Source organism: Bacteroidia bacterium (assembly GCA_025056095.1).
GTDB lineage: Bacteria > Bacteroidota > Bacteroidia > JANWVE01 > JANWVE01 > JANWVE01.
Genome location: JANWVW010000001.1, coordinates 1 through 51,766, shown reverse-complemented (window position 1 = coordinate 51,766; position 51,766 = coordinate 1). Strand labels below are relative to the sequence as shown.

At 37.5% G+C, this 51,766-nt stretch carries 39 protein-coding genes, 1 tRNA gene and 1 pseudogene; 30 read left to right on the top strand and 11 right to left on the bottom strand.

What is annotated here, in order from left to right:
• The first annotated feature begins 25 nt into the window (after positions 1 to 25).
• The 9 genes from NZ519_00205 to NZ519_00165 all read left to right on the top strand — a co-directional run bounded on the left by NZ519_00205 (position 26) and on the right by NZ519_00165 (position 13,677).
• Positions 26 to 148 carry a hypothetical protein gene (locus NZ519_00205; protein ID MCS7027161.1) on the top strand — a complete coding sequence of 41 codons (123 nt, stop codon included), beginning with the start codon at positions 26 to 28 and terminating at the stop codon, positions 146 to 148.
• 142 nt (positions 149 to 290) lie between these two features.
• Complete coding sequence (locus NZ519_00200) at positions 291 to 6,371, top strand: MG2 domain-containing protein (GenBank protein MCS7027160.1); 6,081 nt, start codon at positions 291 to 293, stop codon at positions 6,369 to 6,371.
• A gap of 23 nt (positions 6,372 to 6,394) precedes the next feature.
• Positions 6,395 to 6,547: a hypothetical protein gene (locus NZ519_00195; GenBank protein MCS7027159.1), complete on the top strand. Its 153-nt coding sequence runs from the start codon at positions 6,395 to 6,397 to the stop codon at positions 6,545 to 6,547.
• A 314-nt stretch (positions 6,548 to 6,861) separates the two neighbouring features.
• Complete coding sequence (locus NZ519_00190) at positions 6,862 to 7,107, top strand: hypothetical protein (protein ID MCS7027158.1); 246 nt, start codon at positions 6,862 to 6,864, stop codon at positions 7,105 to 7,107.
• Positions 7,108 to 7,519: 412 nt separating this feature from the next.
• Entirely contained in the window at positions 7,520 to 9,298 is a 1,779-nt protein-coding gene (locus NZ519_00185; GenBank protein MCS7027157.1) for an ABC transporter substrate-binding protein, read from the top strand.
• Positions 9,299 to 9,309: 11 nt separating this feature from the next.
• On the top strand, positions 9,310 to 11,283 hold the full coding sequence (locus NZ519_00180; GenBank protein ID MCS7027156.1) for a TonB-dependent receptor plug domain-containing protein: 1,974 nt from the start codon (positions 9,310 to 9,312) through the stop codon (positions 11,281 to 11,283).
• A gap of 63 nt (positions 11,284 to 11,346) precedes the next feature.
• The gene (locus NZ519_00175; GenBank protein ID MCS7027155.1) at positions 11,347 to 13,059 is read left to right on the top strand and encodes a SpoIIE family protein phosphatase; all 1,713 of its coding nucleotides are present in this window, start codon (positions 11,347 to 11,349) and stop codon (positions 13,057 to 13,059) included.
• Positions 13,060 to 13,064: 5 nt separating this feature from the next.
• Entirely contained in the window at positions 13,065 to 13,526 is a 462-nt protein-coding gene (locus NZ519_00170) for a hypothetical protein (GenBank protein ID MCS7027154.1), read from the top strand.
• Positions 13,527 to 13,603: 77 nt separating this feature from the next.
• Positions 13,604 to 13,677: transfer RNA gene (locus NZ519_00165), tRNA-Pro, on the top strand.
• A gap of 170 nt (positions 13,678 to 13,847) precedes the next feature.
• Here the strand turns inward: NZ519_00165 and NZ519_00160 are convergent.
• Entirely contained in the window at positions 13,848 to 14,117 is a 270-nt protein-coding gene (locus NZ519_00160; protein MCS7027153.1) for a hypothetical protein, read from the bottom strand.
• Between the two features lie 215 nt (positions 14,118 to 14,332).
• Between NZ519_00160 and NZ519_00155 the strand changes: the two genes are divergently transcribed.
• The 4 genes from NZ519_00155 to NZ519_00140 are packed head-to-tail and all read left to right on the top strand — an operon-like array spanning position 14,333 to position 17,410.
• Positions 14,333 to 14,977, top strand: a complete 645-nt coding sequence (locus NZ519_00155; GenBank protein MCS7027152.1) for a LemA family protein — start codon at positions 14,333 to 14,335, stop codon at positions 14,975 to 14,977.
• Position 14,978: 1 nt separating this feature from the next.
• On the top strand, positions 14,979 to 15,470 hold the full coding sequence (locus NZ519_00150) for a hypothetical protein (GenBank protein ID MCS7027151.1): 492 nt from the start codon (positions 14,979 to 14,981) through the stop codon (positions 15,468 to 15,470).
• Between the two features lie 31 nt (positions 15,471 to 15,501).
• Positions 15,502 to 16,260 (top strand): OmpA family protein, encoded by a 759-nt coding sequence (locus NZ519_00145; GenBank protein MCS7027150.1) that lies wholly within the window; start codon positions 15,502 to 15,504, stop codon positions 16,258 to 16,260.
• Positions 16,202 to 17,410 (top strand): hypothetical protein, encoded by a 1,209-nt coding sequence (locus NZ519_00140; protein MCS7027149.1) that lies wholly within the window; start codon positions 16,202 to 16,204, stop codon positions 17,408 to 17,410. Before NZ519_00145 ends, NZ519_00140 begins: the two co-directional genes overlap by 59 nt.
• Before the next feature lie 47 nt (positions 17,411 to 17,457).
• Here the strand turns inward: NZ519_00140 and fbp are convergent, their stop codons facing one another.
• Positions 17,458 to 18,456, bottom strand: coding sequence for a class 1 fructose-bisphosphatase (gene fbp, locus NZ519_00135; protein ID MCS7027148.1), 999 nt, complete (start codon positions 18,454 to 18,456; stop codon positions 17,458 to 17,460).
• Positions 18,457 to 18,906: 450 nt separating this feature from the next.
• On the opposite strand from fbp, the gene NZ519_00130 reads away from it, so the two are divergent.
• The 8 genes and pseudogenes from NZ519_00130 (at position 18,907) to NZ519_00095 (ending at position 29,641) form a co-directional block, all read left to right on the top strand.
• On the top strand, positions 18,907 to 19,230 hold the full coding sequence (locus tag NZ519_00130) for a 4Fe-4S binding protein (protein MCS7027147.1): 324 nt from the start codon (positions 18,907 to 18,909) through the stop codon (positions 19,228 to 19,230).
• 19 nt (positions 19,231 to 19,249) lie between these two features.
• Positions 19,250 to 19,837 carry a ubiquinol-cytochrome c reductase iron-sulfur subunit gene (locus NZ519_00125; protein MCS7027146.1) on the top strand — a complete coding sequence of 196 codons (588 nt, stop codon included), beginning with the start codon at positions 19,250 to 19,252 and terminating at the stop codon, positions 19,835 to 19,837.
• A gap of 45 nt (positions 19,838 to 19,882) precedes the next feature.
• Positions 19,883 to 20,716 (top strand): annotated as a pseudogene (locus NZ519_00120) (cytochrome b N-terminal domain-containing protein).
• Between the two features lie 356 nt (positions 20,717 to 21,072).
• Positions 21,073 to 21,990 carry a cytochrome C gene (locus NZ519_00115; protein MCS7027145.1) on the top strand — a complete coding sequence of 306 codons (918 nt, stop codon included), beginning with the start codon at positions 21,073 to 21,075 and terminating at the stop codon, positions 21,988 to 21,990.
• A gap of 24 nt (positions 21,991 to 22,014) precedes the next feature.
• Positions 22,015 to 25,056, top strand: coding sequence for a c-type cytochrome (locus tag NZ519_00110; GenBank protein ID MCS7027144.1), 3,042 nt, complete (start codon positions 22,015 to 22,017; stop codon positions 25,054 to 25,056).
• A gap of 152 nt (positions 25,057 to 25,208) precedes the next feature.
• Positions 25,209 to 26,093, top strand: coding sequence for a carboxypeptidase regulatory-like domain-containing protein (locus NZ519_00105; GenBank protein ID MCS7027143.1), 885 nt, complete (start codon positions 25,209 to 25,211; stop codon positions 26,091 to 26,093).
• 15 nt (positions 26,094 to 26,108) lie between these two features.
• Positions 26,109 to 27,632 carry a cbb3-type cytochrome c oxidase subunit I gene (locus NZ519_00100; protein MCS7027142.1) on the top strand — a complete coding sequence of 508 codons (1,524 nt, stop codon included), beginning with the start codon at positions 26,109 to 26,111 and terminating at the stop codon, positions 27,630 to 27,632.
• Between the two features lie 17 nt (positions 27,633 to 27,649).
• On the top strand, positions 27,650 to 29,641 hold the full coding sequence (locus tag NZ519_00095) for a cbb3-type cytochrome c oxidase subunit II (protein ID MCS7027141.1): 1,992 nt from the start codon (positions 27,650 to 27,652) through the stop codon (positions 29,639 to 29,641).
• A 175-nt stretch (positions 29,642 to 29,816) separates the two neighbouring features.
• Here NZ519_00095 and NZ519_00090 read toward each other — a convergent pair whose 3' ends face one another.
• Positions 29,817 to 30,143, bottom strand: a complete 327-nt coding sequence (locus NZ519_00090; protein ID MCS7027140.1) for a hypothetical protein — start codon at positions 30,141 to 30,143, stop codon at positions 29,817 to 29,819.
• 53 nt (positions 30,144 to 30,196) lie between these two features.
• Here NZ519_00090 and NZ519_00085 point away from each other — a divergent pair, with 53 nt between their 5' ends.
• Complete coding sequence (locus tag NZ519_00085; GenBank protein MCS7027139.1) at positions 30,197 to 30,664, top strand: RNA methyltransferase; 468 nt, start codon at positions 30,197 to 30,199, stop codon at positions 30,662 to 30,664.
• On the top strand, positions 30,661 to 31,641 hold the full coding sequence (locus NZ519_00080) for a cation diffusion facilitator family transporter (protein MCS7027138.1): 981 nt from the start codon (positions 30,661 to 30,663) through the stop codon (positions 31,639 to 31,641). Before NZ519_00085 ends, NZ519_00080 begins: the two co-directional genes overlap by 4 nt.
• Positions 31,642 to 31,665: 24 nt before the next feature.
• Here NZ519_00080 and NZ519_00075 read toward each other — a convergent pair whose 3' ends face one another.
• From NZ519_00075 to NZ519_00060, 4 genes are all read right to left on the bottom strand, one after another.
• A complete protein-coding gene (locus NZ519_00075) occupies positions 31,666 to 31,797 on the bottom strand; it encodes a hypothetical protein (protein ID MCS7027137.1) in 132 nt (43 codons plus the stop codon).
• A gap of 38 nt (positions 31,798 to 31,835) precedes the next feature.
• Positions 31,836 to 33,047 carry an acyl-CoA dehydrogenase family protein gene (locus tag NZ519_00070; protein MCS7027136.1) on the bottom strand — a complete coding sequence of 404 codons (1,212 nt, stop codon included), beginning with the start codon at positions 33,045 to 33,047 and terminating at the stop codon, positions 31,836 to 31,838.
• Between the two features lie 63 nt (positions 33,048 to 33,110).
• A complete protein-coding gene (locus tag NZ519_00065; GenBank protein MCS7027135.1) occupies positions 33,111 to 34,835 on the bottom strand; it encodes an ABC transporter substrate-binding protein in 1,725 nt (574 codons plus the stop codon).
• Positions 34,836 to 34,946: 111 nt separating this feature from the next.
• Positions 34,947 to 39,203 (bottom strand): CHAT domain-containing protein, encoded by a 4,257-nt coding sequence (locus tag NZ519_00060; GenBank protein ID MCS7027134.1) that lies wholly within the window; start codon positions 39,201 to 39,203, stop codon positions 34,947 to 34,949.
• A 119-nt stretch (positions 39,204 to 39,322) separates the two neighbouring features.
• On the opposite strand from NZ519_00060, the gene NZ519_00055 reads away from it, so the two are divergent.
• Complete coding sequence (locus NZ519_00055; protein MCS7027133.1) at positions 39,323 to 39,487, top strand: hypothetical protein; 165 nt, start codon at positions 39,323 to 39,325, stop codon at positions 39,485 to 39,487.
• Positions 39,484 to 40,806, top strand: coding sequence for a tRNA (N(6)-L-threonylcarbamoyladenosine(37)-C(2))-methylthiotransferase MtaB (gene mtaB, locus NZ519_00050; GenBank protein ID MCS7027132.1), 1,323 nt, complete (start codon positions 39,484 to 39,486; stop codon positions 40,804 to 40,806). The genes NZ519_00055 and mtaB overlap by 4 nt, the downstream gene beginning before the upstream one ends.
• A gap of 68 nt (positions 40,807 to 40,874) precedes the next feature.
• Here mtaB and NZ519_00045 read toward each other — a convergent pair whose 3' ends face one another.
• On the bottom strand, positions 40,875 to 42,248 hold the full coding sequence (locus NZ519_00045; GenBank protein MCS7027131.1) for an OmpA family protein: 1,374 nt from the start codon (positions 42,246 to 42,248) through the stop codon (positions 40,875 to 40,877).
• 286 nt (positions 42,249 to 42,534) lie between these two features.
• Positions 42,535 to 44,562: an OmpA family protein gene (locus NZ519_00040; GenBank protein MCS7027130.1), complete on the bottom strand. Its 2,028-nt coding sequence runs from the start codon at positions 44,560 to 44,562 to the stop codon at positions 42,535 to 42,537.
• Between the two features lie 197 nt (positions 44,563 to 44,759).
• On the opposite strand from NZ519_00040, the gene NZ519_00035 reads away from it, so the two are divergent.
• From NZ519_00035 to NZ519_00015, 5 genes are read left to right on the top strand one after another with little or no spacing between them, the layout of a single operon-like run.
• Positions 44,760 to 46,541 carry a hypothetical protein gene (locus NZ519_00035; GenBank protein ID MCS7027129.1) on the top strand — a complete coding sequence of 594 codons (1,782 nt, stop codon included), beginning with the start codon at positions 44,760 to 44,762 and terminating at the stop codon, positions 46,539 to 46,541.
• Between the two features lie 32 nt (positions 46,542 to 46,573).
• Positions 46,574 to 47,488 (top strand): tRNA (adenosine(37)-N6)-dimethylallyltransferase MiaA, encoded by a 915-nt coding sequence (gene miaA, locus NZ519_00030; GenBank protein MCS7027128.1) that lies wholly within the window; start codon positions 46,574 to 46,576, stop codon positions 47,486 to 47,488.
• A 47-nt stretch (positions 47,489 to 47,535) separates the two neighbouring features.
• A complete protein-coding gene (locus NZ519_00025; GenBank protein MCS7027127.1) occupies positions 47,536 to 47,955 on the top strand; it encodes a YbjN domain-containing protein in 420 nt (139 codons plus the stop codon).
• A gap of 50 nt (positions 47,956 to 48,005) precedes the next feature.
• Complete coding sequence (locus tag NZ519_00020; protein MCS7027126.1) at positions 48,006 to 48,359, top strand: aspartate 1-decarboxylase; 354 nt, start codon at positions 48,006 to 48,008, stop codon at positions 48,357 to 48,359.
• Between the two features lie 3 nt (positions 48,360 to 48,362).
• Positions 48,363 to 49,355: a flippase-like domain-containing protein gene (locus NZ519_00015; protein MCS7027125.1), complete on the top strand. Its 993-nt coding sequence runs from the start codon at positions 48,363 to 48,365 to the stop codon at positions 49,353 to 49,355.
• A gap of 22 nt (positions 49,356 to 49,377) precedes the next feature.
• On the opposite strand, the gene NZ519_00010 is transcribed toward NZ519_00015, so the two are convergent.
• On the bottom strand, positions 49,378 to 50,607 hold the full coding sequence (locus tag NZ519_00010) for a hypothetical protein (GenBank protein MCS7027124.1): 1,230 nt from the start codon (positions 50,605 to 50,607) through the stop codon (positions 49,378 to 49,380).
• Positions 50,608 to 50,619: 12 nt separating this feature from the next.
• Positions 50,620 to 51,615 carry a PorV/PorQ family protein gene (locus NZ519_00005; protein MCS7027123.1) on the bottom strand — a complete coding sequence of 332 codons (996 nt, stop codon included), beginning with the start codon at positions 51,613 to 51,615 and terminating at the stop codon, positions 50,620 to 50,622.
• Positions 51,616 to 51,766 lie beyond the last annotated feature (151 nt).

The following is a 51,766-nucleotide window of genomic DNA, read 5'->3' as shown; positions in this document are numbered from 1 at the left end:
TTTGCAGGGGCTTTTTGCGTGAGGCATGCGGAGGGCGTGCGTTAGCACGGTGCGAAGCGCAGCGAAGCACCGAAGCGCTAGCGTAGCCCGTAGCACGCCGACCCGAGCGTTAGCGAGGGGCACGCCCAAAATGAGAATAAAAATTTAACTGTTAAATGCTTACTTAACCCCACTATCTTGAGTATGATTATTTTTAAGCAAAATCAAAAATTTTATTTACTTTTTCGTAAATTTGGATATTAAACCCTGTTATGAAATACCGCTGTCATTTCATCATCTTTATCTTAATTATGAAATTATTTCCTCTTTTCAGTCAAAATGACTATGAAAAACTATGGAACTCCGTAGAAAAGTTTGAAAGTAAAGGTCTGCCTAAATCTGCCTTAGATACCGTAAAAATTATTCTTGAAAAAGCTAAAAAAGAACAACATACAGGTCAGTACCTCAAAGCCTTGATACATGTAGTTAAGTTTAATGCACAAGTGGAAGAAGAAGGCTTAATCAACGGTATTACTTTGTTTGAAAAAGAAACAGAAAAAGCGGAATTTCCTGCTAAACCCATCCTACAGAGCATATTAGCTGATTTTTATTGGCAATACTACCAAAATAATCGGCATTTATTCTACAATCGTACGCCTGTTCAAGGTCAAAAAGATAACGACATTCGTACATGGGACTTACAAACGCTTCAAAATAAAATTACAGAACTATACCTTGCATCCCTACAAAACAAAGAAAAACTTAAAACTGTATTTGTCAAGGACTTCCCTGAAATTATCCACCATTACAAAGAAAATGATATCTACGCCCCTACCTTGTTTGATTTTTTAACCCAAAGAGCTTTATCCTATTTCACAAACGAAGAGCGTGCTATCACCGAACCCACTTACGCATTTGAAGTTACTGACCTTTCTGCACTATCTACTCCTAAAACTTTTATTCAAACTCAATTCAGCACTCCTGATAAAGAAAGCCTTAGATATCAATCATTGCTGCTATATCAAGAAATGATTGCTTTTCATATTCAAGACAAAGACCCTTCTGCTTTTATAGAGTGGAATTTACGCCGTTTATCGTATGCTTATCGCATCACATTTAACGAAAATAAAGATGAAACTTATTTACAAACTTTACAGCAGCTTAGCGAAGAGTTTGCCGCACATCCCGAAGCTGCACAAATTCAATATCAAATAGGAATGCACTTACAAACGCACGGTAAAACTAAAAATGGACTTAATCCCGAACAGCAAGCCGCAGCTATCTATGAAAAGGTCATACAAAAATATCCTTCTACTTGTAGAGGCGTAAAAAATTGTGCCGCTGCGCTGAACGCTTTACAACAACCTGAGATGATTATACAAGTAGAGCATCAAGTAGCTCCTAATAGCCCGTTCAAAATTTATCTTGCTGCTAAAAACCTTGCTCAAACCTATATTCGCATAGTTTCTTTATCTACTAATCCTTTCAGTGCAAAAAACCCTGATGAAGAAAATGTGTATGAAACCGAAAAAATAATTAAGTTTTTGCTCAAACAAACTCCTGTTCAGTCTTTTACCTTGAACATTCCTTTTGCAAACCAAAAAGATTACCAAATACATTCTACCGAAGTTAAAATTCCTGCTTTGCAGTTGGGGCGCTACGCAATCTTAGTTAGTGCAGAAAAAGATTTTTCTTTAAGTAAAAATTGTATTAAATATGCCATTTTTTGGGTAACTAACCTTTCTATCGTTACACAGAGCATATCAAAAGCTAGAAAAGCCGAGAATCTTATACGGGTATTACACGCACAAACAGGCAAACCTATTCCGCAAGCTACTGTACAAGTGTTTTACAAGGACTATAACTACCAAACTCGACGCTATGAATTTGTTAAGTATAAGACCTTGACTACTAATTCGGAAGGAATAGCTGCTATAGAAGGGATGGAAAACTTTTATCATGCTGTTTCACTATTTGTAACCTACCAAAATGATGCTTATTTTTCAGACAAAGCTTTGTATTTAGCCATTGGTAAAGGGGATAAATTAGCCCGTAACCAAACTTTTTTCTTTACAGACCGTGTCCTTTATCGCCCTGGGCAAACTATTTACTTTAAGGCACTGTGCTTACATCAACCTGCGAATAGTGAAATATATCAAATTCGGCAAAATGAATCTGTAACGGTATATTTTTATGATGTTAATCATCAATTGGTCAGCAAATTAGACCTTCGCACGAACGAATATGGTACAGTTCACGGTGCTTTTACTGCACCTATGGGCGTACTGAATGGAAACATGTACATTACAGATGGAAATGGAGAACGGTATTTTTCAGTAGAAGAATACAAACGACCTAAATTTGAGGTCTACACTTTACCTATTACAAGTAGCTACCGTTTAGGCGATAAAATTACTGTGGTTGCCGAAGCTAAATCGTATGCAGGAGCTGCCGTTACTAATGCCAAAGTACAGTATCGTGTAGTACGGCAAGCCCGTTATCCACGTTGGTGCTGGTGGTGGGGTGAATATCCAGACCTAACTAAAACCAAAAAAGAAATTGCACACGGAATTACTCAAACTAATGAAAAAGGTCAAGCAGAAATAACTTTTGAAGCTATTCCCGATAAATCCATAGATAAACAATTTAACCCCATTTTTACCTATACAGTTTACGTAGACGTTACAGACCTTAATGGTGAAACCCGCAGCACACAAGTCAATATCAAAGCAGGCTATACAGCCATTACTCTATCTACTGATATTCCCGACATTATAGACCGAGATAAACTTGAACCTATCCATATTTTTACTGAAAACCTTAACGGACAGCATCATAATACACTTATTAAATACGCTTTTGTACCTTTACCTAAAAAAGAAAAACTCTTTCGCAAACGGTTATGGCAAACTCCCACAGACTTTTTGCTTACTAAACAAGAATTTTACTCTACCTTTCCGTACGACCCCTATCAAAATGAACATCAATATCGTTTAGATGAAATTAAACTTCCCGAAAATGCCATTACTGTTGAAAATAAACTTAATCAAACCGTGTCCATACCTGCTCACTTGCCGAGTGGCAATTACGCGCTTATTGTAGAAGCCCAAGATAAATATGGCACAGCTATACGTTATGAAAAAGAATTTATCCTTTATAGCCCAAAAGAAACACAAGCCGTTCAGCAAGAAATATTTTACTGTATTCCTGTTTACACTCAAAAGGTGCAACCAAACGAAAAAGCTAAAATTCTAATAGGTTCTGCACTAACGGATGCCCTTGTCCAAGTTCAAGTAGAACACCGTGAGTCTATTGTATCACAGCAACTTATTACGCTTAATCAATCTCAACACTTACTTGAGATACCCATTACCGAAGAAATGCGCGGCGGGATAGTGGTACATGTTTCAATGATTCACCAATATCGTTTTTACTATCAAAAAATTCTTATTTCTGTACCTTGGGACAATAAAGAACTTACCCTCAAATGGAGCACTTTTCGCAACAAGCTACAACCTGGACAAAAAGAAGAGTGGAAACTAACCGTTTCAGGTAAAAACGCAGAAAAAGTAATGGCAGAATTACTTGCCAACCTTTACGATGCTTCTTTAGACCTATTCAAACCAAATGATTGGAACTTATCTTTATACCCAAATTATGATAGCCATTACGGGATTCATGAGTATGGTTTGGGACTATCTCACATAGGTACATTCCAAGAGCATTGGTACCAGTACGTATATGGCTATTCTCTCAGTGATGACCAAATTAACTACTATGGTTTATACTTTTACCAAACATATAGAGATCTATACCTCAAAAGAGGAAGTAAAAAAGGGAAAATGTCCGAACCTGCTTACTCTATAACTTTTAATTCACCTAAGCGCAACGGTGCTCCAAATGAAACAGATGTGGGCAGTAAGTTAGATGATAATGAAAAAATTCCTGTTAATGGTAATAATGAAGTTGAAAAAGCTCCCTCAAAAGACAAAGACCAAGATCTGGAAAATAAAAAACAGACAGAATTGAAAATACGCACTAATTTTAATGAAACAGCATTTTTTTATCCCCAAGTCCAAACGAACGAGAAAGGGGAGTTTGTGCTTAGCTTTACTATCCCCGAAGCATTGACTAAGTGGAAATTTATGGCACTAGCCCATACCCAAGACCTTAAAGTAGGCTTTTTGTACGATGAAGTCATTACACAGAAAGAACTGATGGTTCAACCTAACGCACCTCGCTTTTTCAGAGAAACAGATATAATAGAGTATCCCGTCAAAATTACAAACTTATCCACTAAAACACTCACAGGTAAGGTAAAAATTGCCCTTTTTGACGCCCTAACACTCAAACCTATTGAATCGCTCTGCCAAATTTCTAATGTAGAACAAGACTTTACCATAGCCCCAGGACAAAATAAAGGTATTTCTTGGCGAATGGTTATTCCTGTCGGTACATCTGCTATTACGCATCGAGTAGTAGCCCTTACTAATGAATTTTCTGATGGCGAGGAAGCTACTGCGCCTGTGGTTACAGATAGAATTTTAGTTACAGAAAGTCTACCTCTACCTATTCGGGGCAAAGAAAAAAAGAAATTCACTTTTGATAAGCTCATTACTCAAAATGCAGGTTCTACAACGATTAGAAATCATAAACTAACTCTGGAATTTACTTCTAATCCCGCGTGGTACGCTGTGCAGGCACTACCTTATTTGATGGAATTCCCACACGAATGCACTGAACAAATATTTAGCCGTTTTTATGCGAATAGCATTGCTGCGCATATTGCTAATTCACATCCTAAAATCAAAGCGGTATTTGACCGTTGGGCAAATGAACCTGATAGTAAAGCTTTACTGTCTAATTTAGAAAAAAATCAAGAACTTAAATATGCACTTTTAGAGGAAACCCCTTGGGTTTTAGAGGGAAAGGACGAAACAGAACGCAAAAAACGAATTGCGCTTCTTTTTGACCTCAATCGCATGAACTATGAGCTTAGCAAAGCACTCAAAACCCTAGCAGAACGGCAAACGCCAAACGGAGGTTTTGCATGGTTTCCAGGTATGCCTGACAATCCTTGGATAACGCAGCACATTCTTGCAGGAATCGGACATTTGAACGTATTGGGCATAAACGTAGAAAAATACGGACAACTACAAACTATTATTCAAAAAGCCGTTCCTTACATGGATGCCCGCATGCATGAACATTATCAAAATATTAAAAAATATGCTACGAACCTCAATGATAACCACCTAAGCTACTATGCTATACACTACTTATACACAAGGAGTTATTTCACCGAATATAAGTTGGACAACCATTATGAAGAAGCTTTCAAGTATTTTGTTAAGCAAGTAGAAAAGTATTGGACAAGTTGCAACATCATGCTCAAAGGTATGATAGCTTTAGGTATGCACCGTTTTGCTCATAACAACACAAAAGCATATTTACCGCAAACTAATCCCAAATTCGCTTTGGATATTATGAAGTCCATTAAAGAACATGCTATTTATCACGAAGAGATGGGAATGTATTTCAAAGAGAACACGGGAGGTTACTATTGGTATCAAGCGCCTATTGAAACGCAAGCCCTTATGATTGAGTGTTTTGATGAAATTACGAATGACCAAAAATCAGTAGAAGAGCTTAAAGTATGGTTATTGAAACACAAACAGACTAATGATTGGAAAACAACCAAAGCTACTGTGGAAGCATGTTATGCTTTGCTGCGCAGGGGCGTTAATCAGCTTTTGAGTGATGAGCTTGTAGAAATTACTTTGGGTAGTCTTACCATAGTACCTGAAAAAGCAGAAGCAGGTACAGGTTATTTCAAGACTGTGTGGCAGGCAAGTGATATTAAATCAGACATGGGCAACATCACAGTGCATAAAAAAGATGAGGGAGTAGCTTGGGGCGCGGTATATTGGCAATATTTTGAGCAAATGGATAAGGTTACACCGCATGAAACTCCTCTTAAACTTAAAAAGCAGATATTCATTGAACGGAATACGGACAGAGGTAAAGTATTGGAACCCATTACCGAAAATACACCTATTCAAGTAGGGGATATAGTCAAAGTAAGGATAGAGTTAAGGGTAGACAGGGACATGGAGTACATACATCTCAAAGATATGCGTGCCGCAGGATTTGAACCGATGAATGTACTTTCGCAGTACAAGTATCAAGGGGGTTTGGGCTACTATGAAAGTACCCGGGACATAGCCACACACTTTTTTATGGATTATTTACGTAAAGGTACGTACGTGTTTGAATATCCTTTGCGAGCTGCACATAGGGGCGTATTTCAGAATGGAATAGCTACCATACAATGCATGTATGCCCCTGAATTTAACAGTCATTCTGAAGGTATAAAAGTAGAGATTAAGTAAGTTAATTTTTTGGGCGTGTCCTTGTGGGCGTTTCGCTGTGCTCATGCCCACAAGGTCGGCGTGCTGCGGGCTACGTGCGGAATGCCCTGACCCTTGCGTCAGCAAGGGGCACGCCCAAAAAAATAGCCTACAAAAAACACTTTGGTTGTGGTTTAGAATGTATGATAGTGTTTTAAGGAGTTAATGAATGAATTTTTAGTTTTGTAGTATAAGTGAAAGTAACTTGTCCTCATTGCTTAGTAAAAAACGGTTACAAAAAATGAAGCACAAAATTTTTTGTGTAAAAACTGTGGCAAACAATTTTCAGAATGATTACAAGTATAAGGATGCTAATACCATAGCTAAAAAGTAGATAATCAAGATACTTTGGGGTAAGAGATACAGAGTAGGTCAGTCATGGTACAGTGTTGTGTACGCTTATTGAGCAGTCAAAAAAGGTCTTGATTAGACCAAAATTATGGTCTTACGTAGGCAAGAAACGCTGTAAGCGATGGATATTGTATGCGTATATGAGGTACTAGCTTACGTGATAGAAAAGAGAAATGAGGATACGGTTATAGGGTGTGAGCAACTGAAAGATATGCAGATAGATGAGTTTTGCATGGATAATTTGAAAGCGTTTGTAAAGGTATTTAGCGAGGAAAGAAAGGAGAATCATCGGGTTGGCAAACATTACGCTAAAAAAATTGAGGGCGTAAATACTTGCTTACAGGTTAGAAACAAGCGTTTAGCTTGAAGGATTACTTGTTTTTCTAAAAAAGGCAGGTATCATGAGGACCTCTATCCAAAATTATGTTGTTCCACTAAACACGGCCTTTTTACTCTGATTATTTTGCATATTTGCACTTTGTAAAGTGTGAGTAGCGTTATATGCATCTAGATCTTTACAAAAATCGTCGGCTTCCATAAACAGCCCAATGATAACAATTTCGTTTATTATCATAAGAGTAGTTTTATTGCTCTTTTTTATTTATCCAAATCTTATCTGATTTTATTGCTATTTATACCCCAAAAACTTTTTTTACAATCCAGAACTCACGTTAAAAAAGAGAAAACAAAATGTAATATTTTGTTGTGCGTTTTTCCAACTTTAAAAATTATTCTTAAATTTGACCCGCAACTACAGATTACAGATAATTCATAATTATATGAAGCCTGCTCTATTTGAACTTATTAGTTATCAGCTACTTTGTGCTTGTGTCGTTATTATTTTATCTTGTGATAAAGGTAATTTTTTATTAGCACAGGAAAGTTTCACACAGCCTAGAGATTGGGTGATTATACGTCACTCTACGGATATAGAATGTCTCAATCCTATCATAAACATAAGCCCCAAGAATCAGCACATCAACCAATTCGTATTCCAAAGCTTGAATGGGGTTAATCCGAAAACATTAGAGGTTATTCCCTTTTTAGCTTCCTTACCTATTCGTAGTGAAGATGGTAAAAGCCAGATCTTTGAAATTAGGAATGATGCAGTATGGGGCGATGGTACACCTATTACTGCGGAGGATGTTGAATTTACTATAAAAGTAATTAAAAATCCTAAGGTTAAGTCATCAAGATTGCGATATTTTTATCGTGGTGTTTTGGATATCAAAGCGGATAAGAATAATAACAAGAAATTTGAGGTGAAATACGATCAACCTAATCAAAGTATTGCAATGCTCAAGATACTACCAAAGCATCTTTTTGATCCAGAAGGTTTAATGGATAAATTTTCTATATCTGAACTAAATAGAGATACTGTAGAGTTAGCGGAAAATCCTAAAATTAATAAGTTTGCAGAACAATTTAATAGTGAGGAGTTTAGTAAAAAAGTTTTGTTTAATAAAGCTTGCTCATCAGGGGCTTATTACTTTGCTTCTTGTAATCCATCAGAGGAATTAGTACTACAGCGTAAGGAAGTGTGGTGGGGAGATAATTATTATAGCGAACCTGGCGAACTATTTGTGGCTAATCAGAAAAGGATTGTATATAAGGTAGTAAAAGACTTAAAACTAACCATAAACATGCTTACACTTGAATACCTCGATGTCGTATATGACTTACCTGCCAAAGAATTTGCAGAAATGGCAAAGTCAAATAGTTCGTATTTCAATTACAAGCTCTGTACTTCTAACACTTTGGAATATCTATTTATTGGGATTAACACTAAAAGAAACAACTTGCTTTCTAACAGCGAATTCAGAAAAGCACTGTGTTTAGCTGTAGATGTAGATTATTTTCTGAGTAAAGTTGCTCGCGAGTATGGTAGAAGATTGACTTGTCCAGGAATACCTGAAAAGAAAATTGGCTACAATGATAAAATACCTCTCATAGAACCTAACCCTGAGCAAGCTATATCTATTGTATCAAAATTAGGATATAATCAACAAGATGAGGATGGATTTAGGTATAAGATAGAAGGCAGCCAAAAAAGATACATTGAGTTAGAGTTAAGTATTGTAGAAGGTAATCACGATTATCGTAAAATTGCCCACTATCTGTCTGAGGCTTTTAAGCAAATAGGTGTTAAGCTGAATGTTGCGGAACGCAGTATTCCTGAACAAACAGAAAAATTGAACAAAAGAGACTTTGACTTATATTTAGGTAAGGTAACCGAAGGTATAGGTATAACTAACCCTTATACTTCTTGGCATACAAAAAGTCCTGCAAACTATACAGGTTTTGGCAATGCCACTTCAGATGATTTAATAGAAAACATATTAAAAGAAAAGGATGCTGCTCGTAAAAAAAATTTATATGACCAGCTACAAGAAATGATTATGGCAGAAAGTCCTTTAATTCTGCTTTGGTCGCCCCAATCTAAAATTGCAATTAACAATCGCTTTCAAAATGTAAATACTTATCCTGTATCAGCCTATTTTGCAGGATTTAATCCTGCGGCTTTCTACACACCTACGGAATTGGTTAGATATAAATGAAGTATTGGCTTATGAAAAGATTTGTACTAAAATATTTGTTATTATTAGGTCTAACTGCATGTGCCCAATCTGACGAGCAGTTTTTCGATATGAGTATAGAAGAGCTGCTCAACACAACTATAGAAGTAACTAACAAACAAAAAACTAAGATTTTAGAAGCACCTGCTATTGTGTCTTTTATTACTCAAGAAGAAATAAAATACTCAGGCGCAAGAGACTTATTGGATGTTCTCCACATGATTCCAGGTATACAGTTTGGGCATGATGTAGAAAATGTTGTAGGAATAAGCATGAGAGGCTTTTGGGGACATGAAGGCAAAGTACTTATTTTATGGGATGGCATTGAACTAAATGAGAATTTGTTCGCTACTACTCAATTTGGTAACCACTACGATATACAAGCCATTAAACGTATAGAAATTATAAGAGGACCAGGTTCAGCTTTATATGGTGGATATGCAGGATTATGTGTGATTAACATCATTACAAAAGATGGAAATGATGGTAACTTAGTTACCGTTTCTAATACAACAGGTACCTTTTACGATCGACTTAGTCGTATAAATGGTAACCTGAACATTACAAAAAAATGGGAAAATGGATTAAATATAGGTCTACATGGTTTGTATGGGAGAAGTGTTCGGAGCAATGAGAACTTTACCGACTTTTATGGCAAAACTTTTGATATGGGCGAAGGTAATAACAGTACGATTGTACCCACAATGCTTTCGGCTAAATTGGAATACAAAAACTTTCTACTCTCTTCACAATTTGATAACTACATTATATATGACCGAGTGATATTTGGAAGTAATTCTGATGAACCACAAACTGTAAGATTTCATAGCTTTAATGCTAGAGCTTCTTACAAGCTTAAACTCAATGATAAACTAGAATGCTTGCCCTCATTAACCATAAAAAGAAATATTCCATGGCAAAAACCTAAACTTCCTGCAGTTATTCCGTTTCACTACGATAAAACTGCATACAGAACCAACCCAAATATACTGTTTAACTACAACGTAACTGAGAAAATAAACCTCCAGTGGGGATTTGACAGTTATCAAGATTATTGTCTAGTAAATAAACATTCTACTCCAGACGAACTATTTAAAGATAGTACGTACAGTGCTTTTTATTACAATCTTGCAGGTTTCGCACAAGCAACAGTACATACTAAATGGGCTAACTTTACTGTGGGACTTCGTTACGACAAGCACAATGCCTTTGCAGGGGCTATAAGTCCAAGATTAGTTGTCACTCGAACCTTCTTTGATAAACTTACTCTTAAAATGATGGCAAGTGGTGCATTTCGCTCACCCGTTATTGAAAATATTCGCCTAGCTGAAATGAATAAAAATACTATTAAACCTGAAAGAATTTATACTTTTGAAGCAGGTACTACCTACAAATTTGATAAAAATTTTTATGTAAGTTTGAATGTTTTTAATGTAAGACTATTGGACCCTATTGTCTATACATCAGATACTGTTGCAGAATACTACTATAACTTTGATGAAGCAGACAATATAGGTGCAGAGTTAGAAACCATATTTAAACGGCAATGGGGTAGTGTTACTTTCAGTTATTCCTACTATCGCAATGTACAAAATAAAGTGCCTTTGTTTGAAGTACCGCAACGTAAAGGCTATTTACTAGGAAATGCTCAACACAAAATATGTACAGAACTTAATCTTCATCCTACTAAGTCATTTAACGTCAATATCAATCAGGTATTTCTTAGTCAAAGGTATGGATATGTCGGGATAGATAGTGTAGGGGAATACAAACCTGTATTCTTAACTAATTTGTATGTCAGTTACCAAAATCCTGTTCAAATACAAGGTTTAGAAGTAGGTATAGGTATATACAATATATTCAATGAAAACTTTCGCTTAATTCAACCCTATAACGGCGGAGTAAATGCACTGCCTGCTTTGAATAGAGAATTTTTAATCCGAATTATCTATAAGTTCAAGATTTAAAACAAATCTTGTTTTATAGCAAAATCAAGTCAAGGTTTAATTTTTATTGTATTTTTGCCCTGTATGTCCAAGCCTGTTATTATTTGCGTAGATGACGAGAAAGTTGTACTAGATAGCTTATCCAAAGAACTAGAGTTTGCAATGGGAGATGAATTCGTTATTGAACCCGCTGAAAGTGGAGAAGAAGCACTCGAACTAGTTCAAGATCTACTTTCGCAGAATAGAGATATTCCTGCATTTATATCCGACCAGCTTATGCCAGGCATGAAAGGTGATGAGTTATTGAAAGAAGTACATCGGATTATACCTAATACCCGCAAAATTCTACTTACAGGTCAAGCTACTATGAATTCTGTAGTTAATGCCATTAACCAGGCTAACTTATACCGATATATTGCTAAACCTTGGGATACCACAGACCTTAAATTGACTGTACAAGAAGCTGTTAAAAGCTACTTTTTAGACTCAAAATTAAGCAAACATGTTGCGATTTTAGAACGTATCAACAAAACCACTACGCAGTTAGCTCAAGAAGTTAGAGTTTCAAGGTTAGTTCAAGCACTAATCAATGAAATTATTACCTACTTAGACTTAGATAAAGTAAGTATTGTATTTCCTGCTCACCAAAGTCATCTGAATAAACACATTTCTATACAAAATGGGCAGCATCTTTACTTGGAAGATACTCAATTACCTTATGAGATTATCACACAATCCTACAAAGAAAAAAAAGTTATTGTAGAAAATAACGCAGTTTATAAACCAGACTACAAAAATCAAAGTTACATACAGAGTAACAGAGTGGCTTCTTTGGTTATTCATCCCATGGTATATAAAAACGAAACTATTGCTACCATATATGCAGAAAAAACCAAAAAATCTGATTATTTTACAAATGAACACCTTACTTATCTCAAGCTACTTTTAGACCAAGCTGCTACAATGTTAGATAATGCTTTTTTGTACGAAGGCTTAGAGCAAGTTATCGCAGAGCGTACCCAAGTAATAGAACAGCAAAACAAAGATATTCAAGACAGTATTCGATATGCAAGGCGAATACAGTTTGCTGTGATGCCTAGCGTTGTAGATATTCAAAAGTTTATCCCTAATTCTTTTATATTTTTCTCTCCCAAAGACATTGTAAGTGGGGACTTTTATTGGGCTTTGCCAGCTGAAGAGTACTTTTTTATTGCTGCGGGAGATTGTACAGGGCATGGAGTTCCAGGTGCCTTCATGTCTTTAATTGGAAGCATGTTATTGCATAATATTGTCAGTGAGTACAGAATTTACGACACAGGTAAAATTCTTACCGAACTTCACAACGCTATCCGAAAAACTTTGCAAAGTAATCCCACAGATGAATATGGACTTATTCAAGATGGAATGGATATATCTCTATGCAGGATAAACCTTAAAACTAAGCATATACAATTTTCAGGGGCTAACCATATTCTATATATCTTTCAAAATGGACAGATGTATGAGCATAAAACGGATAAAATGCCGATTGGCGGACAACACGAATATACCTTTACTACTTATGAAATCCAATTTAATTCTAACGATATTCTATACATGTTCACGGATGGAATTACCGATCAATTTGGAGGTGAAGAAGGTAAAAAATTCTCTCGTAAGCAATTAGCAAGCTTATTAGAGAGTATTCATACTTTACCTGCACAACAGCAATTAGAACGTATTCAGAAACATATTTTAGAATGGCGAAAAGATATTCCACAAACTGACGATATGTTAGTTATAGGTATTTCATTGTAGTAGCTATGTTGTCCTTATTTGAATATGATACCTTAATTTTGTTGCCTGACAAAAGACCTGTAACATGCCAATTATCTTCTTTTAAGTATCCTTTGTACAATCCTAAGGCAAGTTTAGTATTCTTGTTGTCTTATAAGAACGTGATTCCTGATTGGCTTCCTGCGGCACACAAAGAGCTTTTTGAGGTCATAATTCAGAATGGATTTAAGTACTCTCTTGACCAGGTAGCAGTGTTCAACGCGCAAGAAATTATTCAGAATCCAGAAATTACCTTTTTTCATCCTCCTACTTTTGTTTTTTATGCCGATAATCAAATTCCAGATACTATACAAACATGGCTAAAAAAACAAGGGATATCTGCTGAAAAAGTAAGATGCATACCTTCTTTGGCACAAATGATAGACAATGTAGCCTTCAAAAGGCAAGCTTGGAAAACAATACAAGAATATCTTAAACAAACAAGCTGATTTTTGTCAATCAAGTATGGGTAAAAGATATATTTTGATATTTTGATTCTTTGTTTTATTTTTGCGGGGCAAAGGTTCGGGATGTGGCGCAGCCCGGTAGCGCACTTGCTTGGGGTGCAAGAGGTCGCGGGTTCAAATCCCGCCATCCCGACGAAACCTAATAGTCTTAATGGGCGGCTAAGCCTACCTAACAAAAACCTGCTTTTATGCTGCTATTGTACCAGGTTTGAAAGAAGTTTTTTTTATTTTTTATTTTGGGCGTGCCCCTTGCTGACGCAAGGGTCGGGGCATTCCGCACTACGCTAACGCTTCGGTACTTCGCTACGCTTCGTACTGCCTATCGGCATGCTCCATGCCCCTCACGCAGATGACCTGTGCAATCACATCTTTACCTTGTTTAAGCTTGAAGTACAAGTACTTACAAACTAAAACCTTGCATAACGCACAGAGAAATGATGGTTTCAGAGATTCCCTGCGTGAGGCATGCGAAGGGCGTGCGTCAGCACGGTGCGCAGCGAAGCGCAGCACCGAAGCGTTAGCGAAGCCCGAAGCACGCCGACCTTGTGGGCATGAGCGCAGCGAAACGCCCACAAGGGCACGCCCAAAAAATTAAAATTCAACTTCTGCCTAAATAACTTTGGGTAAAACATGGTTTTACTCTCAAAGGACTACAATTCTACTACATCACAGTATTAACAAACTTTTATGTATAGATAAAGTAAGATAGTTGTAGTTGGTACGTTGTAAGGTTTTTAAAAGTTGTATAACTTTGCATGCAAAATTTCGTATAATTGCTTTTGTTAAATATGAAAAACAGTGTAAAACTCATCATACTGGGTATTGTCAGCTTATTGGTAGTAGGTTTTCTTTTCAACGGTTGCAGCAAGTATAATGCGTTGGTAGAGCAAGATGAAAAAATGAATACAGAAAAAGCTAATGTAAAAACTGCATGGTCAAAAGTAGAAAACCAGTATCAGCGAAGAGCAGACTTGATTCCGAATTTAGTAGAAACAGTAAAGGGTTATACCAAATATGAAAAAGAAATTATCACTAACATTGAAGCCGCTCGAAGCGGTATTTTGAGCATTAAAAAAGCCGATCCTGAAGATCCAAACTCGGTTAGAGAATATGTAGAAAAGCAAAACCGTTACAATATAGGCACTTGGTTAATGCCCATAGTAGCCCAATATCCTGAACTTAAAGCTAACCAGCAGTTTATGAATCTACAAACTCAATTAGAAGGTACAGAAAACCGAATTACAGTAGCCCGAAATGACTATATTAACCAAGTAAATAGATACAATGAAGCAGTACAAAAGTACAACACTTATATTCGTAAGTTTCCTAATAACATTTACGCAGCTATTTTTGGTTTTCATCGTAAAGAGGTAATGGAAAATCCCTTTAAGGCAAAAGAAGGTTCAGATGTAGCACCTACGATTAAGTTTTAGTATGTATTCAGTCAAACTTGTGCTTATAGGTAGTTTGTGGGGGTTGGTTGTGCTTTGCTCTTGTGCATCCAAAGTAGAGTACTCGGATACATTCAAGAAAATTATAACTTCAGAGCACGGCATTTTTAGAGGAATTGATTTTGACACTCCCATTGGCAACGTAAAAAAGATAGAATCTATTAAGCCCGAAATAGACGACGTGCTGGGGCTAAGGTATCAAATTCAGTTAAATGAAAATGAAACGCTTTTCATAGAGTATGATAAACAAGAGGAAAAAGTAAAAAATATCCGAGCTAAAATAGTACTGCGGAATTATACAAATACAGAAAATTTGTATAATGAACTTGTTGGATACTATACACACAAATATGGCAATCCTAAGGGTAAAGATAAAGAAAGGTATTGGGAGGTAGAGAGCGCTAGAGGTAAGTATTATATAGACTTAACTTGGGCTGAAAGAGAAAATACTTTATATTTAGATATTCGTAAATAAAAAATTCACGGAACAAAATTTGCTTATAAGTATGAAAAATGATTATATGAGATTATTGATATTTGGGTTAATTTGGTTGGTAGGCTTTTATAATCTGCAAGCCCAAACTACGGCTCAAAAATCACCTGTATTATATGATAAAGGAGAGGGTTCACTACGAAATGAGTACTTCATGCCTACGTCAGGTACTATCATGTTCTATGATGTAATAACCAAAGCTCTAGTAGCCACAGCAGAAGCTAAACAAGATGGAACATTTACTGTAAAATTACCAAGAAATAGACGCCTATATTTTGAAATAAAGTCAGGTGGTAGAGTATACAAGTTTGATGGTGAAGACTATGAATTATATACCTCTTCTGACAGTGATCCCTTACAGTTGCTACGTTTAGACTTTGTACTTAACCCAAGATACTTGAAAGAAAGCAGTTCTGAAAATAATAATTCAAAAGACCATATCGTATTAAAAAGAGTACATTTTGATCCTGGGTCTGCCAATTTACGCCCCGAGTCTTACGACGACCTAGACGCTGTGGTAGAACTTTTGAGAAAAAATCCTGATTTACGAATTGAAATTCAAGGACATACAGATAATCAAGGAAGTAGCCAAAAAAATATGCAGCTCTCTCAAGAAAGAGCAATCGCTGTTAAAAACTATCTTGTTAAAAAAGGTATACATCCCAGCCGAATTGAAGCTGTGGGGTACGGGGATACACAACCTATTGCCCCTAATGACACTGAAGAAAATAGACAGAAAAATAGAAGAATTGAATACAGAATTCTTAATTAAGACTGACGCTGCTGTGCACAAAATTATATTTTGCTGTCATATAATAATTTTTCTTTGTACAAGCTCACTTTTTGCACAACCTGATATAATCTTCAAAGATACGCTCATTATACATCCTTTTAAGGTAGGGCTTTCTGCTTCGGGATTCACTTACCATGGGGATTTAAACAAAACTTGGGAAAAATTCAACTTGGGTTTTGGTTTCAACCTACAATTTGAAAAGAGAAAAAAAATAATGCCTCAAATTAACCTTAACTCAGGCACAATCACAGGGCAAAACATGCATTTTAATCCTCTTAAAGATAAATACAACCGTTTTGTTAAGACCTCTTTTACAAGTGTAGATATTCGGTTTTTATATCGTTTTACGCCTCGTAAAAAAGGAACAGCGTATTTTGGTATAGGTTCAGGTATCCTGTTTTTCAACCCTAAGGATATGAATGGAAATTCTCTTTCAGAAGACAGAACCTCTCGTGCTGAAAATGAAACATATTCAAACGTAACATTTGTACTTCCTACTCTCATAGGCTATCGCTACTACCTTAATCCTTACACTAGCTTGAATGTTGAAGCAATCAGCTTCAATCCGCAAACGCGGTACTTGGATAACATCTATCAGTTAGGTTCGCATAAAAAAAATGACCGGTTATTTGGATTAAGCTTAGGAATACAACTATCCCCCTCACAGTGGGTACAAAAATCTTACAAAAAGCCCACTTTCTCCCCTTCTGACGAACTTCGCAAGGGTATGATAGCTACACAATTACCCAAAAGTGAGTTTTCTGATCCAGAAAATTCCTACACTTCTGTTCCAATTAAGATTGTAGGTTTATCGGGCATAAAAGGAAACACGGTAGAGCTGCGGTATAGTGAAAAATTAAGTTTAAGCCAAGAAAATCATCAAAAATTAGAGAAAGTGGGCGATAAGCTCAAAGAACTACCTAGCAAAAATGCTTATTTCACTATTGCTGTATCGGGCAACCAAGATAAAGAGCTACTCAAAGCCCAAGCAGAAGCCACTTACTTTTATCTAAAAGGCATTATCTTAGAGCGAGGTGTGTCTCCACAGCGACTTTATGTTTTATACCAAGTTCAAAACGCCAAAAGCTATTCCTTTAGAATAGATAAAATTACGATTGAAGTACGTTAGGATTGATAGACTTGTAAAAAACTCACAACAAAATGTAATACTAATTTTCAAAAGCCATGCCCATATTCTTGCATAAATTTTTCTGCCATTATTACGTCTTCTTCACTTCCCATAAATAAAGGTACTCTCTGATGCAATTCTTTTGGCTGTATTTGTAGGATAGGTTCAAAGCCGTTGCTTGCTCTACCTCCTGCTTGTTCAAGGATAAAAGCCATTGGATTAGCTTCGTAAAGTAGTCTTAATTTACCATTTGGGGACTTTTTGCTTGCAGGATAGATAAAAATCCCGCCTTGAAGCAAGTTTCTATGAAAATCTGCTACCATAGAACCTATATATCGCGCAGAATAAGGGCGAGAGGTAGCTTTGTCTGTATCATGTAGATAGTCAATATATTTCTGAACTCCGATGCTGTACTCTTTGATATTGCCCTCATTGATAGAATAAATTTTGCCGCGCTTGGGAATTTTAAGGTTAGGATGAGATAAACAAAACTCACCAATAGAAGGATCTAAGGTAAATCCATTTACGCCGTTGCCTGTGGTATAGACCAGCATTGTGCTTGAACCATATATCACATAGCCTGCAGCAACTTGTTTTGAACCTACTTGTAAGCAGTCCTCTTCTGTACCAGGTCCCATTTCTGAAACACGCCTGTAAATGGAAAATATTGTTCCTATGGACACATTCACGTCAATATTAGATGAGCCATCCAAAGGGTCAAGTGTGATAGCGTATTTAGCATTTGGTCCATCTATGGAAATAATTTCTTCCTGCTCTTCGGATGCAATTGCACATACTGCACCTCCTTTTTTAAGAGCTTTAATAAACGTATTGTTCGCATATACATCTAACTTTTTTACTTCTTCCCCTTGTACGTTAGTTGTACCTGTAATTCCTAAAATATCTACTAATCCTGCTTTGTTGACTTCTCTGCTCACAATTTTGGCAGCTAGACCAATGTCTCTTAAAATTTGAGAGAACACACCTGTACTGTCGGGAATTTCTTTTTGGCGCTCAATAATAAACTGTTCCAACGTGATGACCATGGGTGCAAAAATAAAAAATAGAAAAACATACATGAAAAATGTATATTTCTTGTGCATGAATTTTTATTTTTTGGGCGTGCCCCTTGCTGACGCAAGGGTCGGGGCATTCCGCACGTAGCCCGTAGCACGCCGCCCTTGCCCACACAAGCGCAAGCGAAGTGTGGGCAAGGGCACGCCCCAAAAAATTAAAAATTTGTCTTCATGTTGTCCAAAGCCAAACTTAATGTAAAAAAGTTAAATTATTATTTGACACATTTGATTTTTTTTGTATTTTCGCACCTGTATCAATTTTCAATTTTTATTGAAAATTGGAAACTCACGATGAGTAAAAGTGTTATAAGGATTGTAAAAAGTTTTGATATATGGGAAAGGATGTAGTAATTTGCAGGACAAGAGGAAAAGTAGAAAAAAAGAACTATTACGTATGTTTAAACTTAAAAGTATTGACTTATGAGCAAAGTAGAAAGATTATCTAAAAGAGTAGCAGTTATAGATGCTACGGGATGCACAGGCTGTATGGTCTGTATGGAATTCTGTGAATTTGATGCTATCATCAAGGTACCGAATCCTTATGCGGATGATCCGACGGTATCATCTATTTGCCAAGTAGATTTGCTGCAATGTACAGGTTGCGCATGGTGTGCTAAGCCTTGTCCATGGGATGTAATTCAAATGTTTAACAGAGAGTTAATTCCCGAAGAAGCGATATTAGAAGATGACGAAATTGCAGCAAGGGGGGTTTTACTAACAGCAGGTAATTTAAGTGGAGAATAAATTAAAAGGAAATACAAACATGGCAGAAAATACAAAAGAAGTAACAAAAGCAGAAAATACTGCTGTAACAAAAGCAGTAGAAGAAGACAGACATCTATACTTTGGTAACCGAAGGAGCTTTTTGAGCAAAATTGCATGGGGCTCTTTCTTTGCTTACTTTGGTTTATTTGTTTTTGGTTCTGTAAGGGGTTTATTCAACCGCGTAATTTATGAGCCATCTAAGTCTTTCAAAGCAGGCTTTCCAAATGAATACACACCAGGCACAGTAGACGAGAGATTCAAGCCCACTCAAAAAGTATGGATTATTCGCACAAAAGAGGGATTTATTGCACAAAGTACTGTGTGTACCCATTTAGGGTGCACGCCCAGATGGCTACCTGCGGAGAACAAGTTCAAGTGCCCATGCCACGGTAGCGGTTTCTATGGAATTATGGCTGATCCGAAAGAAATTGCGGTAAATTTTGAAGGTCCCGCACCACGCCCATTAGAGCGCTATAAAATTACACTTGATACTGATGGACAAATCCTTATTAACAAAGCAGTAGTCTTTTTAGGTGAGAAAGGGCAGTGGGATCAGCCTGGAGCATTTCTACCATACAAAGGATAAATTTTCAAACATGTATTGTAGGTAACCTTAAAACATAATATAACTATGTCAGATATCATAAAAGTACCGAATAAAAGACCAGTAGTAAAAGCGGATAGCGGAGGTAAAAAAGACCTGCTGCAGCAGTTCTATGAAAGCCAAGTTTATACCTCTATATTCCGCCATGACTATAAAGATAACAAGCGCAACCGCGCTTTGCAGATCGTCAATAATGTGTTTTTGCATCTACATCCCACCCGTGTTAGTAGGCATGCTGTAGATATTGGCTATACATGGGGTATGGGTGGAATTACATTGCTATTGTTTATTGTTACTGCGGTAACTGGTATATTACTCATGTTCTACTATCGCCCAACATCTGAGTATGCATATAATGATATGAAGCAGCTCATGCACGATGTTCCTTTCGGTGCTTTCATACGGAATATGCATCGCTGGGCTGCACACTCTATGGTAATATGCGTAATGTTACACATGTACAGAGTATTTTTGACAGGTTCGTATAAACCTCCCCGTGAGTTTAACTGGGTAATAGGTGTGAACTTATTAGTGCTAACTCTTGCCCTTTCTTTCACAGGCTACCTTTTACCTTGGGACCAATTAGCAATATGGGCGATTACCGTAGGTTCTAACATGGCTCGCGCAGTACCTTTTTTAGGACATGCAGGACCTTTTGCCCCTGAATTTCATCAGCTGGTAGGCTTTGGTGGAGCGCCTGACGCAGATGTTCGTTTCATTCTTTTAGGTGGCACAGAAGTAGGCTCTCCCACTTTACTACGCTTCTACGTATTGCATACAGTATTTCTACCTGTGGTAACAGGTGTGCTATTAGCAGTACACTTCTGGCGCATTCGTAAAGACGGTGGTATTTCTGGTCCTCCTATGATTGAATTTAATAAGGCTGTTACAGATGCTAGCAAACTCAAAGTCTCTGTAGTAGAGCACCTACCTAAGTACGAGTATGTACAAGGCTTCAAGCAAATAGAGGGCGAACAAAGCTTCAAAGAAGTCATTAAAAAAGATTTAGAAACGCTTAAACAAAAAACATCTAACAAACTTGTAAATTTAGTTAATGTTATAGATCAAGCCGCAGAGCAAAATATCAAAGGCGGTGAGGACAAATCTTCCTCTGACAAGCACCACACAAATGATACGCATACATCCAATGACAATTCTACCAATCATCATTAAAAAGTAATTATATCATCCATTAAAATCATAAAACTAATTAGCCTATGCAAGAAGGATTAAAAAATTTTTGGCATTTAGTTTCATTACCTGACAACGTACCAATCATTGGTATGTTAGCTTTGGTGATTTTCTACACATGGCAGTCAATGCGCAAAGCGCTTCGAAACGATCGCTTAGGTACCCCTGTGGAAGCTAGCATGACTGACCGTGTGCAAGTGTGGCCTTACTTAGTAAGAATTGAGTTTCTCACTTCTATTGTGGTTATTCTCATACTTACTATATGGAGCGTAGGTATTGATGCACCTTTGGAAGAACCTGCAAACCCTGGCAGAACCCCTAACCCATCAAAAGCACCTTGGTATTTCTTGGGATTACAAGAAATGTTAGTATACTTTGATCCTTGGCTAGCAGGAATTGTATTCCCGTTCTTAATCCAAGCAGGGTTAATGGCTATACCGTATGTAGATATCAATCCCAAAGGAAATGGCTACTATACATGGAAAGAGCGACGTTTTGCAATAGGTTTCTTTATGTTTGGTTTTCTTATCCTTTGGGTATTTTTGATTATACTAGGAACACTACTTAGAGGTCCAGGATGGAACTTTTTCTTTCCTTGGGAAGAATGGGATGCACACAAGGTAGTAGCTGCCAATAGTAGAGATTGGCCAGAACTATTCGGAAAATTCCCTGCCAAAAATGTAGACGGTTCTATCAACACAGGACATATAATTATCGGTTCGCTTTCTATCATAGGCTACTATTTCTTTGGAAATTTACTACTGAAGAAAGTTATTCTACCTCGTGCAACAAAAGATAAAGACATAGTTAAAAAGCTTGGACCTCTACGTTACGCAACGGTTTCTTTCTTTGTGCTTACCTGTATGACAATGCCTATAAAAATTATTTTGCGATTGACCTTGAATGTGAAGTATGTGCTTGCAACCCCATGGATTAATTTCTAAAAGAAAGGAGAGAAAAGAAAACTGATGAGAAGTTTTTTCAAAAATTTAGGAAATAGCATAAGAGAAAGTCTTACTCAACTTAGTGTTGATGTAAAGACTGCTGCGAGAGAGCTAAGCTGGCGAAATATTCGCGGGCTTGCTAAAGATCCTGTTGAAACACGGAATTATGCTACCGTGTACATGATTTTTTCAGGATTGTTGTTTTTGTCTACGGTTTATGCAGCTTTTAATGAGTTTTCGGGTAGAGAACGCCGCCCATGGAAAAGATGGATAAACGAATACAAAACAGCAGGATTAAAAATTGTAGATTCTCTTCAAAGCGCAATAGAAACTAAAAACGGTGAACAATTTCGCAAACGCCTGGCTGAATTAGAAGCTGCCAAAGCACGTGCGAAAGACTCTTTGCGAAAATACCCTGCTTATGTTAAGTTATCGGAAGAATATTACAAGTTGGCTACTCAACTTCGTGAATTCAATAGAGAATTAGCAGATATCAAAGCATACGACTCACAAGACTATTACGCATATACAGAAGCACTTAAAAAGAACGATTATAGCACTGCAAACAAACTCAAAGCAAAGCTGGACAACTACAAAGTACAAATTGAAGGCAAAATTAAACAAGTAGAAGAAACTCGCCGAAAACGTGATGAGAAAAAAGTAGAATTAGATAAATATGAAAAAATTATCAACGATCTAGAAGCCAAAATTGAAGCACTTAAAGGAAAGCTAGTTGCATTAGAAGCAGCGAAAAAAGCTTACAATGAAAAAAGAATTAAAGTTCAGCAAGTAATAATGAGAAACTACGGCACTAACAATTTTGGGGAGTATAACATGGAAGTTGACAGATGCCAAAGCTGTCATGCTGCATGGAATGACTCATTATTTAGTGAAAAGTACTACAAGGGTCAATTCAAAGAAGTATCTTACGAAGAGTTTGCAGAAATGCACTGGAAATTCCATGCCCCTGTTAGTGCAGATGAATATGAAGCCAAAAAACCCGAAGAGCAAAAGAAAATTCTTGAAGAGGTAGCGAAACACTATAAAGGTAAAGTAAAAGTATCAGGAAATAGGCTGGCCATTCGCAAGGATCCGTTACAATACCACAGTCCTGAAATCATGAGAGTTCACAATATTGAAAAAATGGGCTGTATTAGCTGCCATGCAGGACAAGGGAGAGCCCTCAAAGCCTCACATGCCCATTCAAGACACGGTGAACCTGACTACGACCACTATTGGGAAAGACCCCTTCTACAAGGTAAGTTTGTAGAAGCCAGCTGCCAAAGCTGCCATAGTACAGCCATCAATCTGCCAATGGCTGAAACAGTTTCGTTAGGTAAAAAGTTAGTGTTCGATCTCGGATGTAATGGATGCCATGCAGTCCCTAATCAAGAAAAATATCCTGTCCGCAAGGTAGGACCCAACTTAGCTTACGTGATGAAAAAAGATAACCCCGAGTTTGTATATAATTGGCTACTCAACCCCAAAGACTTCTATCCTCATACCAGAATGCCTAACTTCTACCTTGAAGAAATTGATGCTCGTAATATAACTGCATTTCTCAATAGCCTAACAGAAAAAGATACTACATACAAACCTCTAAAATATCCAGGTAACGGTGATCCTGTAAATGGAAAAACACTAACTCTACAAATTGGCTGTACAGGGTGCCATAGTGTAGACAAAATAGATTGGGCGTCTATCTCTAAAACTCCTGCTTTACGAGAAGGTCCAGGGTTCGGTCCTAATCTAAACAAAGTAGGTTCAAAAGTAAATCCTGATTGGCTATTTGATTGGCTAATCAATCCTAAGCACTACTATTCTGAAACCAAAATGCCTAGCATGAGGCTTACAGAGCAAGAAGCAGCTGATATTACCGCATACCTAATGACTCTCAAAAAATCCGAAAAACATAAATTCAAACCCATAGATATGGCTTCACTCAAAGACGCTAACAACATTGCGAATGGAGAAAAAATGGTCAAAATGCTCGGATGCTACGGATGCCACAATATCCGCGAAGACATTAACAAACTAAGCAACGTTAGCGTGTCTTTAACCGAAGAAGCAGACAAGACCACACATGAATTTGACTTCGGTAACACAATACGCGGAGATAAATACAACATTGGACACACTTGGGAAGGTTGGATTAAAGGAAAGATACGCGATCCACGCCAATACTCTACTAATCGTATTCCTCTCATGATGCCCAACTTTGGATTAAATGAAACCGAAGTAGAAGCAATTGCCGTAGCTATTAAAGGTTGGACAAATCGTAAGATCAGCACACAGTATCAACCTCAATACACAGAAATCAATGCAAACTATGATGCAGGACAATACTTTGTTAGGGACAACAACTGTATTGGCTGCCACCAAATCGAGGATTACAAGGGTGCGTACATTCATCAACAAATTCCTGAACCTACCAACCGACCACCTTTACTAACTCATCAAGGTATCAAAACACAAGAAGACTGGCTGCTTAAATTCTTTAATAATCCAAAGCTTGACGGCTACGGAATTAGGCCATGGTTAAAAGTACGCATGCCCTCTTTCCAACATTCAGATGAGGAATGGGGCTACGCCATACGCTATTTCTTGGCTATTAAGAAAAAACACGTAAATATTGAAAACTACAAAAATATTCCGACTACTCCTGAAAAAATAGCAATGGGCAAGGCACTATTTGAAAAATTCCAATGTGTGAGTTGTCATTATATCAGCGGCCCTTCAATGGAGGAACAAACTAAAGCAGGAAAACTCGCACCTAACTTAGGTATGGTCTATGAACGCTTAAAACCACAGTATGTATACGAATGGATTGGTTGGCCTGCCAGCCTAATGCCAGGCGTTAATATGCCCAACTACTTCGGAGAAGGCTACACTATGACAGCAGTACCTGATAGCAACTTGGCAAAACTAGGTATGGACGCCAAAGCTATGGCAAGGTACCAAGGCGAAGCTATCAGAGACTATCTGTTCTACATGAACTCTAACCTGGCGCAACAAGAAGATAAGAAAAAAACACAACCTAAAAAAACTCAAAATAAACATAAGTAACCACATTCTAAACTGATAGTAGAAAGCACTGGGTAGGGTACTGCTTCTACCTACCCAGTGAAACAAAAATATGAAGCAAAAAAAATATTTTTACCTATTATTAATACAGTATCATGAAAAGAATCATTCATTTCGCAATTGCAGTTAGTTTGGTGGGCTTAGTGGCTTGCAAGAGCAAGGCAGTACGCGAGCCACTAGTTACAGGTAATGCAGACTCATTGAGAACTGCATTAGAGAGTAGTGGTGAGAAAAAGGGTGGAGCAGAAAATGCAGCTAGTGCTTCAAGTAGCTCCACTGAAATTGTATCAGGCGAATATACCGTAGAAGAAGTTAAGAACGGAGGAACTTTAGCAGGCAAAGTTACCTTCAAAGGTAATCCAACCGTAGAAGACTTCGTAGTAGTTAAAGATGCAGATAAATGTGGCGTAAAAGGTGGAAGACTAAAGTCTGATCGCATTATTGTAGGTCCAGGAGGGGGACTAGCTAATACGTGGATCTCTATCGTCAACATTACCAAAGGTAAAGCTTTGGAGAAAAAAGACGTACTACTAGATCAAAAAGGATGCTTCTATACACCACATATTCAGCTAGTTGCAGTAGGAGCAAAAGCTAAGCTCAGAAACAGTGACCCTATTCTGCACAATGTACACGCCTACACTGATGAAGGTAAATCCAATAATCTATTCAATGAAGCTATGCCTCTTAAAGATCAAGAAATTGTCAAAGAAATTACTCAGGCAGGTGTCTTCCCTATGGTCTGTGATGCAGGTCATACTTGGATGAACGCGTATTTTATTGCTGTAAATCATCCTTATAATGCTTTGACCGACAACAATGGTAATTTTGAAATTAAAGATATTCCCCCTGGAAAGTACAAAGTTCGCGCTTGGCATGAAGGATATAAAATAGCAAACAAGGAGAAAAAAGATAACGGAGATTATTCCTATACATTTGAGCCCCCTTATGTGGTAGAGAAAGAGGTAGAAATTAAACCTGGTGCAAAAACAGAACTAAATTTTGAAATTATAGGTAGGTAACAATTCTTTTTGACTATGAGTACAATAAAAGCTTTCATAAAAGCAGATACAAAAGAACAAAAAGCTTCCACAGGTTCACTATCCGCTCTATTTGCGGATATGCCCAAAGTGAAGCTAATTGATACACCTGTTGTAATTGCATTCATTATAACCGCTGCAGTTTGGCTAGGCTTTGTACAGGCCGCAGGCTGGTTCCTGGCTATGAAGTTTCATGCGCCCTGGTTTGGACATTCTATGTGGACACACTTCGGCAGATTCCGTGCTGTTCATACCTCAGGTATGGCACTAGCTGGGTTTGGCACTTTCCTAATGGGACTTTCATACTATATGATTCCCAAGCTCACAGGCAGGCGCATGGCGTTCGGACCTAAAATGGGATGGGCGATTTTTACACTATGGAATTTGTCTTTGATAGTGGGATTTATTTCGGTAATGATAGGAGATAACCCAGGAATTGAAGTAGCAGATTTAGGACCCTATGCATCTATACCCTTGTTTATAGCTTTTGCAATGTTCGCAGCTACCGTTTTGACTACTATTCTTACTCGTAAAGAAGAAAAAATGTATGTATCCTTGTGGTATCTTACTGTGTGTGTAATATGGGCAAGCATGAACCTCATTCTTGGATACGTCATCATACCAAACTTCACTTGGGGTGTAGACAATATGAATTTACACGGCGCATATTTGCACTACACAGTAGGGCTACTCATAACCCCTGGCGGATTAGCTATCATTTATTACTTTTTACCATTAGCAGCACAAAGACCCCTATACAGCCATAAACTCTCCTTAATAGGTTTTTGGACAATTGCGCTAGTCTATCCTTTTGTAGGTGCCCATCATTATTTATACTCGCCACTACCTAAGTGGGTCCAAGATATCGCTATTGCCACTTCATGGCTATTGATGGTACCTGTACTTACTGTAACTCAAAACTTCTACGGTACTATGACAGGCAATTGGAAACGCTTTAATCAAAATCACGGCGTACGCTTTTTGCTATTGGGAGCATTTTGGTATTTCTTAGGCTCTCTACAAGGCTCATTAGAATCATTCCGCGCAGTACAAGACCTTACACACTTTACAGACTTTGTAGTAGGACATGCACACATGGCTACTTACGGAGCATTTATTCTCTTTATTTCAGCAGGAGGGTACTATGTCATTCCCCGAGTTACGGGTAGGCGATTATACAGTAAAGCACTTGCGGATTGGCACTGGTGGCTAACCGTTATCGGACTAACAGGAATGTTAGCTGTACTTACTTTCCAAGGTCCTCTACAAGGTCAAATGTGGGCATCAGGAATAGACTTTGTAGACTCAATGGCTGCCATGATACCTTATTGGGAAATGAGAACCTTCTTTGGCTGGTTATCTGATGTTAGCCAAATTCTATACGCTATTAACATTATACTTACTGTAGTAAAAGGTCAGAAAGTACCTAATGCTACTGACGATTTCATTGAACCTAAACAACGTACAAAAGAAATAGAGGAATTACTAGCATTGAAAGAAACTATAACTGTCCAAAAGTAAGGTAGGAATAGGCAAGTATGTTACTGGAAAGATTCAAGACCATTGCATTAGTAGCAGGCATAGGTTTTTTCTTCCTTGCTGTAGCCATTCAGCTTGTGTTACCAATGTTACTCAAAGGTACGCAAACAGATGAACTCATCAACTACAAAGGAGAAAAAGTCTATGCTCACCCCTATACTGAATTAGAAGCAAGGGGGCGCAAAGTATACTTACGTGAAGGATGCTGGTATTGCCATTCGCAATTCGTTAGACCTACTATCAATGAAAATGCATACTACGGTCCTGTATCCCAAGAAGGTGAATACGCATTTGACAGACCTCATACCTTTGGAACACGCCGCATAGGTCCAGATTTAAGCCGTGAAGGAGGTAAAAGAACAGATGATTGGCACATTGCTCATTTTTATAACCCTCGCTATACCGTACCTCAAAGCTTGATGCCTTCTTTCACTTGGTTATTTGAAGGTACAGAACTCAATGCAGATGGAGAACGCGTACCTAAAATGAACGCAGATGGCGCAGCTCTCTTGGCTTACATGCAAAGACTCGGTAAAGATATCGGTGAGTGGAGAAATTACAATGTTCCAACAGGTACTGAAATTCCTACTCCCACTGCAATCACATCAGAACCCATGAGTGTCAGAATTGCGAAAGGCAAAGAGATATATGAAAAGAAATGCTCAGGATGCCATGGTAGAATGGTTATTGCGGACAAAGTGGCTGATGTAGAACCTGACCCTCAAAACAAAAATCGCAAGCTTGACGCACTTTATTACCTACGCGATTTAGACATGTACGTCAGCGAAACCAAGTTAAAACAATTAGAGGTCAATATTCAAAAGTTCGACTTCTCTTGGCTCAAACAAGTCCTACTAGTTCCTAATGTAGAGAACATTTACTTTAAGTATCGTGGAATGCTACCTCGCCCAAAAGAATGGTGGGATACAATTCAAATGAAGAAAAACAAAAGCAAAGGAGAGTACATGATCTATTTCAATGGACCCGCAGACCCATTCTTAAAACCCAAACCCCGCTACTTTGAGCAAGGTATTTACAAGTTCCGTTCTACCGATGCTTCTTCTCTACCTCTGGACTGGGACATCTATCGTACTTTGGTCAAAGGCTTAGCAGGTTCCTCTATGCCCTCTTGGCATGACCACACTGTGGGCTACAAAATGAGCGATGTAGACAAATGGTACGTAATTGATTACATTAAAACTTTCTCACCTCGCTATGCCAAAGAAAAACCTGGTAAAAAAGTAAGTATCCCTGATAACGAACCTCCTCGCACACGCGAAACAGAAAAAATGGGAAGAGCAGTGTATATTATTCAGCAATGCTGGCAATGTCATGGCGGTGATGGACACGCAGATGGCCCCGCTGCTGACCAATATAACTTCCACGCCAGCTTAGATGCTTGGGGAGGTAAACTCAAAATTGCCAACTATAACAACGGTATATTCAAAGGTGGAGGAGACTCATGGTCATTATACAGACACTTGACCGCAGGTATTGCAGGAGGTCCCATGCCTGTTTATGCCGATGCTAACTTCATGGTAATTACAAAAAGCATCCTATCCGATGAATTCCTCAACTCTATCGCATCGGCAGTAAATAATCAAGGTAAAGCAATGTTTACCAAAGAGGATGTAGAGCTGGTCAAAGGATTCTTAGAAAAACTCCCTACTAAAAAACAATTTGACTCTTTACCTGAATATGAGAGACTTACTCGCGCACAGCAATACAAATGGTATTTAATACACTACATTCAATCCCTTGCTGAAAAGAACTCTGCGCATACCTTGCACTATAATTATGATGGCATGTTAGGAATTAACCCTGATTACACTAACTTTAATGAAAGAGAGCGCCTATATAAACTCTATGTAAGAGATAGAGAAATGGAAAAGAAACGCAGAGAAGAGTTCTTAAAAAGCAAAGGTAAAAAGGATGCTGTGAAGCCCAAAGAACCAGAACCTCCAAAGGATGAGCAAAATAAAAAGCAGTAATCTGCCTGCTTCAACTAAACTTCAGACAGGCTAGCCTTCTACTTACAACGGGCTAGCCTGTTTTTTTGACGTGTAGGGTTTTGTCAAATGTAAAAAATGATTTTATTTTTTGGGCGTGCCCCTTGCTAACGCAAGGGTCGGGGCATTCCGCACTGCGCTTCGCTTCGGTACTTCGCTAACGCTTCGTACTGCCCTTGCGGGCATGCTCCATGCCCCTCACGCAGATAACCTGTGCAATTATGTCTTTACCTTGTTTAAGCTTGAAGTACAAGTACTTACAAGCTAAAACTTTGCATAAGAAACAGAAAAACGGTTGTTTCAGAGATTCCTTGCGTGAGGCATGCGGAGGGTGGGCGTTAGCCCAGTGCGGAGCGAAGCGTAGCACCGAAGCGTCAGCGTAGCCCGTAGCACGCCGACCTTGCCTACACAAGCGCAGCGAAGTGGGGGCAAGGGCACGCCCAAAAAAACTAAAATTCAATCTTCTGAAAATTATCTCTTGCACAGCGCCAAAACGAACTCAACCATGATTCACGCTAAAATGTTATTTTTGTGTGAATGAAGTCCTTCGGGAAGCAAGAAGTTACAGGTATCGGAATATTGTATCCTGAACATAAAGAAAACGTAGGAACACTATGGCGGTCAGCTATGATATTCGGAGTAGATTTTATCTTTACCATCGGGCGAAAGTATTTCAAGCAAACTTCTGACGTATTTGAAAGCTACAAGTCTGTACCTTGTTTTTTCTATACTGATTTTGAGGATTTTTACGCACATTTACCGTATAGTTGCCGTTTAGTAGGTGTAGAAATGCACGAAAAAGCCCAGCCTATTGAAGAATTTGACCATTTTGCTCAAAGTGTATATCTGTTAGGTTCTGAACATTCAGGCATCTCTCCCAAGATATTAGAACGCTGCCATGCCATTATACAGCTACCCAAAGGAAATTACAACGTAGCTATGGCAGGAACAATTGTTCTGTATGACCGTTATCTCAAAAATCAATGGAAAAGAACGAAAGTATGAAAATTAAACTACTTTGGCTTTCTTTTGGATTAGCCGTTGCGCTGTTTGTGCTCAAAATAAGCACATATTTTTATACACATTCTCAAATGATTCTCACAGATGCATTAGAAAGTATCATTAACATTGTAGCAAGCGGATTTGCTTTATTTAGCGTACAATGGGCATCTCGCCCCAAAGACACTAATCACCCTTATGGACATGGTAAAATAGAATTTTTTGCCGCAGGACTAGAAGGCGCATTGATTATTATAGCAGGAATAGGCATAATCATCAGCAGCGGATACAAGCTCTACACAGGTCAATCAGAAGTGCAAAGACTAGAAATAGGCATAGGACTTATGCTACTCTCCACCATAGTAAATGCTTTTACAGGTTTTCTCTTGCTCAAACAAGGTAAAAAGCAGCGAAGTTTAGTTTTAATAGCCGAAGCCAAGCATATTCTCTCCGATACTTACTCTTCTGCCGCAGTAATTTTGGGATTATTTACCATTCAAGTTACAAACTGGAATATTTTGGATAGTATTTTATCCATTGGATTAGCTTTTTACATTCTTTGGTCAGGATACAAAGTAGTCAAGCAAGCCATTTTACCCCTATTAGATACCGCAGATAAAGCTATAATTGAAGACATCGTAAATACGCTCAAAAAAAACAGAGAACCATATTGGATAGACATTCATAACTTACGCGTTATTCAGTACGGCGCACACATTCATATAGACTGCCATGTAACTTTTCCACGTTATTGGACGGTTGAGCAAAGTGAAGCTAAACAAACTTACATAGAAAAACTTTTAGACAAACACTCGCCATTTTCTACGGATGTTTTTATTCATGTTGACCCTTGTGTAAATGCTCATTGTCGTTTTTGTAGTGTTTCTAACTGTCCCATACGTAGTGAGAGTATGGTTGCTTTACCTGAATGGGATATACATACGCTAACCAAAGAAGAAAATCATGTCAATATCATTTCGTAGCGAACAATTATTGAAGTACAGTTTTTAACAAATTTGATGATTTAGGTTTTCTTTTTGGGTATGCCCCTTGCTGCGCAAGGGTCGGGGCATTCCGTACGTAGCTCGAAGCACGCCGTCCTGCCCATACTTCGGTTGCGCTTGTGTGGGCAAGGACACGCCAAAAAAGAAAAATATATCTACAAAATAAACATTACTTATTTTTTGCCATCAATTCTGAAAGCAGGAATACCTGTTATGTCCATTCCTGTAATAAGCAAATGAATATCGTGAGTACCTTCGTAAGTAATCACAGATTCAAGGTTCATCAGATGCCGCATGACAGGATATTCGCCCATAATTCCATTTCCACCATGAATTTGACGCGCTTCTCGCGCAACTTCTAATGCCATGTATACATTGTTTCGCTTTGCCATAGAAATTTGTGCGGAAGTGGCTTTACCTTCATTTTTGAGTACGCCTAACCGCCATGCTAAAAGTTGAGCTTTGGTAATCTCTGTGAGCATCTCTGCTAATTTTTTCTGCGTAAGCTGATAGGCTGCAATAGGTCTATCAAACTGAATACGAGATTTTGCATATTGCAACGCCGAGTCGTAACAAGCCATAGCTGCACCGATAGCACCCCAAGCAATACCATATCTTGCATTATCTAAGCAGGATAAAGGTCCTCTCAATCCTGATACTCCAGGTAGTAAGTTAGACTTAGGTACTTTGACATCCTGAAAAATGAGCTCACCTGTGGCAGAAGCACGCAAAGACCATTTATTTTTCATTTCGGGGGTAGAAAAGCCCTCCATGCCACGCTCTACAATTAAGCCGTGAATTCTACCTTCTTCATTCTTTGCCCATACCACAGCAATATCTGCAAAGGGTGCATTAGAAATCCACATCTTAGTGCCATTGAGTAAGTAATAATCCCCCATATCTTTGAAATTAGTGAGCATACCCCCTGGATTTGAACCAAAGTCAGGTTCTGTTAAACCAAAACAACCTATGTATTCTCCTTTCGCTAACTTGGGTAAATACTTTCTTTTTTGCTCTTCTGAACCATAAGCATAAATTGGAAACATGACCAAAGAGCTTTGAACTGATGCTATTGAGCGAATCCCTGAATCTCCCCTTTCAATCTCCTGCATTATTAAGCCGTAAGAAATGTAGTCTAATCCCCCACCTCCGTACTCTTGTGGTATGGTAGGACCAAACATTCCCATTTGTGCCATTAAAGGTATTAAATGCTTGGGAGTTTCTGCTCTTTGGCAATATTCATCAATGATTGGGATAATATGCTCATTTACCCACTGGCGGACAGAATCCCTTATCAATTTATGCTCTTCTGTCAATAATTCATCTACTAAATAATAATCAGGCGCTGTAAAAGGCGGCGCCGCTATTTTTTCAGATGCTGACATACCACTACTTTAACTTTACAAATCTATAAAAAATTCTTTAAACTTTTTGAAAACTCAATCTAGCTACCGCTGCACCTCTGCTGGCATAAAAAAACTGCTAGGATTAAAGCCAACATAATTATCAAAAGCCATTGAAAAATTGTAGCTTTTGTATTTATCGCTAACTGCAATTAACATTTCTTTTTGCCATAATAGGATAGCGGGCTGTTCCTTTGCCCAAATTGTATTAAACTCTAAAAATAATTTTTCTTTTTCTGTAATATCTTTTGACTTTTCAATTTTTTCTATGACAGCATCAACTTGTGTATTAGAAAAACCTGTAATGTTATACGCCCCTTGTGAATGCCATGAATGTCTCGGGTGCGCGGGTCCTGGTTTATCATGATAGGATACAATCGCCAAGTCATAATCTCCTTCTTGAACTCTTAATAACTCTGTTTCACTATCTACTTCTTCTGATTCTATTTCTACCCCTGCGCTTTGTAAATCCTTGATAATAAAGTGTGCTATTTTTCTATCATAAGCATCTTCCTTATTAACTAGTAGAGTAACTTTGAGATTGACTCTTTCACCATTAGAGTATTGGTCCAAAATTCCATCATTATTCGTATCTAACCAACCTGCTAATGCAAAATATTTTTTGGCTTCTTGTGGGCTATATTCCACGCATGAAATTTCTTTTGAATAGCTTGATTTTTTTTGTGGTACAAAAGGACAGCAGATTCGGTATCCATACCCCTTGAGGACTTGTTTTTGCATGCTTTCAATGTTAATAGCATGCGCAAATGCCTTTCTCACATTAGGATCTGAAAGAAATTTTTTACTCTGGTCTTTTGGTCTGTTGTTAATGGCAACGTATTCATACGATAAGGTAGGCACTTTCCTCAAAGCAAAATGGTAATAGTTACTGTCTAATTTTTGAAGATCATTGAATTCCTTTGCGGGAATATCGTACCAAATATCCAACTGCTGCAACTTAAATGCAACTGTAGTCATTACTAAGTCAGACACTATCTCATAATGAAGTTCACGAGCATTGATGTTGAACCATTCTTTGCTACTGTCTAATCCATTACCCCACCAATTAGGTATTCGCTCTAAAACTAAAATATTATTATCTATCCATTGTTTCACTTTGTATGGTCCTGCACCGACGGCTACTCTTTTCATTTCAGAAGATACAAATTGTTGTTCAAATTTAGCAATTTCCATAGGAACAGTTTTAGATTTCATTTTAGCTATTTCGCTTAAAGAATAGCCTTTAAGCCAGGCATTCTTATCATAAATATGCTCGGGATAGATTGGCAACCCTGTTAGTGTAAAGTTAGAGCTGCTTACAGTAATTTTGAATATTTTAGAATTGTTAATATCTATTTCAAAGTTTTCTATCATTTTGACATTATCTTTCCATCTATATGTACTTAAATTTGGGCATAAAACAGCTTTTAAGGTAAAAAGAACATCATAAGCAGTTATTGGCTTTCCATCTGACCAAGCAGCATTTTCCCTAATTTCATATATTTTTGCTCGCCCGCCTTCTACTACCGCAGGTAAAGCTTTGAGTACAATTGGCGTATAAAGATGCGTTTTAGGCTCAATATCTAATAAGGGATAAAAAATGTGCTTAGCAATACTATTGTCCACCAGGCTATGTTTTATTAAAGGATGCAATGCCTCTATGTTTTTAGAAACTCTGATATGGACGGATTGTTCTTGACCATGTAAATCTAGAGCAATACTTATGCTTACTACAAAAGAGGCTATGACCATTCTGAATAATGGTTCCATGCTTTCAAAGTTACAAAGGTAATGTTAAGTGAATGCTATCTTACAATTTAATAACATAAAATTCTCAAAGTTTTTAATGAAGCTAAAAAGTATAGGTTTGATTATTAAGCATCACATTCCAACCATTACAAAAGCACCCCAATACTTAGGATGAGGATACTTATTTTTGAGCTCCAATTGTGCTTTGCGAAAAGCAACGTGCTTAGGTAAATCCTCATGTAGCCAGTATTTATAGAACAATATCATCAATTCTTTCGTAGCAGCGTCACTAACTTTCCATAAGCTCATTAAGGTAGCTTTTGCCCCCGCAGCCATGAAAGAACGCTGTAAACCAAATACTCCCTCACCATTACGTACTTCGCCCAAGCCTGTTTCGCAAGCGCTCATTACAACCAACTCTGTATTATTCAAGTCTAAATTCATGGCTTCGTAAGCTGTAAGAATACCGTTGTTGCTTTCCTGATCTAATTCGTTGTTGATAGCTAAGTTCGCACCTGCTAACATAAGCCCTGAACGTAAAAGTGGATGCTTAGCCGCAGCTTCTGTATTGATACCTAATTCACGACCGCGGTTAGTCTGCGCTAAAAAGAAACCGTGTGTAGCAATGTGTAAAATAGCAGGATTTTTAGCCGCTTTTTTAATCATTTCTTCAGAAGCTTCTGTACCGAGATACATTTTAGGGTTAATGTTTTTTTCTGCACATAGCTTGGAAATATCGCTTATTTCTTCTTTAGTACCAGGTAATTCAGCTAATTTATATTCTTTAAGCTCATCAGATTTTATTTCATTTTTAGGAATGATAATTTTTGCGTTGTAGTCAGGGTAGCCAAAAAAAGTTGCACTATTTGAAGTCCGAGATTTCTCCAATTTTTTGTATTCAACAAGGTCTTTTGTGTTACTTACTAAACGAATATTATGGTTTTCAATTACATACTTACCATCAGGTTGTAGCAGAGTATTTAAGTTAAGTTGATGATACACTCCATCAGAAGACACGTACAAATTCATCTTATTGCCCACTTTTTTATCTATTTTCTCCCAAAACACTCCATAAGAATATGGATCATCAATAGCATTCTTGACCGACCTACGATACGCAAGAATGTGCATTTTTTCCATAGCTCTGCCATCGGTTTCTAATACATAGCTAGGTGCTTTTTTAGTTTTTTTATCTACAATCAAATACGCGTAGCAAATAGAGTCTTTGTACTTACCATGCGTACATTTGAAGCGAATAATCTCTACGGCAGCATCATTTTTACCTAATTGCTTTTGTACATCTTTCCAAGTATAGTTTTTACGTTCGTAGTTTCGGGCAAACTCTTCAGAAAGTAAAGACAGTTCTTTTTCTAAATCATCTAGCTCATTTTCCAGCTGAGCTTGGTTAATTCCTTCCGCTTGAATTTTCTCTTTACTCATATTGAGTACGCGGGCAAGTTCTTCTCTTTTTTCTAACCATAGTTGATACTTCATTATCAACGTACTATCTCCGCTGTTCATGATTCTACGGCGGATTTTGGTAGAAGTATTAAAAATAAGGGCTTTAGTTTGTAGTTGATGATTGTACACAAAACCAAGTAAGTTAGGATTTCGGTCAATTTGGTCAAAAGCAAAAGAAATAAATTCATCAAATTGGAATTTAAGTTTTGTAATGTATTTAACACGCTCAATTTCAGTTAGTGCAGGAAAATATGTTTTGATTTGTTTTTGATACTGTGTAATGGCATTAGTGAAAGATTTTTCTGCATTTTTGAGATCATTAGTACGCCAAGCATAACCTGCATAGCCCATAAGTGCATCGGTATAATCAGGGTGTCCTTCAGGCAAATTTTCTTCACGAATCTCTAGTACCTTCTCATACAACTCACCTGATTCTGTGTATTTACCTCTGGAAGTATAAAACTGTGCAAGATTGAACAAAGCAGTGGCATATCTTGGATTTTTATCACCTACTTGGCTTTTTTCTATTTCAATCGCTTTCTTATATGTTTCTTCTGCTTCTTTATCTCTTTGAGTAACTGCATACAAATTCGCTAAGTCTGTAAGGGCTAAGCTATATTCTAACTTATTCTCTTTTAGCACATTTTGCATGATATTTATGCCATCGGTATAATACTTCTCTGAAACTTGAAATAATCTTTGTGCTTCGGCTTTGCTGTTTTTAGCTTCTGATGCTAGTACATTTACACCCTGTAAGTATGCAATTTTACCTAATCTAATCAAAGTTTTGGCGTATTCTAATGTGTTTTTACCTCCTAATTGCTCATTAAGATAGAGCATTGTTTTAGCTTGTTGTTCAGATTTTTCGTAATCTCCAATAGCAACATAAATATCTGTTTCTATACCTAAAGATTCAACGTATACCTTTTGTTTTTCGCCCACTTTTTCTTTAATGATTTTTGTGGCTTCTGTGCTAATAGGTGCTGCTTCTGTGTATCTACCCATGTAGTACAAAAGCTTAGCTTTTGTATTGAGAACGTTTGCGTACTCTAAACTATTCTTTCCATTTCTTTGGGCTACTAATTCAATAGCCTTGTCGCAAAGAGGTTCGGCATCATCATATTTGCCTAAGGACACATATAAATCGGCTAAGGCGACCACAGAATTAGCTGCTTGAACTTGCGCATCGGCTTTTTTTGAAGTTCTGAAAGATTTCATTAAAATATCTTCTGCTTCTTTGTATTTACCTGTTTTACGGTACATGTCTGCAATGTTTTCAAGGAACTTGTTATATGCCACTAAGTTATTACCTGCTTTGTACTCTTCGGGGTCGCCCAATTGGGTAATCAGTTTATTAGCTTCATCGTATTTGCCCATGTCTGCTTTTATCACAGCTAAATCCGATACAGCTAAGGCATACAAAATATTTTTTCGCCGACCTATATTCTGCTCTCTTAAATTTTTGACCTCTTCAAACACAGGTACAGCTTCAGAATACTGACCTATATTCTGTAATAACCTTGCTAATGCAGTAGCAGTGCTGATATAACTTTCAGAGTTATGCTTAATTTCTGTATTTTTGTATTGATAAGCGTCTTTAAGCAAGGGGAGTGCTTCTTTGTATTGTGCTAATTTTTCCATGTAAAGCTTACCCAACTCATCTTCATACAAAGCATAAGCTAAATAATTCTTACCCATATACTCCTCAATGTTTTGCATAATTTGGTTTAGAGTTTGCTCTGCGCTGCCGTAGTCTTTGATAGTCAGGTAGTATTGATATACTTGGTTAAGAATTTGTGTGTATTCCCATGAAGTTGTAGGGTATTTTTGTTTTGCATATTTTAAGGCTCTTTGAAAGTGTGTATTAGCAGACTTAGGGCGTTTTGTTTGATACTCTGCCATAGCTATCCATAACATAGCTTGCGACCATTGTAAGGGATCTTGCTTTTTGCGAGGTTTGTATTTAGAGAATTTCCTGAAATCTTTGAGAATAGCATTATATCGCTTTCGAGTGTAATTCACTTTTGCAATTTGAATTTGAGTAGCTATCCTTTGGGTACTCTTTTTACCAAACTTATGTGTGGCAATATTTAGTGCTTCTTTAGCACGGTTGTAGGCTTTAGAATAATCTCCTTTGGCAAGATAGCTATCAGAGTGGTAAAGCAGATGAGTATAGTAAGCCTCTGATTTTTTAGATAAAGCGCGGTTAATTTGTTTACTAGCAAGGTAAAACACACTATCTGCTGCGTTAAAGTCCTGTTTCAAATGTAGAGCTCGGGCGTATAAACTTAATCCTACACCGTAACGTGCTTGGGGAATAGACTTAGTTCGCTCTAACTTACGTTGTTTTGTAAATTTTTCGTTTATAGTGCAAAGCTTTTGGGCTGTTTGGATAGCCTTTTGTAGTTCTTGTCTTTCTATCTGCAAACGAAGTAAAGTTTCTAAGGTAAAAGCGTATGTACGATAAACTTCGGCGTTTCTTATATCTATTTCAGGTTGGTTTTGTAGGTTGTTTTCTATTATAGATAAACCTTTCTCCAAATAACTATCCGTTTTTTTGTACTGATGCTTAGCTAATTCAATAGCGCCCAACAGGGTATTGACATAAGCATACATGTAATGCCGTGTTAAACTTCTATTTTGGTAAAATCCTTCTGCTTCTAAGGCGTATTGATGTGCTTTGTCATATTTTTTGGCTAAAAGGGCGTAGTATCCTGTTTTAGCTGCTAGGTATCCTACTAAGGTGTCATTGGGATTTTTTCTGATGTACTGTTGATGTTTTTTAGCCGCATAGTCAAATGCTTTTTTAAAGTGCTGTTTATGCACAAGCAAGTCGGCTTTAGATAAATTGACCTTTTTAGATTGAGCGGTAGCATTGATACATGTAAGCAAGAGCAGGCTAAGCAGGCAAATGCGGCATACTTTCATAAGAATATAACCACAATTTTACTTTTGACTGCAAAAATAGTGCAAGAACCAAATTGCAAAGAGTAGCACTTATTATTCATTTTATTTTTTATTTTTTGTTAAAGTCTGTTTTTTCTTTTTTGGGCGTGCCCTTGCCCACACTTCGCTTGCGCTGGTGTGGGCAAGGTCGGCGTGCTACAGGCTACGTGCGGAATGCCCCGACCCTTGCGTCAGCAAGGGGCACGCCCAAAATAAAAATTCTACATACATCAATTTTACGTATCTTTGCAAATAATTTAGGATGAATAAAACAGTTAGCTACTATACTTTGGGATGCAAATTAAACTATTCAGAGACTTCTACCATAAGCCGAATGTTTGCCCAAGCAGGTTTTCAAAAGGTAGATTTTGAAAGCGGCGCAGATGTGTATATAATCAACACTTGCTCTGTAACCGAACACGCAGATAAAAAATGCCGTAAAGTCGTCCAACAAGCTTTAAAGTTTTCCCCAAATGCGTTCATCGTCGTCATAGGATGCTACGCGCAGCTCAAACCTGAAGAGATTGTTCAAATCCCTGGGGTAGATGTAGTTTTGGGCGCAGCAGAAAAATTCCAACTTTTAGACATTATCCAAAACTTCGAAAAACGGTCTAAACCCGAAATTCACGTATCTGAAATTAAGCAAGTAAAGCACTTTACAGATGCGTACTCTATTGGCGATAGAACTCGTTCTTTTCTCAAAATACAAGATGGATGTGATTATCATTGCAGCTTTTGTACTATCCCTTTGGCGAGGGGTGCAAGCCGCAGCGATACATTAGAAAATGTACTTCAAAATGCTAAGCATATCCTTGCACAAGGCGTAAAAGAAATTGTACTTACAGGAGTAAATATCGGAGATTATGGTAAAAACTTACCTTACTCTTTTTTGGACCTTATCCAAAAAATAGATGAGTTAGAGGGGGATTTTAGAGTACGTATCTCTTCAATTGAACCTAACCTATTGAGCAATAAGATTATTGACTTTGTAGCCCAAAGTCGGCACTTCATGCCGCATTTTCATATTCCTTTGCAAAGTGGTAATAATGAAATTTTAGCTCGCATGCAACGCAGATACAAAAGAGAACTTTACAAGGATCGTGTAGATTACATTAAGTCTATTATGCCCCATGCTTGCATAGGCGTTGATGTGATTGTGGGCTTTCCTAGTGAAACTGAAGCCCATTTCTTGGATACTTATCAATTTATCAATGAGTTAGATGTGAGCTATTTACATGTTTTTACTTACTCCGAACGAGATAATACAAAAGCCCTTTCTATTAAACCCGTAGTCCCTTTTGCAGAACGTAAAAAACGTAATCGTATGCTCACCATCTTATCTGAAAAAAAACGGCGATATTTTTACGAACAAAACTTAAAAAAAACTTATCGTGTCCTTTTTGAGCAAGAATTAGAAGGTAACCACATGGTAGGCTTTACTGAAAATTACATTAAAGTGCAAATGCCCTATGACCCTTTAATGGTCAATGAATTAGTAACTGTAACCTTACAGAGCATCAGCCCCGAAGGAAATGTAATAGGTGAAGTAAAAGACAACGTACACGTAACCCATTCTGTAACATAGAGCTTAAACTTGTTTTTAACACACCTGCCGTATTTTAATATCCACTTCAAAATATAGTTGCTTGATGGCTAAAAATCTACAATTTCAAACTCTACTCTACGGTTTTTAGCCTGGTTTTCAGGAGTGTTATTATCTACAATAGGTCTGCTTGAACCATAACCTTTATATGAAATTCGGTGAGAGGATATGCCTCTTGAAATAAGAAAGTGCATTACTGATTTAGCCCTACCTTCGGACAGATGCAAAAGTTGCTCTTCTCGTGTACCTGGGATTCCACTATCTGTATGCCCATTGATGCATATTTTTAAGGTAGGGTTCATTTTCATCAGCTGTACTAATTTTTCTAATTCAGGATAAGCTTCTTTTTTCAAACGTGCTGAATTTGGGTCAAAGTATGCGTCTTTAATAATAATTTTAGTGCCAATGGTCATATTCTGTATTTCAGGAAAGACTGTGTTTATCAAAGTTTTGCATGAGAGTTCAAAATTGATTTGTTTTGGCGAGGGCGTAATATCTACGGTAAAAATTTCTGTACCATAGTTTTGAGCAGACACTGTAATAGTATTTATTCCTATCGGCAGACCTGATAAGGTATATTTTCCTTGCGGAGTAGTTTCTGTTTGTATGTTATTTTGATTTTTAAGAATGGCTTTGTGAATAGGTCGTCCCGTTTTTTTTTCGGTAACATAGCCTGAAATTTGTCCCAAAACTTGGATACGAGGATTGATTAAAATTTTTACGAAGTCAATAGCAAAACCATCGCCTGCACCTGTGGTAACATCATCAATGATAAGTTCTAAAGTGTCTTTTTTGAACAGATCGAAATAAGTTTGAGGGACATCAAAAGTTAGTAGTTTGCCTTGTTGCTGTAAGTTCAACTGTTTTAGATGCTCGGCTATGAAGTCGGCGGGTTTGCCGTTTAGCCAAACATCAAACTTACTGCAAGATACTTTACTTTGAATGTCATCTATAAAAATCATGAGCTTAATGCTTTGTATAGGCATAGTGGAGGGTAAATTGAGCGGTATTTTAATAGGAAAGTTGACTTTTTTGTAGTTGTTTTTGAGAAAGCCAAAGTAGCTGCTGTATATATCGTAAGTGCAGGGCTGATTAAATTTGCGGAAGCTGGTAGGTAACATAATCATATCTAGACCTTGCGGTTCATTAGGCGTAAAGACAGATAGAGGGGGATGAAAAGCGGTAGTATCGCCTGAAAAGGGATTGAAACCTTTACTAAATCCAAAACCGAAGTTATCAATATCCCCTAAACGAATCATCCACTCTGCTTCTGAGGTGTGAGATTTTCGGACATACTTTTCTTGCCAATAGCCGTCTTCCTCTGAATAAGGACCATTCATTGCATCTTGTGCCACACTTGTACTTGTGTTAGCGTGGAAAAGCCATAAGAGTATCCCAAAAACTAAAAGTGAGTTTTTTGCCATACAAAAGGGCTATAATGCAAATATACACATAAAAAATTTTTTGTCAATATGATTTTCGTATTTTTTTTAGTTAATATATTCGCAGTTCTAAAAAGTGTGTTTTTTCATACTAACCTAAAAAGAATTTTGCGATTAAGTTTTTTGGGCGTGTCCCTCGCTACGCTCGGGTCGGGGCATTCCGCACGTAGCCCGTAGCACGCCGACCTTGTGGGCTTTTGCCCACAAGGGCACGCCCAAAAGGTGAAATTATTTTTAGAGCTAATATATTTTGTAATTTTAGGCTCTTTTATTTAGTGGAAAATACACAGTCTTCAGTACCTCCTATTATTTCTAGTTCAGTACGGCGATTATTTTGTTTTCCTTCATCCGTTTCGTTTGTATCTACAGGCTGGGACTCTCCAAAACCTTTGGCAGATAGTCGTTTAGGATCAATACCTTTTACTTTGACCAAGTAATCTACTACAGATTGGGCGCGTCTTTGGGACAAATCTAAATTATACTCTTCAGTTCCATCAGAATCAGTATGCGCATTGATTTGGACTCTCATTTTTGGACACTCGTTTAGCATTGCTGCTACACGGTCAAGTTCTGCTTTGGACTGTGGGCGAAGGGTTGCTTTGTTATAGTCATAAAATATGTTTCGCATGATTATCCTAGTTCCCTCCGAGAAGCCTTTTATCTTGGCATTTTTCTCATAGTCCCGAGATTCTGTTCCCATTGGAAGGTCAAAATTTTCAGAATAGAAAGTATAGCCAGGCTTTTCTACTCTAAAGCCATAATTTTTACCTGAAGGCAAGGTTACTACGTAATATCCAGTAGCAGAATTTGTTTTACTTTTAAATACTATGTTTCCTGTTTCGTTATCAACGATAGTTACATCTGCTTCTAATGGCTGACCTGTGCGTTCATCAGTTACAGTACCATAGACACGTGTAACTGTAATTATAGGTTCAGGTTTTTTTTCAGGCTGCTTCTCTTCAGGTTTATTTTCTACGGTAACTAAGTCTTTGGGTTCAGGCATAATAATCATGTAAATGTCTTTATCGCCATAACTATCATCACCTCTAGCAGAAGAGTAGTATGCTCTTTTTCTATCAAAGTTTATTACAAAGTAAACATCATCAGAAGCGGTATTGATAGGGTAACCTATGTTCACAGGTTTGTTCCAAGAACCATCAGGGTTGCGAGTGGCGTAGAATATATCGTATCCACCCATGCTGTTATGTCCCCTTGAACTAAAATATAGGGTTACACCATCGTAGTGGATGAAGGGGGCCTCTTCATCGAATTCTGTATTGATATTAGGTCCTAAGTTCTGAATTTGTCCCCACTTGCCGTCAGGTTGTTTTTTAGCTACGTATATATCCAATCCCCCATATCCACCAGGTCTATCAGAAGTGAAAAATAGCTCTGTACCATCTGCTGAAATTGCACAATGGGTTTCCCAATGTTTAGTGTTAATTTCTTTCAAAGGTTCGGGTTTAGACCACTCATTGCCTTTCAAAGTGCAGTAATATAAGTCTCTTTCATCATAAATGTAAAGTGTACTACCATCTAGAGAAACACTTACTGCGGATTCATTTTTGTGCCCAGCATTGATTGTTTTTCCTATATTTTTAGCGGGTTTCCATTCCCCTGTTTTAGGATCTTTGTCTGCATAGAAAATTTCTTCATAGTAATGCCCTGTGTAAGGGTCCTTTTCACCCTCTCGGCGAGTGGTAAAGAATATTCGTCGTTCGTCAGCCGTTAAAGCAGGAACATAATCAGGAAATTTTCCATTGATGTTTGGTCCAAGATTCTTTATTTCTACATCTAAAGGATTCAAAACCAATTTCTTTCCGTTTTCACATTGCTTGATAAGTAATTGAATTCGCTCAGGACCTATATACCGTTCTTTATCTTTTATGCGGGCATTGTAGGCGTTATGAACTTTTTTATTATTCAAAGCTTGTTTGTAGTATTTAATTGCTTCATCAAAGCGGTTATTGAGATGCATGCCCCTACCTAAAAGGTATATCAGTTCATCTTCACCTTCAGGTTTAAGTTTGTAGGCTTGTTCAAAGTATTTTAAGCATTCTTGAGGTCTTACTCCCCGCTCATGGCTAAGTCCTGCCATAAAATTAGCTTCAAAAGAGTTTGGATTTATAGCCGCAGCTAATTCAAAGTAGTGTGCTGCTTCATCAAATAAGTCATTGTAATAAGCTAGCTCACCTTGTTTCATGTATTTATGAAAGTCTTTTTTAGCTTCTGCACTTTGACCTAAACCGCTACAAATCGGTACAAACAGTACCAAAAACAATACAAAAAGTTTCATAAGTTTTTCCTGCAAAAATAGATACTTTTCTCATATTAAAAAATACTTCTTTATCAATCTTTTTTCAATAAACTGCATTTTGAGTTAAGTTGGATTTTTTAACTTCATCAATTTTTTGAAAACATTAAGCAAAAAATCAAGGTATATTTGCAGTCTAGTTTATGAATTATCTGCGATCTTGTATTGTTTTTTGTACTTTGTGTGTTTTCTTGGACCTATACAGCCAAGAAAAATACCAATGCACCATAGATCTGAACGTTGTTCAAGATAAAAAAATTACTGTAACTATCATTCCCCCTAAAATACCAAAAAGTAAGTATATTTTTCAGTTTCCAAAAACTGTACCTGGAACGTATGCTAATCTAAATTACGGTAGGTTTATTAGCAACTTTGAGGCATACGACCTAGCTAACAAAAAATTAAGTGTCAGTAAAAAAGAACCTAACACTTTTATTATCAATGGTAAAAATTTAGCTAAAATAGTCTATCAAGTTAGTCCTTCTTGGGATACACCTGTGGATAAAGACCCTATTTTTGAACCCGCAGGAACTCATTTTGAGAAAGATAATTGCTTTGTACTCAACCAAGGTGGGATTTTTGGATACTTAGAAGGTGCAATGATGTTGCCTTATGAAATAACTATTACTCACCCTGAAAAGCTTTTTGGTGCTTCTGCAATGGAAAAGAAAAAAGTAGACGCTACCACAGATGTGTGGCTAGCTCCTAACTATGTCCAATTAGTAGATAGCCCTATCTTGTATGCTCCCTTAGATACTGCCATGATTAAAATTGGCAAAACAGAAATTTTAATCGCTTGCTATTCCAAAGACAAAAACATAAACGCCAAAGCTCTTGTACCTTCGGTAGAACCCACCGTTAAAGCTCTACAACAGTTTTTGAAAGTTTTACCCGTGAATAAATATGCTTTTTTATTTTATTTTACTTCGTTGTTTGGTAGTAACACTCGTACAGGTGCTTTTGGGGCTTTGGAGCATTCTTACAGTTCCTTTTACTACTTGCCTGTTATGCCTCTATCGGCAGTGATTAAACAAGTAAATGATGTCGCTTCGCATGAGTTTTTACATATTATCACTCCTCTCAATCTGCATAGCCGAGAAATTCACGAATTTAACTTTGCTCAACCTAAAATGTCGCAACATTTATGGCTATATGAAGGTAGCACGGAATACTATTCACACCTTATCCAACTCAAAGCTAATATGATTACCTTAGATGAATTTTTCAGGGAGGTACGTGCTAAGATTGAAGCAGCCGACCTAATGCCCAAAGAGTTAAGTATTACTAAAATGAGTGCAAACGTATTAGATGAAAAATATCATAAAGCCTATAGACACGTTTATGACAAAGGTGCTTTACTTTGCATGGGATTAGATTTAGAAATTATGCGGCTAACGCAAGGTAAAATGACTCTTCGCACAGTAATAGAACAACTATCCAACAAATACGGACCTGAAAAACCTTTTGAGGATAATAACTTATTTAAAGAAATTGTAGCAATTACTCATCCGCAAGTCCAAAAATTTATAGATAAGCACATAACAGGCACAGAACCTTTGGACTATGCTACTTTATTCAAAACTGTAGGAATTCGTTACGAAAGGTTAGGCAAAATAAAAGTCGCTTCATTAGAAGCAAGTGGTATAGAATTAGGAATGCTTTCAAGCTCTAAAACACAAATTACTAAGGATTGCCCTGAATATGGCTTGAAATTTGGTGATTATGTAAAATCAATTAACGGAGTGGAAATTTCTATTTTTACCGCAATGTCTATTGGGGAAGACATAAAATCTAGTGTAGGAAAACCCGTTAAAATTGTGGTAGAAAGAGAAGGTAAAACGATTGAAATAGAAAAACCTCTCAAAGTAGTTGAGGAAGAAGCCTCGCATGTATTTACTTTGGAAGAGACTCAGGACCCTATCATTTTAAAATGCCGTAAAGCCTGGATGACAAATGACTAAATGCAGGTTTATTTTAGCACTACTTAGTGTTTATGGCTAAGTATCTCATTTGTATAGTAGGTCCCACAGCGGTAGGTAAAACAGCGCTATCTATTGAGTTAGCACAATACTATAAAACTGAAATTCTTTCTTTTGACTCTCGCCAAATTTACAAAGAACTCAACATAGGTACAGCCAAGCCAACTGTACAAGAGCGCAAAGGAATCCCACATCATTTTATAGATGAACTTTCTATTACACAAAAATTTTCTGCGGGGGAATTTCAACAACAATCTACCGCACGATTAGAAAGTCTTTTTCAAAAATACAATGTTGTAATTGCAGTAGGAGGTACAGGCTTGTACCTTAAAGCGTTGTTAGAAGGTCTAGATATTTTTCCACAGATTGATCTGCAAGTGCGGCAAACTTTGCAGGATCGCTATCAAAAAGAAGGATTGAAAAATTTAGTTGCTGAATTAGCCTGTCTTGACCCCATCACCTACCAAAATATAGATAAGCACAATCCCCGGCGCGTGCTGCGTGCTTTAGAGGTATGTCTACAAACAGGTAAGCCCTACTCCTCATTTTTAGCAAAGAAAAACATTAAACACAATTTTAAGATTATCAAAATTGGTCTGAATCTCCCACGTCAGGAACTATATACACGTATCAACGCGCGTGTACTTAGAATGATAGAAAAAGGACTAATTAGCGAAGTACAAAACTTAATTGACCAAAATGTAGATTTTTCTCTCAATTCACTCAATACAGTGGGCTACAAAGAAATTTATGCTTACCTACATCAACAATATGATTTAGATACCGCTATTGACCTCATTCAGCAGAATACCCGCAGATATGCCAAAAGACAACTAACCTGGTTTAGAGCAGATACGCAAGTACAATGGTTTGAACCTGACCAATATCAAGAAATACTTGCTTTTTTGAACACGTATTTACAAATATAACGACAATTTTTTTGGTTTTATTATTCAAAAAAATGTACTTTTGTAATATGAGCAACTTAGAGTCATACATTCCCATAATAGAGCAGGCTATCGCATCTTTTGGGATAGATGTATCCGCTTGTCGTACCGAAACTCCCACAGTTTGGCAGTTAAAAAGAGGTTCGGCAGAAATAACTTTACTACTCAATACCAATCAAGAAAATCGAATCATTTTTGCCGTAGTTTCCACTATCATGAAGCTTCCAGAACAAAATAGAGAGCAGCTACTCTTGGAACTATTGTCCATCAATCATAGCTTAGTTGGAACATATTTTACTGTGTATAATAATTCAGTGATTTGCTTAGCCAGCACCCGTTATGCAGAAGGACTAAACCCTCAAGAAGTAGCTCAAATGATAGAAGCACAAAGCCGTACTGCTGACATTGTAGATGACATGCTGATTACTAAATATGGTAGCAAACCATAATAAAAGCCTTTTTTGATGAATTTGAGAAAAATTGCGAAATTTGCAGAGTCATGGTCATTGAGGTCTTGAAGTCTAAGATACACAGAGTAAGAGTTACACAAGCTGAACTCAACTATGTGGGAAGTATCACCATAGATAAAGACTTGCTAGACGCTGCCAACATGATAGAATACGAAAAAGTTACTGTATTAAACGTAAACAATGGCGAACGATTTGAAACCTATGTTATTGAAGGGGAAAGAGGTTCAGGAATAATATGCCTCAATGGACCTGCTGCAAGAAAGGTACAGGTAGGGGACATTGTTATTGTAGTCTCATACTGTCAAATGGAGTTTGAAAAAGCAAAAACCTTCAAACCTTGGATAATATTCCCCGATGAAAATAATAGGCTACCTAAAAAGTAATATATGTCCCTTTCCGTCAAAAAAGTAGTTCAGTACGCCACAGGTTTGAGTATAGCTGTAGTAATGCTACTTTTAGCTTTTAAGGATATAGAATGGAAAGAAATAAAGAACGGATTTGCATCTGCAAATTATTTTTGGATAGGGATAAGCATGTTAGTAGGTATAGCAGAGAAATTTATTAGGGCATCTCGGTGGAGTATGTTATTACATGCATCGGGGTATTCTGCTAAGCTCATAAGTACATTTTGTGGAGTAGCTATAGGTTATTTAGCAAATATGGTTTTACCGCGCATGGGAGAGATAACTCGCTGTGCAGTAGTACATAAAGCTGATAATATACCGATAGCCCAAATACTTGGAACAGTGGTATTGGAAAGAATCGTGGATGTAATTACTTTGCTGCTGGTAATTGCATTAGCATTAGGATTAGAATACGATGTTTTTTATCAATGGTTAGTGCAGACCTTTGGATTTTCTACTGAACAATTTTCCAAACTTGTACTTTTTTTGAGTTTAATAGGCATTTTAAGTTTGATTTTGTTTGTACTTGCACTTAAAAATTGGCAAAAGCTTGACCCTAAGTACAAATGGATGATTAAAATAAAGGGATTTATTCAGGGCTTAGTAGAAGGGCTAATCAGTATTCGCAAAGTAAAAAACATTCCATTGTTTTTAATTTATACTGTAAGTATTTGGATGTGTTACACTTTAACTACGTATTGCATCTTTTTAGCTTTGAAAAGCACAGCGCACTTAGGAATCGTACCTGCTTTAGTGGTTACTCTAGTAGGTGCGGTAGGTATGGCAGCACCTGTGCAAGGTGGAATAGGCATATATCATTACATAGTTAGCCAATCTATGCTGGCTTACCATATAAGTGCTGAACAGAGCTTAATTTCAGCTACTCTCAATCACACGGCACAAGCTATATTAGTAATTGTAGCAGGATTCATTTGTACGATTATTGCCGTTAAAATACTGTATGACAACAAGTAAAAAACTCAAATGTTTGGCTTACTCATTGTAAATCTGTAGATAGCTTAAACCGACAAATACGGTTATTATCTTTATCAGCTACATAGACCATTTTTCTAAAATAAGCCACTCCCACAGGATTATTAAACTGTTTAGGTCCGTTTCCTACTCCGCCAAAAGATGCTAAAACCTGTTTGCGGAAGTTAGAATTCGCAGGTTTATTTACGCCTTCATATCCAGCCCTATTGAAAATAAAAAGACTATCTTTTCCACTATCTACAACAAATATGTATCCTGAGGCATCAGGTGCAACGCACACGTCTTCAGGCTGTGAAAAACGAAAAGATTGATACAAAAAACGGTCAGCTTTACTGGTGTCTTGCACCAACAAACTAGTGTTTTCAGTGTAAGTTGTGCCCAAATCCACATCATCTATGCGTTTTATCCATAGCACGGCATATTCAGTTTCAAGTCCTGTTTTTTGAGTAAGCAGAAAATCTTTAGACGTGCTAATTCCTGAAACCAATTGTGGAGGGGCGGCAAAGCTTGCAATACTGGTTACCTTTACAGCAGAACGTAAATTAGTATTGACAGGATCAAGCTCATTGATATAGCCTGTATTTTTGAAATTTTTATCAAAAACTAGTATAGCATTATCGGGTGCAGGAAAGCCTGTCCCTGTATTGACTATTCCTGTACGGCTTACATAAAAAGTATTGTCATGTAAAGTAGCCACTCCTGTAAAGCTAACTTGTTCATCTTGAGGTCTAAACGGAATGCTTGCCCGGGTGATATCGCAAAAAGGATGAATAAGCGTGTCAATAATTTCATGGTTGTAAGTGGGCGCGTTTTTGATAATGTAAATTGCAGGTAAGCTTTTAATTTGAGTACTACTACCAATAGTAACAGGATAATTCACTCGCCCAACTACATAAGTAAGCAAACGCCTATCCTGAGTTACGTCTGTAGCATTTGGAATGGGGATAGTTTTGTATTTTGTTCCCTTTTGGTCAAGAATATGTAATCCGTCGGCATCGGTTACGTAAACCATTTCATCATAGCCTACGTACACGTCTGTGGGCTGATTGAAGTACCACACAGGGTTGATAGGTACATAGCCTACGTTGGAAACAATAGTGCTGGGGTCAATGCTACCTTGTTGAAAAACATCGTCTACGGTAGGGTCTTTTTTAGTTCCCAACAAAACATCGCAACCCCAGAAAGAAAGCAAAAGTAAACAAGCAACAATAGCTAAAAAACTGTGTTTTTTCATATATGGACAAAATTAAAAACTGATTCCAATTCCAAACTTGTGTGTAAAGCCTAAACGAGTCTTGTTAGTAAAAGCATAGTCTATTCTCAATGCGCCTAAGCGGTGCGTAAATTTTAAGCCGAATCCGAATGCAGGAATATTGCTCTCATCTGCTCCAATTTGATAGCCTGTTCTTAAATAAATCAGCCTATTCCAGCTGTATTCAGCCCCAATATTAAAAGTTTCTTTGTTATCTGTGGGATGGTTTAGCTGCCCTGACAAAGTGAGCAAATGACGGTCATTTTTAACAGCATCCCAAGCTAAGCCTACCTTAAACATAGAAGGTACGGTAACTTGCTCAAAGTTATTTACATTTTGAGTACCTGAAAGTCTGATTACTTCTAATTGCCCTTTGGGCTTTACATTGAAGCCAAAATTTGTCATTGTAACCGCAAAACGAAGGTTGTGATAGCCAATATCATAGTAAAAACCTAAATCAAACAGCAGTGTATTTGTTCGTAGTCCAAAAATATTTTCGTTAGCGTATTTAGAGGTCAAGCCGAAGGCAAAATTATCTGTCAGTTTTTTAGCGTAAGAAAGTCCGATGGCAGTGTTAGTAGCGCTAAATTTTTGTCCTGTACCAAAAGGTTGGAATTCCGTAGTTACATCCATTTCGCCTGAATTCAAGTGAGTTAAGCTAATACCGAGATAATGTTCATTTTTGAGTTTAATAAACCCTGCTGCGTAGTTTATGCTAATATCCGCAAAATATCGGGTATAAGCACCTTGTAAATGAATTTTTTGGCTATCTGAAATGCTCATTCCTGCGGGATTCCAGTATAAAGCAGAAGCGTCATTGACTACGGCAATGAAGCTTTCGCCCATTCCTGCACTGCGAGGATCAACGGCAATTTTTAGAAACTGCATACCTGCTGTACCTGCTCTTTGTTTTCCTAGAGGAGGTAATATTTGGGCGGATATATTCAAAACAAAGACTATCCAAACTAAGAGGATTAAACGCACTTTCACAACCACAAAAGTAAGCAATTGACTGATACATTTTTGTTAAAAAATTGTAATATCGGATTTATTGATATGAATAGTTTTTTTGGGCGTGCCCTTGCCCACACTTCGCTGCGCTTGTGTGGGCAAGGTCGGCGTGCTACGGGCTACGCTATCG

Excerpts from the sequence above, each read along its gene's own strand:
- NZ519_00205 (MCS7027161.1), top strand. The coding sequence starts at position 26 with ATGCGGAGGGCGTGCGTTAGCACGGTGCGAAGCGCAGCGAAGCACCGA.
- NZ519_00200 (MCS7027160.1), top strand. The coding sequence starts at position 291 with ATGAAATTATTTCCTCTTTTCAGTCAAAATGACTATGAAAAACTATGG.
- NZ519_00190 (MCS7027158.1), top strand. The coding sequence starts at position 6,862 with ATGGATATTGTATGCGTATATGAGGTACTAGCTTACGTGATAGAAAAG.
- NZ519_00185 (MCS7027157.1), top strand. The coding sequence starts at position 7,520 with ATGAAGCCTGCTCTATTTGAACTTATTAGTTATCAGCTACTTTGTGCT.
- NZ519_00180 (MCS7027156.1), top strand. The coding sequence starts at position 9,310 with ATGAAAAGATTTGTACTAAAATATTTGTTATTATTAGGTCTAACTGCA.
- NZ519_00175 (MCS7027155.1), top strand. The coding sequence starts at position 11,347 with ATGTCCAAGCCTGTTATTATTTGCGTAGATGACGAGAAAGTTGTACTA.
- NZ519_00170 (MCS7027154.1), top strand. The coding sequence starts at position 13,065 with ATGTTGTCCTTATTTGAATATGATACCTTAATTTTGTTGCCTGACAAA.
- NZ519_00155 (MCS7027152.1), top strand. The coding sequence starts at position 14,333 with ATGAAAAACAGTGTAAAACTCATCATACTGGGTATTGTCAGCTTATTG.
- NZ519_00150 (MCS7027151.1), top strand. The coding sequence starts at position 14,979 with ATGTATTCAGTCAAACTTGTGCTTATAGGTAGTTTGTGGGGGTTGGTT.
- NZ519_00145 (MCS7027150.1), top strand. The coding sequence starts at position 15,502 with ATGAAAAATGATTATATGAGATTATTGATATTTGGGTTAATTTGGTTG.
- NZ519_00140 (MCS7027149.1), top strand. The coding sequence starts at position 16,202 with ATGACACTGAAGAAAATAGACAGAAAAATAGAAGAATTGAATACAGAA.
- fbp (MCS7027148.1), bottom strand. The coding sequence starts at position 18,456 with ATGGTCATCACGTTGGAACAGTTTATTATTGAGCGCCAAAAAGAAATT.
- NZ519_00130 (MCS7027147.1), top strand. The coding sequence starts at position 18,907 with ATGAGCAAAGTAGAAAGATTATCTAAAAGAGTAGCAGTTATAGATGCT.
- NZ519_00125 (MCS7027146.1), top strand. The coding sequence starts at position 19,250 with ATGGCAGAAAATACAAAAGAAGTAACAAAAGCAGAAAATACTGCTGTA.
- NZ519_00115 (MCS7027145.1), top strand. The coding sequence starts at position 21,073 with ATGCAAGAAGGATTAAAAAATTTTTGGCATTTAGTTTCATTACCTGAC.
- NZ519_00110 (MCS7027144.1), top strand. The coding sequence starts at position 22,015 with ATGAGAAGTTTTTTCAAAAATTTAGGAAATAGCATAAGAGAAAGTCTT.
- NZ519_00100 (MCS7027142.1), top strand. The coding sequence starts at position 26,109 with ATGAGTACAATAAAAGCTTTCATAAAAGCAGATACAAAAGAACAAAAA.
- NZ519_00095 (MCS7027141.1), top strand. The coding sequence starts at position 27,650 with ATGTTACTGGAAAGATTCAAGACCATTGCATTAGTAGCAGGCATAGGT.
- NZ519_00085 (MCS7027139.1), top strand. The coding sequence starts at position 30,197 with ATGAAGTCCTTCGGGAAGCAAGAAGTTACAGGTATCGGAATATTGTAT.
- NZ519_00080 (MCS7027138.1), top strand. The coding sequence starts at position 30,661 with ATGAAAATTAAACTACTTTGGCTTTCTTTTGGATTAGCCGTTGCGCTG.
- NZ519_00070 (MCS7027136.1), bottom strand. The coding sequence starts at position 33,047 with ATGTCAGCATCTGAAAAAATAGCGGCGCCGCCTTTTACAGCGCCTGAT.
- NZ519_00065 (MCS7027135.1), bottom strand. The coding sequence starts at position 34,835 with ATGGAACCATTATTCAGAATGGTCATAGCCTCTTTTGTAGTAAGCATA.
- NZ519_00060 (MCS7027134.1), bottom strand. The coding sequence starts at position 39,203 with ATGAAAGTATGCCGCATTTGCCTGCTTAGCCTGCTCTTGCTTACATGT.
- mtaB (MCS7027132.1), top strand. The coding sequence starts at position 39,484 with ATGAATAAAACAGTTAGCTACTATACTTTGGGATGCAAATTAAACTAT.
- NZ519_00045 (MCS7027131.1), bottom strand. The coding sequence starts at position 42,248 with ATGGCAAAAAACTCACTTTTAGTTTTTGGGATACTCTTATGGCTTTTC.
- NZ519_00040 (MCS7027130.1), bottom strand. The coding sequence starts at position 44,562 with ATGAAACTTTTTGTATTGTTTTTGGTACTGTTTGTACCGATTTGTAGC.
- miaA (MCS7027128.1), top strand. The coding sequence starts at position 46,574 with ATGGCTAAGTATCTCATTTGTATAGTAGGTCCCACAGCGGTAGGTAAA.
- NZ519_00025 (MCS7027127.1), top strand. The coding sequence starts at position 47,536 with ATGAGCAACTTAGAGTCATACATTCCCATAATAGAGCAGGCTATCGCA.
- NZ519_00020 (MCS7027126.1), top strand. The coding sequence starts at position 48,006 with ATGGTCATTGAGGTCTTGAAGTCTAAGATACACAGAGTAAGAGTTACA.
- NZ519_00015 (MCS7027125.1), top strand. The coding sequence starts at position 48,363 with ATGTCCCTTTCCGTCAAAAAAGTAGTTCAGTACGCCACAGGTTTGAGT.
- NZ519_00010 (MCS7027124.1), bottom strand. The coding sequence starts at position 50,607 with ATGAAAAAACACAGTTTTTTAGCTATTGTTGCTTGTTTACTTTTGCTT.